A 56,014-nucleotide genomic window follows, 5' to 3' on the forward strand; every position below is an offset into this window, starting at 1 on the left:
TGCGGCCGGCCAGCACCTGGCGACGGAAGTTGGCGGGGTCGAGCGACTTGCGCAGGACGGCCTCGTGCACCTCGCGCAGCTCGGCGAGCGTGAACTCGTCGGCGAGGAACGCGTGGGCGATCGGCGAGTACGTGATCTTGGCGCGGAGCCGGTCGAGGGCGTACCGGACGATGTCGTCGTGGTCGAACGCGAGGTCGGGCACGTCGTCGGCCACGAACCACTCGACGTTCTCGCCGTCGATCGCGCGGGCGTCCTCGTCGGGCCGGACGAGCGCCCAATAGACGATCGAGACCACCCGGTCGGGCGAGCGGTCGACGGCGCCGAACGAGTACAGCTGCTCCAGGTAGGAGTCGCCGAGGCCGGTGGTGCGCTCCAGCGTGTGCCGGGCCGACGCCGCGAGGTCCTCGTGCGCCTCCAACGGTCCGCCGGGCAGCGCCCACTTGCCCTCGTAGGGCTCGCGGATGCGCCGTACCAGCGGCAGCCACAGCGTCTGCCGGCCGGTGGACGGGTCGGGGCGGAGCGCGAAGATCACCGTCGAGACCGCGAGCGAGACTCGCTGGTCGACCTGGGTGGTGGTCACGGGGCCTCCTCGTCCACTTAGAGTGAAGATGACTCTAAGTCCTGAGCCCGACTGTACCGGCCCCTTAGAGTCAGGTCAACCCTAAGTCCGCGTCGGGCAGGATGGTCGCATGACGACGGTGCGCCCGCTCGGGCCGGACGATCTCGAGGTCGTGCAACGCCTGTCCGGCGAGGCCTTCGGCCGCGGTCCGCGCGACGACCCGTGGCCCGACTCGCTCGACCTCCCCGCCCGGCGGTTCTGGGGCGTCGAGGACGGCGGCGAGCTCGTGGCCGTCGCGGTCCACCGCGCGTACGAGTCCTGGTTCGGGGGCGCCGCGGTGCCGACCGCCGGCATCGCGTCGGTGACCGTGGCCGCCGAGCACCGCGGCCGGGGCCTGCTCGCCCCGCTCTTCGCCGAGATGACCCGGGAGGCGCGCGAGGGCGGCGCGGTGATCTCGACGCTGTACCCGACGGCCCCCGGCATCTACCGGCGACTCGGGTACGAGGTGATCACGTCGCTCGACTTCGTCACGGTGCCCACCGCAGCCCTCACCCAGCCGGGCGCGACCACGCCCGTCCGGCGCGCCGGGCGCGCGGACTTCCCGGCGATCCAGGCCGTCTACGAGCGCTGGGCCTCGGCCCAGAACGGCCCACTGACCCGCTGGGGCCCGGCGTTCACCGAGGACATGATGGACACCGTCACCGGGGTCACCGTGGTCGACGCGCCCGGCGGGGAGGGCATTCGGGGGTACGCGGCGTGGGATCGCGGCGCGGGCTACGGCGAGAAGGCCGAGCTGATGATCTGGGACCTGATCGCCGACGACGCCGACGCCCTGGCCGCGTTGCTCAGCACGCTGGGGTCGTTCGCGCCGGTGGCCCCGACGACGGTGCTGCGCACCTCAGGGCTCGACCCGGTCGACCACCTGCTCCGGTCCTCGCGCACCGGACTGCGCAGCTCGAACCCGTACATGCTGCGCGTCCTCGACGTCGGCGCGTTCGAGCACCTGCGCTACCCCGACGACCTCGACTGCACGCTGTCGTTCGGCATCGAGACGTCGCAGCACGTGCTGACCGTCCAGGACGGCCGCGGCACGGTGAGCGACGTCGGCGCCGGCGACCGCGTGCTGAGCCCGGCCGGTCTGGCGCTCACGTTCTCCGGCGCGCAGTCGGCATCGACGCTGCGCCGCCTCGGGTACCTGCGCGGCGGCGACCCGGCCGACGACGCGCGCTGGGACCACCTGCTGCGCGGCCGCTCCGTCCACGTCCGCGACTACTTCTAGCGGAAGTCGCGAGAGCGGTGGCTGCCGGGGACGCGCCCGGCGGCCGCCGGGTAGAGCGTCTCGATCCGGTCGAGCCGCTCGGCGACGAGGTTGACCACGTTGTCCTGACGTTCCAGCTGCCCGCGGATCACCAAGCCGGCCGCGTTGCGTGCCACGCGGCGGTTGCGCTGCCACACCGCGTCGAAGACGACGACGTTGAGCATGCCGGTCTCGTCCTCCAGGTTCAGGAACGTCACTCCCCCGGCGGTGTACGGGCGCTGGCGGTGCGTGACGAGGCCCGCCACCCGGACCCGGCGGTCCGCCTCGTGCGTGGCGGTGTCGGCCACGGACAGCACGCCCTGCTCCCGCAGGAGCTCGCGCAGGTGCTCCATCGGGTGCTCGTCGGGCGAGATCCGCGTGGCCCACAGGTCGGCCAGCGTCGTCTCGATGTCGGACATCCCCGGGAGCGTGGGCGGCGGCGCCTGCACGGCCGTGCCGGACAGCCGGTCGGGGGCGTCGGTGTAACCGGCGTTCCACAGCGCCTGCCGACGGCTGATGCCGAACGCGTCGAACGCCCCCGCCGTGGCCAGGGCCTCCATCTGCCCCACCGACAGCCCGGTGCGCCGGACGACGTCGGCCATGTCGGCGAACGGCGCCTCGGCGCGGGCCGCGACCACCCGCTCGGCGTCCGCCGCGCCGATGCCCTGCACCTCGGTGAGCCCCAGCCGGACCCCGAACGCGGCGTCGCGCCGGTGCGTGAGCGTGGGGTCGGGCGTGGTCTCCAGGTCGAACGGCGGCACCGGCGGCTGCTCCGGCTCGAGGCACGAGTCCAGTCCCCCGGGCTCCTCGTCGTCGAGGGGCTCGAGATCGGCGTGGACGCCGGAGCGGGTGATGTCGGGGCGCAACGTGCGGACGCCGTGCAGGCGGGCGTCGGCGGTGAGTGACTGCGGCGAGTAGAAGCCCATGGGCTGCGAGCGCAGCAGGGCGGCCAGGAACGCGCCGGGATAGTGCAGCTTCAGCCAGGAGCTGGCGTAGACGATGAGCCCGAAGCTGATGGCGTGGCTCTCGGCGAAGCCGAAGTTGGCGAACGCCTGGATGCGGTCGTAGATGTCGTCGGCGAGGTCGCCGGTGATGCCGTGGTCGGCCATGCCGGCGTAGAGCGTCTCGCGGAGCCGCTCGATCCGCTCGACGCCGCGCTTGGAGCCCATCGCGCGGCGCAGGAGGTCGGCCTCGTCGCCCGTGCACCCGCCGACCGCCATCGCGATCTGCATCAGCTGCTCCTGGAACAGCGGGACGCCGAGCGTCTTCTCCAGCACCGGCTTCAGGGCCGGGTGCTGGTACGTGACCGGGTCCTGGCCCATGGCCCGGCGGATGTACGGGTGCACGGCGCCGCCCTGGATCGGACCGGGCCGGATGAGCGCGATCTCGATGACCAGGTCGTAGAACCGCCGGGGCTGGAGCCGCGGCAGCGTCCCGATCTGCGCGCGGCTCTCCACCTGGAAGACGCCGATGGAGTCGGCCCGGCAGAGCATGTCGTAGACGCCGGCCTCCTCCTTGGGGATGGTGGCCAGCGTCCACGGCTCGTCGAGGTGCTCGGCGACGAGGTCGAAGGTGTGCTGGATGGCGCCGAGCATGCCCAGTCCGAGCAGGTCGAACTTGACCAGGCCCATCCAGGCGCAGTCGTCCTTGTCCCACTGCACGACGGTGCGGCCCTCCATGCGGCCGCGCTCGATGGGCACGACCTCGCCGACCGGCCGCTCGGTGAGCACCATCCCGCCGGAGTGGATGCCGAGGTGACGGGGTGCCTTGAGCAGGCCGTTGGCGAGGTCGACGACCGCGGCCGGCACCGGGCGTTCCGCATCAGGACTGATCGTGTGCCAGCTCTCGATGCTCTTGCTCCAGGCGTCCTGCTGCCCGACGGAGTAGCCGAGCGCCTTCGCCATGTCACGGACCGCCGACTTGGGCTGGTAGCTGATGACGTTCGCGACCTGGGCGGCGTTGTGGCGTCCGTACGTCCGGTAGACCCACTGGATGACCTCCTCGCGGCGGTCGGAGTCGAAGTCGACGTCGATGTCGGGCTCCTCGTCGCGGGTGGCGGACAGGAACCGCTCGAACGGGAGGTCGTACTTGATGGAGTCGACGGCAGTGATCCTCAGCGCGTAGCAGACCGCGGAGTTGGCGGCAGATCCCCGGCCCTGGCACAGGATCCCCTGGCTGCGGGCGAACGCGACGATGTCGTGGACGATGAGGAAGTAGCCCGGGAAGTCCTTCTCCTCGATCACGGCGAGCTCCTTCTGCAGCCGGCGCTCGGCCTCCTCGCGGTTGCTCGCGTAGAGCTCGTCGGCGCCGCGGCGCACCAGCTCGCGCAGCCAGGACATGGGTGTGTGGCCGGGGGGCACCTGCTGCTTGGGCAGGCGTGGCGACGCCTTCCGGAGGTTGAAGGCGATCTCGGAGGCGATCTCCACGGACCGCTCCACCGCGCCCGGGTACCGCGCGAACCGCTCGCTCATCTCGGCGCCGGAGCGCAGGAACGCGCTGCCGGAGGCGGGAAGCCAGCCGTCCAGCTCGGCGAGGCTGCGCCGTGCCCGGACGGCCGCGACCGCCTGCGCGAGCTTCCGGTCGGCCGGCCGCGCGAAGTGGACGTTGTTGGTGGCCACCGTGGGCAGGCCGTGCTCGGCGGCGAGCTCGGCCAGGACGTCGTTGACGACGCCGTCGCCGGGATGGCCGTGGTCGGTCAGTTCGACCACGACGGCGTCGCGGCCGAACAGCTCGACGAGGCGATCGAGCGCGCGGGCGGCGTCGGAGCGCCCGCCCGCCGCCAGCGCCTGCCGCACGAGCCCCTTGCGGCAGCCGGTCAGCACCGTCCAATGGTCACGTCCCTGCTCGGCCACCTCCTCGAGCACGTACTCCGGCTTGCCCTTCTCGTCGCCGCGCAGCTGTGCCTCGGTGATGGCCGCGGCCAGCCGGTGGTAGCCCTCGACCCCACGCGCCAGCACCAGCAGGTGGCTGCCCTCCGGGTCGGCGACGCCCTGCTGCGGCGCGGTGAGCCCCAGCGACAGCTCCGCACCGTGCACCGTGCTCAGCGACGGGTACTCCTGTGCCGCCTCGGCGAACCGCACCGAGCCGTAGAAGCCGTCGTGGTCGGTGACCGCGAGGGCCGTCAGACCGAGCCGCACGGCCTCCTCGACGAGCGACTCCGGGCTGCTGGCGCCGTCGAGGAAGCTGTACGAGGTGTGGCAGTGCAGCTCCGCGTACGGGACGACCGGGCCGCTGGGCGGCTCCGGACGCTCCGGCGGCTCGTACCGCCCGCGCTTGCGGCTGAACGCCGGCCCGTCGCCCCCATCAGGCCACGCCGTGCGGCTGCGGCCCGACAGCCGGCGCTCCAGCTCCCGCCACGGCACGTCCGGGTTGTTCCAGCCCATCAGCGCCCCCCGTCCACGCTGGGAGTGACGTTTTCGCCCGGAAAATCCGGAAAACCGGGCGAAAACGTCACTCCCAGCGGGTGGGTGGTGCGGTCAGTCATAGCGGGCCTCGGTGAGCCAGCGGCCGTTCTCGACGGCCATCAGCCAGGCGCTGCCGTCCGCGCCGACGACCTGGAACCGGGCGATGCGCCGCGGCTCGGACTCGTCCCACCACAGCTCGTCGACGGGCCAGGGGCCGGCCCACGAGGCGACTCGCTGCCAGTCGGCATCGGCGGCCGCGCGGAACCGCTCGGGCGGGCAGCTGATGGCCCCTCGTCCGCTGACCGCGACGGGCTGGCCCTCGGCCCCGACGACGAGCGCCGCGAGCGGCTCGGCGAAGACCGTGGCCGGGGCCGGCGGCGGGATGCGGCCCGGCCAGGGCGCGTGCGCGGACCGCACCGCGACCGCGCGCTCGCCCCACGGCGTGGCCAGCGCCCGGTCGGCCGGGCCGCGGCCGCCCTGCACCTCCACGGCCAGCACCGACTCGTGACCGACCATGCTCTGCACCCGCGCGACGCCCCGGGCCACGCGGTCGTCGGGACCGCTGCCGAACAGCGTGTCCGCGTGGTCGGCCAACGGCTCGGCCACCGCCGGGACCAGTCGCACGGTGGTGACCGGGGCGAGGACACCCCCTGCAGCCAGCTGCCACCGCACACGGTCGACGACGTCGACCGCGCCGAACCACCGCGGATGCCGCCACTCCCGCGACGACGCCAGCACGCCGTCCGCGTCGACCTCGATGCGCACCGTGGTGCACACCAGCCCGTACGCGGCGAGGTCGGCCACGAACCGCTCGGCGGTGGTGCGGATGCTGAAGGCGACGGACTCCGCGTTCGCGAGCGGCGGCTCGAACGAGGCCTCGGCCTCGAGCTCCGGCGGGACGGTACGACGCGAGATCGGGTGCGGGTCGAGCCCGCGGGCCAGCCGGTGCAGCAGCTCGCCGTGGCCGCCGAACCGGGTGTGGACGTCGGCGGGCGAGAGCCGGGCGAACGCGCCCACGGTGGTCAGGCCCATGCGCCGGAGCAGCCCGGCCAGCGACGGGTCGTCGAGCGTCTCGACCGGAAGGTCGGCGAGGAACGCGGCCGACTCCCCCGGCCCCACCACCAGGCAGTCCTGCGCCAGCGCGCGACGCGACGCCTGCTCGGCGGCGAACAGGCCGTCGGCCACGCCGAGGCGGACGTCCCACACACCCAGACCCACCAGCCGCTCGGCGATGACCGCGCCCGCCTCGGCCTCGCCGCCGTAGAAGCGGGCCGGCACACGGAGGGCACACAGGCCGGGCCGCAGCGGCGCGACGCCGGGGCTGAGCTCCTCGATCGCCGCCAGCACCACCTCGAAGGCCCGCGCGTCGGCCTCGGGACGGTGCTCGTCGAGCACCAGCTCGGGGCAGCGGGACTGGGCGTCGCGACGGCGCATCCCGCGCCGCACGCCCTCCCTCCGGGCCCCGGGCGAGCAGGCGAGCACCTGACCCTTGGCGAGCACCGCTGCCGGCGTGCCGGCCGGCAGCCCCTCCAGCATCGGCATCACCGGCCAGTCGGGGCACCAGACGACCATCGTCCGGGCCATCACCCCACGCTGCGCAATACGACAGGGGGCAAGACGGCGGGCGGCTGCTCGACCTGCCGGACGGCGCCGTCGGCGTCCCACGCGAGCCGCGCGGACACCGTGCGGCCGACGCCGCGTGCGACCTCCACCGTGGCCTCCCGGGCGCGCAGGTGACCGTGCCCGGCCCCCAGCCCGGTCCACTCGACGTCGTGCATCGACAGCCGGGCGTCGCAGCGCGGCCAGTCGCCCCACACCACCAGCACCGACCCGCGCTGCCGCAGCCGAGCCGCCAGCCTGCTCACATCAGCCGCCCACGGCCCGGCACCCCCGCCGCCCGTGGCGGCAGGTGGCCTGACCAGGACGACGCCGAGGACGTCGACCAGGGCGGCCGTGGCCTCCAGCCAGGCCTCGCCCGGGGCGGGCACCCAGATGGTGCGCGACAGCTCGACGCCGGTGGCCGCCGCGGCCTCCGGTCCGAGCTCGGGAGCGCCCACCACGCCGCACCACGCGCCGTCGGACGACGGTCCGGCCAGCAGCAGCGTGGCCAGGCTCGCCGACCCTGCGACGTAGCTGCCACCGGTCTGCAGCTGGAGCAGCCCGGAGAGGGCAGGATGCGTGCGGACCGGCTGCGCCGACGGTCTACCCTGCATCTGGGTGACCCGGGCGCGCAGCGCCTCGATGGTGGGCGCATCCTTCTCGGCAAGTCCGGCGGTCACTCTTCATTTTCGAATGCCTGTTCGAACAAGTCAAGATCGTCTCAGCACATGAGCAAGGGCCCCGCACCTCTCGGTGCGGGGCCCTCGCTCCCCCGGGATTCGTGGGCCGGATCAGGCGGTGCGGCGTCGCGCGCGGACCGCCAGAGCGGCACCGGACGCGGTCACCAGCGCACCGCCGGCGATCAGCCAGCCGAGCTCGAGGTCGTCGCCCTGCTCGGTGGCCGAGGCCTCGCCGGCGTCGATCCGCTTCGGCAGCGAGACGGTGCCGACGTCGTCGCGGTCCTCGCCGGTCGGCTCGTCGCCGTCCTCCGGGTCGTCCTTGCCGTCGCAGTCGACGCCGTGGGTCGGGCACGGCTGCGGGTTCGTGATGACACCGCCGGGGCCGTCGGGATCGACCGGGTCGGTCTTGGGGCCGTCCTTGTCGTCCGGACCGTCCTGCGGGCCGGGCTGGGGCACGGGGGCCTTGTCCTTCGGGCCGTCCTGCGGACCGGGCTGCGGCACGGGGGCCTTGTCCTTCGGGCCGTCCTGCGGGCCGGGGGCCGGCTGGCCGATGACGACCGGGCCGGGAACCTCCGCCATGGCGGCGGCGGGGACCAGCGCGAGGCCGATCGTGGCGAGCGGGGCGGCGATGGCCAGCTTGGTGATGGTGCTGTTCATGATGTTCTCCTGGTGTGTGGTGGTGGTGCTGTCGGTGTGTGGTCTCGGAGGTAGGAGGATCCGGGCGACGCGACCTTGCGGATTTCTGCGAACTTTTTTCCGGACCCGCATCGCCGCAGGTCAGCGCGCCAGGCGGAGGTAGACGATCGTGTTGTCCGGGTACACCCGGGTGACCGGGTCCGGCGTGCCGGCGCACGTGATGAGGCGCAGCACGGGCTGCCGGTCGTCGCTCCAGATCCGGCGGTAGGGCAGCTTCCCCTTCGGCGCCTGCTCCACGGTCTCGACGACGAACGTGGAGGCACCATCCGTCCGCCGGACGGTCACCCGGTGCCCGGCACGGAGCTCGTGCACGTGGGCGAAGACGTCGTCACCGGCGGGACCGTGCACGTGCGCGACGACGACGGCCGGGCCGGACGCCCCGGGTCGCGGACCGCGGTCGTACCAGCCGACCTCGGTGAACCGCGGCGTCTCCATGTCGCCGTTCGGGAGGAGGCCGACGGCGTGCAGCGGCTCGTCGAGGTCGAGGGCCGGGATGACGATGCGTGTCGGCTTGCCGACCTTCCGGGCGGTCGCGACCACCGTGGTGCTCGGCGGCGGTGAGATCGCCTTGACGGTCCGTGGCGCCGGAGCCTCGTCGTGGTGGGTGAGGGCGAGGCCGATCAGGACGGCGCCGCAGACGGCGGCGACGACGAGAGCGATCGTGACGAGGCGCTTCATGGGTCCTCCTGCTGGTGTCGGTGACACCGGTAGGAGGACCCTGAGGCCCGGTTCTTACAGGTTTGTCCGCGTCACAGCGGGCACGGGTTGACGGTCACCGTGACGGACGGCCCGCGGGCGGTGTTGCCGCGTCGATCCGTGGCCTGGACGTGGACGCTCACCGTGGCCTGCTGGTCGAACGTGCCCATCACACCGGCCCACGAGGATCCTTGCCGCGACATCGCGTCCCGCCCGGACCGGCCGCCCGTCCACACGAGCGTGACCGAGCGCAGGCCGCTCTCGTCGGACACCTTGGCCGTGACGGGGACCGTGCACGACGGCGCACTGGGGATGACCGGGCGGCCGACCTGCGGGGCACGCTCCTCGACCAGGGAGACGGTCGCACTCGTGCTGCCGGCGTCCCAGGTGAGCTGGATGGTGCCGGTGGACCGGCCCTCGTCGACAGCACCGCGGTTCGCGGTGACGGTCAGGAAGGCCGACTCCCCCGCGTCGATGGTGGCGCTGGGCGGCGAGGTGGCGAGCCACCCGACGCTGGACGTGGCGCGGTACGTGACCGGCTCTCCGCCGGTGTTCGTGAGGCGGAAAGTCGCCCTCGAGCCCCGACGACCGAGGTCGGCCGACCGCGTGGACAGGACGAGGAAGCCCGGTCCGGCGCTGGTGGACGGCGACGGGCTCGGCTCGGCCGTGTCGGACGGGGTCGGGGTGGGCTCGGGCGTGGCGGTCGGCGTCCCGGTGACGGGCTGCGCCGTCGGCTCCTCGTCGCCGCCCGGCCACAGCAGCAGTGCGACGACGACCGCGATCACCGCGGCGGCCGTGCCCACGGCCGCGAGCACGCGGCCCTTGCCGAGCGCGCCCAGCGGCGAGGCGCCGGTGGACCCGGCGGGCACCGTGTAGGCGACGAGCTGGGTGTCGTTGACGACCCGGTCGCGGAGCCCGATCGGGGCGGCGAAGATCGGCACGGACGCCAGCAGCATCCAGGGGCTGACGATCTTGCGACGACGCTCGCCGCACACGTCGCAGCCGTCGACGTGACGGGCGACGCGCTTGCGGATCAACGGCGAGAAGCCGCCGTCCCAGTCGGCGAGGAGGGCGTCGAGCTCGTCGCAGTCGTCGCGGCCGAGCCGGGCGATCAGCAGGGCACCGAGCGAGCGGTCGACCTGGCCGCGGAGGCGGTTCAACATGACGTATGCGTTGGAGGCGCTGACGCCCATCGCCTCGCCGAGCTCAGCGCCCTCGAGGCCCTGACGCAGGTGGAGGTCGAGCAGGGCGCGGTCGCGCTCGGCGAGCCCCGCGGAGGCGTCCCAGACCAGCTGCCGCAGCGCCTGCTGCTCCGCGACCTGGTCCGGGGTGGAGGAGTCGTCAGCCATCTCGATCAGCTGCTCCTCGCCGCCGAAGGCGACACGCTTGCGCGCCTTCAGCCGGCGCAGGCACTCGCTGCGCACGATCGCGTACAGCCACGGACGCAGCCGATCCGGCTCCCGCAGCTGCGGGAGCCGCTCGGCGAACAGGACGAACGAGTCCGCCACCGCGTCCGACGCGTCCTCCCGGTGCCGCAACATCGAGTAGGCGAAGTCGAAGAGCCGTGGCCCGTACCGGTCGTAGACGACCGCGAACGCCTCGCGATCGGCCGCCAGCACTCGCTCGACGAGCTCGGCGTCGGTCGGATCGGCCCCCGTCGCGGTCACGAAGGCATCCTAGGGCGACAACGAGCGCGTTCGCGTGCATCGGTCATGCCTCCTCCTGCTGGTGGGTTCACCAGTAGGAGCATCCGACGCCCCAGATCTTGCAGTTTTTTCAGACGGCCATCTCGATGCCGGCGCCCGGGATCGCGTCCAGCAGCTTGCGCGTGTACGCCTCCTGCGGGTCGTCGAACACCTTGCTGACCGACGCGGCCTCGACGACCTTGCCGTTCTGCATCACGAGCACGTCGTCGGCGATCTGCCGGACCACCGCGAGGTCGTGCGTGATGAACAGGTACGACAGACCGAGCTCGGCCTGCAGGTCGTTGAGCAGCTCGAGGATCTGCGCCTGCACGAGCACGTCGAGCGCGGAGACGGCCTCGTCACAGATGACGACCTCCGGTTCCAGCGCCAAGGCACGCGCAATCGCGACGCGCTGGCGCTGTCCGCCGGAGAGCTCGGCCGGGAACCGCTTCATGACCGACGTGGGCAGTGACACCTTCTCGAGCAGCTCGCGGATGCGGGCCTCGCGCTGCTTTCCGTCACCGATGTCGTGCGTGCGCAGCGGCTCGGCGATCGACTCGTAGATCGTGTACAGCGGGTCGAGCGACGCGTACGGGTTCTGGAACACCGGCTGCATCTGGCGACGCAGCTGGAGCTGCTCCTTGCCCTTGAGGCTGCGGATGTCGACGCCGTCGAACTTGACCGTGCCGCTGGTGGGCGGCAGGAGGTCGAGGACCATGCGGGCGAGGGTGGACTTGCCCGAGCCGGACTCCCCCACGACCGCCGTGGTGGTGCCGCGCCGGAGCCGGAAGGAGACGTCGTCGACGGCCACGAAGTCGACCGACTGCCACGGCTTGGCGCCGCGCAGCTTGAAGATCTTCGTGAGGTTCTCCGCGACGATGACGTCGTTCGGCACCTCGCCGAAGTGCTCGTCGGCGTCCTGCAGCTCCGAGACGATCTCGCCGGCGGTCTGCATGGCCTGCTCGCGCACCTCGGCGCGAGCCTTGGCCGAGGACAGCCGCTGCGACGCCAGCGAGGGCGCCTTGGACACGAGTCGCTTGGTGTACGGGTGCGCCGGGTCACGCAGGATCTCCCGCGCCGGACCGGACTCGACGATCTGGCCGTGGTACATCACGACCAGGTGGTCGGCGCGCTCGGCGGCGAGGCCGAGGTCGTGCGTGATGAGCAGCACCGCGAACCCGAGCTGGTCGGTGAGCTTGTCCAGGTGGTCGAGGATCTGCTTCTGCACCGTGACGTCGAGCGCCGAGGTGGGCTCGTCGGCGATGAGCAGCTTCGGCCGCGCGGCCAGGCCCATGGCGATGAGCGCGCGCTGGCGCATGCCGCCGGAGAACTCGTGCGGGTACTGGCGGGCGCGACGCTCGGCGTCGGGCAGACCGGCCTCCTCGAGCAGCTCGACGACGCGCTGGTCGGCGGCCTTGCCCTTGGCGACGCCGTTGGCGACCAGGGCCTCCTTGATCTGCGAGCCGACCCGCCACAGCGGGTTCAGGTTCGACATCGGGTCCTGCGGGACCAGGCCGATGGACGAGCCGCGCAGTGCCAGGATGGACTTGCGGTCGCCCGACTTGATCGGCTTGCCCTCGAACAGGATCTCTCCGCCAGTGACCTTGCCGGTGCCCGGCAGGAGGTCGATGATCGCGTGCGCCGTGGTGGACTTGCCGGAGCCGGACTCGCCCACGATGGCGACGGTCTGGCCCGGGTACACCGTGAGGCTCGCGCCGGCGACCGCCGGGATCATCTTCTTCTTCTCGTTGCGGAACCCGACGTGCAGGTCCCGGAGCTCCAGGAGCGGCGTCTCGCTCATGCCTTCCGTCCCTTCGGGTCGAGGGCCTCGCGCACGGCCTCGCCGAGCAGGATGAAGCCGAGGACGGTGATCGCCAGCGCCGTGGCCGGCACCCACATGACGACGAGGTGCTGGCCGGAACGGACCTGGTTCTGGGCGTCGGAGAGGTCGTTGCCCCAGGACACGACGTTGCTCGGCAGGCCCAGTCCCAGGAAGGACAGCGCCGCCTCCGCGACGATGAACACGCCCAGCGAGATCGTCGCGGTGACGATGACCGGCGCCAGGGCGTTCGGCACGATGTGCCGGGTCAGGTTCTTGAACCGGGTGGCACCGATCGCCGTGGCGGCGTCGACGAACTCCAGGTTCTTGACCTCGAGCACCGCGCCGCGCATCTGCCGGGTGATCTGCGGCCAGGCGAACAGCGCCAGGGCGAGGACGATCACGATGACCGACAACCAGAACCCGCGATCGGGCTTCACGTTGTTGATGACCGAGATGACGACGATCGAGGCCAGCAGCAGCGGGATCGAGAAGAAGATGTCGCTCAGACGGCTGAGGATCGTGTCGACCCAGCCGCCGTAGAAGCCGGCCACGGCACCGGTGATGATGCCGATCACCGCGACCAGGACCGTGGTCAGCACGCCGACGGCCACCGAGGCGCGCGCCCCGTAGAGGGTGCGGGCCCACACGTCGCCACCCTGCTGGGTGAAGCCGAACGGGTGTCCGTCGCGCGCCGGGGCGAAGCTGTCGCTGAGCTGCTTGAACTGCGGGTCGGCGTTCGTGAAGAGGCCGGGGAAGGCGATCACGACGGCCAGCACGAAGATGATGACGGCCGAGATCCAGAACAGCGGCTGGCGGCGCAGACGCTTCCATGCCTCCCGCCACTGGTTCTCCGGCACTTCGCCGACGTCGACGGCGTCGATCGCCTGCAGCGGGGTCTCCTCGATCGCGGCGACGAAGCGCTCCTGACCCGGACGCGGCCGGGTGGGGCTCGTGGTGGTCTCAGGCATAACGGATCCTCGGGTCAAGGACGGCGTACAGGAGGTCGACGAGCAGGCTCATCAGCACGTAGACGAGGACCATGACGGTGACCACGGAGACGACCGTGGTGCTCTGGCCCTGCTGGATGGAGCGGAACGCCAGGTTGCCGACGCCGGGGACGTTGAAGATGCCCTCGGTGATGACGGCGCCGGCCATCAGGCCGCCGACGTTGACGCCGAGGTGCGTCGTGACCGGGATGAGCGAGTTGCGCAGCACGTGGTTGCGGACGACGAGACCGGGACTGAGCCCCTTGGCTCTCGCCGTGCGCACGTGGTCGGCGGAGAGGTTCTCCGCGACGGACGTGCGCGTGAGTCTGAGGGTGTAGGCGAGGTCGACGATGCCCAGCACGACGGCGGGCAGGATCAGCTTGCTGACCGTCCAGTCGCCGCCGACCGTCACGGCTGCCCAGCCGAGCTTCACCCCGAAGAACAGCTGGAAGACGAAGCCGATGACGAAGATCGGGATGGCGAGCATGATCAGCGTGGCGACCAGCATCGTGGAGTCGAACCAGCCGTTGCGGCGCAGGCCGGCGATGGTGCCGAGGACCACGCCGAAGATCGCCTCGAAGACGAGCGCCATGAGCGCCAGCGTGACGGTGACCGGGAAGGCGTTCTGCAGCTGGGTGGAGATGGCCTGGCCACGGAAGTCGTCGCCGAGGTCGAAGGTGAAGATGCCCTTCAGGAAGTACAGCCACTGGACGAAGAAGTTCTCGTCGAGGTGGTACTGGTGCTCGATCGCCGCCTTGACGGCGGGAGAGGCCGGCTTGTCTCCGAAGAGGCCGAGGATGGGATCGCCGGGACGGAGGAACACCAGCGCCCAGATGATGAAGGTGGCTCCGAGGATGACCGGAATGGTCTGGAGCAGTCGTTTACCGATGTACCACCACACTGTGGCCTCCTGGCTCGAACGTACGTCGTCGCGGGATCACCGCGACATATCGTCTCACTCGCAGAACGCTGGGGGCAGCGGATGTGCTGCCCCCAGCGTCCTTTCTTGCGACGGTGCAGCTACGACCTACTTGGTGAGGGCGTAGTACTGCGGCTTCTGCTGCCAGGTGAACACGAAGCCCTTCACGTCCTGACCGGTGACGGCCGTGGCGTTCTGGTACCACAGCGGCAGCGCGGGCAGATCCTTGAGGAGCAGCGTCTGCGCCTCGGTGATCAGCTTGTAACGAGCGTCGCCCTGGGCCGCGGAGGCCTCGCTGACGAGTTTGTCGAACTGCTTGTTGCTGTAGTCGCCGTCGTTGGAGCCGGCGCCGGTGGCGTAGATCGGTCCGAGGTAGTTGAGCATCGACGGGTAGTCGGCCTGCCAACCGGTACGGAACGCGGTCTTGATGGTGCGATCGGTGACGTCCTTGCGGAGCTCGTCGAACGTGGCGTAGACCTTCGCCGAGGCATCGATGCCCAGCGTGTTCTTGATCTGGTTGGCCACGGCCTCCGAGAACTCCTTGTTACCGGCACCGTCGTTGTTGTACGCCAGCTGGAACTTGCCGTCCCACTTGGCGATCTTGTCGGCCTGGGCCCAGAGGTCCTTGGCCTTGGCGGCGTCGAAGTTCAGCACTTCGTTGCCGGGCACGCTGTCGGTCCAGCCGTCGAGCACCGGGGAGGTGAAGTCCTTCGCCGGCGTCCGAGCGCCGTTGAAGATCTTCTCGGTGATCTCCTTGCGGTTGATCGCCTGCGAGATCGCGGCGCGACGGAGGTTGCCCTCTTCGCCCTTGAAGTGCGGGAGACGCTCCGGGATGGTGATCGAGGAGAAGCTCGAGCCGGGCTCGTTGTACGCCTTGACGTCGCCGTCGGTCTCGAAGGTGGTCAGCGCGCTCGGCGGGACCTGGTCGAGGACGTCGAGCTCACCGGACTGCACGGCGCTGTAGGCCGAGTCGGTCGAGTTGAAGAACTTGAACGTCAGGCCGCCGTTCTTCGGCTTGTGCGCACCCTTGTAGTCCGGGTTCGGGACCATGGCGATCTGCTTGGCCTTCTCCCAGCCCTTCTTGGTGAGCATGTACGGGCCGTTGCCGATCGGGTGGTCGCCGTACTCCTTGGTGATCTTGCCGCTGGAGTCGAACGCCGAGTCCGGCACCGGGAAGTAGGCGGAGTAGCCGAGACGCAGCGGGAAGTCGGACTCAGCGGACTTCAGCTTGATGGTGAAGGTCTTGTCGTCGACGACCTTCAGACCGCTCATCTCCTTGGCGCCGTCGGTGGTGTTGCCGACATCGTCCGTGCCCTCGATCGGGTAGAAGAAGTAGTTGTTGAGCTGCTTGTTGGCCGGGTTCGCGCCGTAGTTCCAGGCGCGGACGAACGACTGAGCCGTGACCGGCGAGCCGTCGGTGAACTTCCAGCCGTCCTTCAGCTTGACGGTCCAGTTGATCGAGTCCTTGGAGTCGATGGAATCTGCGACCTCGTTCACGACCGAGCCGTCGGCGTTGTATGCGACGAGTCCGGCGTACAGGTTCTGGATCGGGTCACCGCCGCCGACCTCGTTGGTCGCGGTGGGGATCATCGGGTTCTGGGGGTTGGTGCCGTACACGGTGATGACGGCGTCAGAACCGCCGGCCGATCCCCCGTCACTGTCGCTGCCACAGGCGGCCAGGGTCAGGCCTCCCACGACAACCATTGCCACACCCGCAAGGCGCTGTCGCCGAGTGAGTCGCATGGATTCCTCCTGAGATCAAAAAGGTGCACGCAGACACGTGCGCCACCATTGCTACCACTTGGCGCGGGCCAGCGGACACACCATCCGGGGTACTTCATCAAATCGTCACCTGGCTCCGATGGGCCACCTCGCGCTGGTTCCAACGGGCCATGACGCAGCGAGGCGCCCCGAGCGTCGGCTCGGGGCGCCTCGATGGTGCGGGACGGGCTCAGCCCTTGCGCTTGACGATCTCCTCGGTGGCCTGCGGCAGCACCGTCTTGAGGTCGCCGACGACGCCGAAGTCGACGAGCTCGAAGATCGGCGCCTCCTCGTCCTTGTTGACGGCGACGATCGTCTTGGACGTCTGCATGCCGGCGCGGTGCTGGATGGCGCCGGAGATGCCGTTGGCGACGTACAGCTGCGGCGACACCGTCTTGCCGGTCTGACCGATCTGGAAGTTGTGCGGGTACCAGCCGGAGTCGACCGCGGCACGCGAGGCGCCCACGGCGGCACCGAGGCTGTCGGCGAACGCCTCGACCTCGGAGAAGTCGCCGCCGGTGCCACGGCCGCCGGAGACGACGATCGCGGCCTCGGTGAGCTCGGGACGGCCCGAGGCCTCCTTGGGCTTGCTCGACGTGATCTTGGCGCCCTTGGCGGCGTCGGAGACGTCCACCGAGACGGCCTCGACCGTGCCGGCCGCGTCGGCCTTCTCCGGGGTGGCGGAGTTCGGCTTGACGGCGATCACCGGGATGCCCTTGGTGACGGCGGCCTGCACGGTGAAGTTGCCGGCGAAGACGGACTGGGTCGTGGTGACGGAGTCACCGTCGACCGCGACGTCAACCGCGTCGGTGATGTAGCCGGACTCGGCCTTCAGCGCCACGCGGGCGCCGATCTCCTTGCCCTCCGAGGTGGCCGGCACCAGGACGGCGGCCGGGCTCTTCTCGGCGACGAGCTGCGCCAGCGCCTCGGCCTTGGGGCCGACGAGGTACTCCTCGTAGACGGCGTCGTCGAGCTGGTAGACCTTCGCAGCGCCGTACTCGGCGAGGCTGCTCGGGACGTCGGAGCCGAAGAAGACGGCCGAGGGCTCGCCGATGCGGGCCGCGATGGTCAGGAGCTCCAGGGAGGGCTTGGTGACCTTGCCCTCCGGGGCGTCGATGAGGACGAGAACTTCGCTCATGGTCTGGACTCCTTCTCAGACGAACTTCTTGGAGGCGAGGAACTCGACGAGCTTGACGCCGCCGTCTCCCTCGTCGGTGACGATCTCGCCGGCGGTGCGCGGCGGGCGGGGCTCGAACGACTCGACCTTGGTCCAGGCGTTCTCGAGGCCGACCTCGCCGGCGTCGACGCCCAGGTCGCTCAGCGACCAGGTGTCGACCGGCTTCTTCTTGGCGGCCATGATGCCCTTGAACGACGGGTAGCGAGCCTCGCCGGTCTGGTCGGTGACGCTGACGACGACCTTGCCGCTCGCGCTGATCTCCTGCGTGGCGGCGTCGCCGTCGCGGCGGATGGTCACGGAGTCGCCGTCGACGGTGACCTCGGAGCCGAAGGTGACAGCGGGGAGGCCGAGGCGCTCGGCGACGAGCGTCGGGACGATGCCCATGCTGCCGTCCGTGGAGCCCATGCCGAAGAACACGAAGTCGTACTCGAGCTTCTCGATGGCCTTGGCGAGCACGAGGGACGTGGCGAACGCGTCGGAGCCGTGGATGGCGTCGTCGACGACGTGGACGCCCTTGTCGGCACCCATCTGCAGCGCCTTGCGCACGGCGTCGGCCGCGTCCTCGGGTCCGACGGTGAGGACCGTGACCTCACCCTCTCCGGCCTCGACGACCTGGAGCGCCTGCTCGACCGCGTACTCGTCGAGCTCGGACAGCAGTCCGTCGACGTTGTCTCGGTCAACGGTGTTGTCCGAGCTGAAGGTGCGGTCGGCCGTGGCATCGGGCACGTACTTCACCGCGACGACGATGTTGGTCACGAGGGACCCTCCTGTGATCTGAGCCGTGGCGTGGGTCGCCACGGCAATCGGGAGACTGGTGTCGGAATCACTCTGCCACTGCCCGGAAGGCGGCCGGCAGGCGAGTCGTCCACGGTGGATGTTACCGACCAGTCACCAACGGGGCGACTTCGCTCCGCATGGGTTTGGTCACACCCCCGAGGGGCTCACTCCTGGGCGCTGGAGCGCTGCAGAGCCTGGCCCACCAGGCTGATGACCAGGTAGATCAGGGCCCCGACGCCCCAGGCGAGGAACGCCTCCTTGGTGGCCGCGTTGGCCCCGGAGAAGTCGAACACGTCCTTCAGCGGACCGACCAGAGCGTCGCACATGGACGACACCGGGTCGTAGATCGCGTTGCCCGCCTCCGCGCCGAGCGCGACGAGCAGGGCGCCGACGGCCAGCACGACCGAGCAGATGAGCCCGACGATGCCGACGAGCCCGGCGATCGCGGAGACCACCGTCCGGCCGTTGACCTTCCGCTTCTCCTTCGGCAGCGACGGCGGCTCCGGGACGTCGTCGACGGCGGTTGACGTCGACCGAGTGGTCTCGGCGGGCGACGTCCAGGTGTAGCGCGCCGGCATGTCCTCGACTGCGGGGACCAGCGCGGTGTCGTCGTCCCGGTCCGGGTCGGCGACGGGCTCGGGCTCGACCTGCTCGGTCGCTGCTGCCGCAGCCTCGGCGGCCGCGGCGTCGCGGGCGGCCTGTTCCTCCGCCTCGCGAGCTGCCTTGTCCTCGGCCTCCCGAGCTGCCTGCTCCTCGGCCTCGCGAGCAGCCTTCTCCTCGGCTTCACGGGCTGCCTTCTCCTCGTCGGCCTTGGCCTGCTCGGCCTCCCGGGCAGCCTGCTCCTCGGCCTCGCGAGCCGCCCTCTCCTCGTCGACCTTCGCCTGCTCGGCGTCGCGCGCTGCCTTCTCCTCAGCAGCCCTGGCCTTCTCGGCCTCCCGAGCGGCCTTCTCCTCGGCCTGGCGGGCTGCCTTCTCCTCGGCGGCCTTCGCCTTCTCCGCGTCGCGGGCCGCCTTCTCCTCGGCCCGCTGGGCAGCCGCCGCCTCGGACGCGGCGGCCCGCTCGGCAGCGGTCCGGGCCTTGCGGCCCTTGGCCTCTGCACGCGCCTGCCGCTTGGCCTCCGCCTTGGCGGCCTTGGCCTCGTCACGCTCGGCACGACGCCTGGCCTTCTCGTCCTGACGGTTGGCCTTGGCGCGCTCCTTGGCGGCGTCGCGCTCGGCGCGGGCCGCTGCGCGCTCCTCCGCCGAGGGTGCTGCCACGGCGGCAGCGGCGGTGGCGACGTCGGCGACGTCGTCCGTGACCCCGTCGTCCTGGTGGTCCTCGTCGTGTGACGCGCGGCGCTCGGCCTTCTCCACGGCGCGCCGGCGGCGCGCCTCCTCCTTGGCCTCGGCGCGCGCGGCACCCGCAGCCGCACGGGCCTCCTCGCGCTCGCGTCGCCCGGCCTGGCGGGCGGCGGCGCGCTGGCGGCGCAGGTCGGCCGCCGACGGCGACTCGTCCGTGGCCTCGTCCGGGACGTCGTCGACCACGTCCGCAGGGATGACGGCAGTGGAGCCGGTGTCCTCGAGCACGTCGACGTCCTCGACCTCCTCGACACCGGCCTCGTCGACGACCTCGTCGTCCGTGCTGACGTCGTCGTCGACGCGGGAGCTCGCGCTCAGCAGCGCCGTGGCCGCGGCCATGACCGACTCGATCGGCGGAGCGTCCGTGACCTCGGGCTCGTCGACCTCGTCGATCTCGTCGCGGTCACGACGGTGCGACCTCGTGGTCTCCGTGAGGTCTTCCACCGGCGCGGCGGCCTCACCCTGCCGGCGACGTTCGCGGGCCTCTTCCTTGGCGATCAGCTTCTGCTCGCGCGCCGCGGCCTTGGCGACCCGGGCCTCCTCGCGAGCGGCCGCCTTCGCCGCGCGCGCCTCGGCGCGCTCGGCGCGCGCCGCAGCCTTCGCCTGGGCCTGTTCGGCCTTCTGCTGGGCCTTGGCCTCGCGGCGGGCGGCCTTCTCAGCCTCCTTCGCGGCACGAGCCTCGTCGCGCGCTGCCGCCTGGGCAGCGGCCTGCGCCACCTTCTCGGCGTCGCGAGCCTCGCGCTGGGCGGCCTTCTCCGCCTCGTGGGCCTCACGCTCGGCAGCCCGCTCGGCCTCCCACGCCTCACGTTCGGCTGCCTGCTCGGCGTCACGCGCCGCCCGCTCGACCTTGGCGTCGGAGTCGTTCGCGGACGGCTCCGGCTCCTCGTCGGTCGACGAGTCCTCGGACCGGTCGGACGACGGTTCCGGCTCGTTCTCGGTCGCTGCTGCGATCGCCCCCGCGGTCAGATAGCTACTTGCGTCTGACCATGCGCCTTTTGGTCGGGGGGGCGAGTGCCCCGGACTCGTCACTCACCTCCTGGGGCGTTTCGCCCGGCGCGCCCTCGCTGGGCTGCTCGTCGCGGTCCTGCGTGTCCTCGGGTTCGTCGTCCGCGGGCCTCTCGTCGACGTACTCGTCGACCTCGGGCTCGGCGTGGGTGCTGAGCGGGGTGTCCTTGCCGGTCTGGTTCGCGACGACGATGTGCGCCTGCGCGACCCGCTCGGCCTCCGCCTCGGCGGCGGCCACCCACTGCATGGCCGTGGCCTCCGCCTCGCGCAGCTTCTCCTCGACGGCGTCGCGCGCCTGCGCGACGGCCTCGGTGAGGCGCTCCTGCGCCTGGCGCTTGGACTCCGCGGTGACCCGCTCGGCCTCGGCCTGGGCGTCGGCGATCCGGCGCTGGGCGTCCGCCTCGGCCTTCTCGACCAGGGCCTTCGCGTCGGCCTCGGCCTTCGCGATGGCCGCGGCGGCGTCCTTCTCGGCCTGCTCGTGACGCTGCTCGGCGGCGATACGGGCGGCCTCGGCCTCCTCGGCCTGCTTCTTGGCCGCCTCCTCGCGCGCTGCGGCAGCCGCACGGGCGGCTTCAGCCGCCTCCGCGGCGACCCGCTCGGCCTCGGCCTGCGCCATGCGCACGCGCTCCTCGGAGACGCGCTCGGCCTCGGCGAGCTTCTCCGCCGCCTGGGCCCGCTCGATCTCGGCCTCACGGGCGATCTTCTCGGCCTCGGCGGTGGCCCGCTCGACGTGCGCCTTGGCGTCGTCGCGCTCGCGGGCGAGCTCTGCAGCCGCCGCCTCGTGGCGTTCGGCAGCCTCGGCGGCGAGGCGCTCGGCCTCGGCGCGGGCCGCGGCCAGCTTCTCCTCGGCGTCGCGCTCGGCGTCGCTCAGACGCACCGCGATCTCGAGGCGCTCGCGACGGGTCTCCTGCGACATCTTCTCGGCCTCGGCGAGCGCGGCCTCGATGTGACCCTTGGAGGTCTCCTCGGCCTCGCGGACGATGCGCTCGGCCTCGGCCTTCACCTCGGCGAGGCGGGCGTCGCCCTCCTCACGCTCCTTGGCGAGCTGGGCCAGGGCGGCCTCGCGCTCTGCCTTGGCCTGCGCGGCGATCTTGTCGGCCTCGGCGCGAGCCTCGGCGATGCTCCGGCGGGCGTCCTCCTCGGCGGCCTCGGCACGCCGGGCGGCGGCTGCCTCAGCAGCGGCCTCGGCCTCGGCGAGACGCTGCTCGGCCCGCGCCTTGGCCTGGGCCTCGGCGTCGGCGAGCCGGCGCTCGGCCTCGGTCTGCGCCTCGTCGATGCGCTGCTGTGCCTGACGCTCGGCCTCCGCCTTGGCGGCGGCGACGCGCTCGTCAGCCTCGCGCTGGAGCTGGGCGATCTTGGCGGCCGCGGCGGCGCGCTCGCGCTCGATCTCCTGCGTGACGCGCTCGGCCTCCTGACGTGCGGCGTTGACGCGCTCCTCGGCGGCCTGCTCGGCGGCCTTCAGCTTGGCGGCCGCAGCGGCACGCTGGGTGGCCTCGTCGGCCTCGATGCGGGCGGCGGCCTCCGCCCGCTCGCGGGCTGCCTCCTCCATGAGGCGCGTGGCCTCGGCACGAGCGGCGGCGACGCGCTGCTGGGCGGCGGCGCTGGCTGCGGCGAGCTTCTCCTGAAAGCTCGACGCGTTGGCGTTGGCGTCGTCGGGAGCGGACGGGGCCGCCTCCGACGCGGTGCTCACGGGCTCCGGCTCGGGCTCAGGCTCACGGGTCGGCTCGGGTCGCGACACCGCCACGGGCTCCGGCTCCGGCTCGGGCTCAGGGCTGGGCTCGGGCTCCGAGACCGCCACCGGCTCGGGCTGCGGCTCGGGCTCGGGGGCGCGGGGGGCCTCCTCGGGCCGGGTCTCGGCGACGGGTTGCTCCTGGGGCTCCTCGGCCGCGACGTCGCCGGCGGTCATGCTGGAGCCGCGGAGCGCGGACCGCTGCTCCGGCGTGGGCTCGTCCTTGGCGACGGGGCTCTTGAGGTCGGAGAGGCTGAAGGAGCGGGTCTCCTCGGCCGGCGCCTCGGCGGCCGGCTGCTCCGCGGGAGTCTCGGCGGTCTGCTCGCTCGGCTGCTCAGCAGGCTCGTCCTCGTCGTGCCGGTCGCGGGCGTGCCGCTTGGACGCGGCGAAGGCCTTGGCGGCAGCGCGCTCGCTGCGGCGCTTGTCGGCGGCCGCCTGACGGGCGGCGCGGGCCTCGGCGCGTCGGGACCGGGCGGACGCCCGGTCGGCATGACCGTGGTCGGAGTCGTCGTGCTGCGCGGCCTCCGCGTCGTCGAGGGCCGCGTCGCGCTGCGGGCGCGGCTCCGACGGCGTCTCGGCGGCGGAGTCAGCAGTGCCCGTGCTGTCGGCGTCGGAGTGGGACGCCGCCTCGGCGGCCTCCTCCGCGGCGAGCATCTCCGCTGCTTCCTGCAACGGGTCATGCGGTCGCCGGCCGGATGGCTGGTTCGAACCTGAGTCGGTCATGACTCCCTTTCTCACGACACCGCTGGCGTCACGTCGACCCTCAGTATGCCCCATGCGTACCGTCTGTCACACGAGTTCTGTGGGCCGTTCGCCGCCCTCTCGGACGACGTTTTCGTCGAGCTTTCTTCGTTCCCGGCCACCGTAGACGCGAACGCCCGTGGTGCGCACCTGCCCCTGGCATCCGTCCAACGATCCACGGGTCCCGAAGTCACCCGGGACGACGGCCCAGGCGCTCGTCAGCGCCCTTGGAACGTCGCCTTGCCGGGGCCGTTCTCCACGAACGACGTCATCCCCGCGCTGCGGTCCTCGGTGGCGAACAACGCCGAGAACTCGGCGCGCTCGATGTCCAGGCCGGTCTGCAGGTCGACCTCCAGGCCGCGATCGACGGCGTTCTTCGCCGCCCGCAGAGCCAGCGCCGGGCCACCGACGAACTGGCGGGCCCACTCCACCGCGCGGTCGTAGACCTCGGCGGCCGGGTGCACCTCGTCGACGAGGCCGATCGCCAGCGCCTCGGCGGCATCGACGAACCTGCCGGTGTAGATGAGCTCCTTCGCGCGGGCCGGGCCCACGAGGCGCGCGAGGCGCTGCGTGCCGCCGGCGCCCGGGATGATGCCGAGCAGGATCTCCGGCTGGCCGAGCTTGGCGTCGTCGGCGCAGAAGCGGAGGTCGGTGGACAGGGCCACCTCGCAGCCGCCGCCGAGCGCGAAACCGGTGATGGCCGAGACCGTCGGCTTGCCAATAGCGGCAACGGCCTTCGTGAAGTCTTGGAGCAGGTGCGAGTGGAGCGCCATCTCCTGGTACGACATCTCCGCCATCTGCTTGACGTCCGCGCCGGCCGCGAAGACCCGCTCGCCGCCGTAGACCACGACGGCTGCGACGTCCTCGCGTCGATCGGCCTCCCGGGCCGCCTCGATGATCTCGCCCTGCATCTGGGCGTCGAGGGCGTTCATCTTCGGGCGATCGAGGCGGAGCGTCGCGACGCCCCCGTCGACCTCGAGTCGGGCCAGCTCTCCCACGGGTGTTCCTCCGGTCGTCGCGGCGGTCAGCGGTGCGCGTCGAGCATAGGCCAGCGCCTCCGGCTCACCGTGCGGCCGTGGCCGGCCGGGCCTACGGTCGAAGGACCTCCAAGGAAAGGCGACTCCCATGCAGATCGGATCATCGCTCGTCCTCATCGCCCTCGGTGCCATCCTCGCGTTCGCCGTCACCGATCGGATCAACGACGTCGACCTGACCACGGTCGGCTACATCCTGCTCGCCGTCGGCGCGGTCGGCCTGGTCGTGTCGCTGGTCATCTCCGGACAGCATCGCGACCGGCGTCCACCGGTCTGACGGCCTTGGGCCGCACCAGGAAGAGCGGTGCGGCCAGCGCCAGCACCACGCCACCGACCATCAGTGCCGCGCTCGGCGAGACGCCGGTCGCGATCAGCCCCAGCACCACCGACCCGAACGACGCCGCCGGGTGCATCGCCATGGACGCGAGCGACAGCACCGTGGCGCGGTGCTCGTTGGTGACCTGCTCGTGCAGGAGCGTCTCGTAGATCGCTCCCGCGGCGGAGTGCACGACGTAGTTGGCGACGTAGCCGGCCACGAGGCCCACCGCTCCCCACGCGAGGCCCATGGCGACGACGGTCCCGCCCTGCACGACGCGCAACGTGACGGACGCCGCGACCGGTGACCACCGGCGCAGCAGCCAGGGCACCGCGGCGGCTCCCAGGGCCGAGGCGCACCACCCGACCGCGACCACCGGACCCATCAGCGACGCCGCCGCGGCACGGCCGTCGACCAGCTCGGCGAGGCGCACCGGCGTCATGTTCTCGAAGGCGACCATCCCGAAGCCCCAGAACAGCTCCACAGCCACGAGCGCCCTGAGGACGCGGGACGACACCAGCAGGCCGATCCCCTCGCGGATGGCGCGGGGAGTTCCACGGAGCGAGCCCTGCAGGGTCGGCCGGACGGCCGGCTGGTGCTCGTGCATCAGCAGGACGACCGCGACGATCTGCACCACCGCGAGGGCCACGGCCACCACGTAGGGGAACGTGAGCGCGGCGTGGCGTCCGAACGGGCCCCAGGCGACCAGGGCACCGGAGACCGCCGCGCCGCCGCCGAGGGCGAGGCCGACGATGCTCGCGGACCCCGACAGGCCGGCCGCCACCAGCGCGCGACGCTCCTCGGGTGCCGCAGTGTCGTGGACGGCATCGACGTACCAGGCGTTCAGCGGTCCGCTGTCGAGCGCGCGGAACACCCCGGACAGCGACGCGGCCAGCGCGAACGCCAGTGGCACCTGGGCCAGCGCCGCCGTCGAGTAGGCGGCGACGGCGAAGACGGCCGACGCCAGCAGGACCGGTTTGCGCCCGATCGAGTCCGCCAGGCCTCCGGTCGGCAGCTCGAGCAGGAGCACCACCACGCCCTGCATCGCCGCCGCGGCCCCCATCTCGGCGATGGTCAGGCCGCGCTGGAGCGGCAGCAGCGCGACGACGGGGACGACGAGGCCGGTCGGCAGCCAGCGGAGGGCGGTGAGCAGCCAGAAGCGGGTGCGCAGGCTCATGACGCCGGGAGCCGGAGCACGTGCACCCCCACCTTCCGCGCCCCCTGCTTGCCGGCGTAGCTCTGCACCACGGCCTCGATCTCGGTGGCCAGCTGCACGAGATCGTCCGGGTCGAGGTAGACGACGTAGTCGTCGTGCCCGATCCCGGGCTGGGGCTCCGTCCAGGCCTCGAGTCGCTCGAGCATGACCTCGACCTGACGCCGCCTGAGCACGTCGAGGTGCTCGCGTCCTCCAGGAAGCCTCCACAGCGCGTCGGGGAGTGTCGTCATGTCGTGACTCGCGCGCCATCGTCGTTCGCGCCCGGACGGCTGCTCCGCGTCGTCCTCGACGAACCCGAACCGCTCGAGCTGCCGGAGGTGGTACGACGTCGATCCGCTGGACTCGCCGACCCAACGAGCGAGCTGGGACGCGGTGGCCGGCCCGTCGCTCCGCAGCAGGCCCAGCAGCTTCAGGCGCAGCGGGTGGGAGACGGCCTTGAGGCTGTCGAGGTCGGTGACCACGCGTGAGGAGTACGGCATGCGGCCACCGTACGACTGCAAAGACTCTTTTGCAAAATGTTCTTTGCGGTTCAGCTCACCTTGCCGGCCACCACGCAGTACGTGAAGAAGGCGACGCCGAGCACCATCCCGACGTGTCCGAGGATCGACAAGGACGGGCCCTGCGACCAGCTGTCGTCCTTGGCGTCGGCGGCATGCTTCCCCGCCCCGGGCAGCCAGCGCGCCAGGACGAGGACACCGATGAGCGCCTCCACCCACCACAGGCCGAGGGCGATGTAGCCGACCACGTCGCGCGGCGACGACAGGTACCAGCACCAGATGCCGAGGGCGGCGATGCCGGCGACCGTGTGCGAGTCGAGGATCCCCTGGGGGATCTGGGCGTGACCGGCCTGGGCGGCGTTCGCCGACAGCCGCATCCTCGTCAGGAGGACGACCACGGCGGCGAGCGCGGTGAGCATCCAGAGGACGTTGTCGATCGTCACGCTCGAATCGTGGCACATCCCGGTGGCCGTCGCACCGACCGCGAAGCCGTGACCTGGGCGGCCGTCGGGTCGTTGCATCATGCATGCGCATCCGGAGCCGGGCCGCCGCCGTACTGACCGCAGCACTGATCGCGACGGGGGCACCGAGCGCCGCCTCGGCGTCGACGACGAACCCTGTCGGCGACCTCGGCTCGGACCTCACGAACATGCTGGGCGCCTACGGCCGCATCACCGCGCCCGGCGGCCAGCTGCGCAACCCCGCCTACCTCCCCGCCCTGATCCGTGAGTCCAGCCTCGTCAGCACCACCCAGCTGCTGACCCAGGTGGCGAACCCGACCCGCCTCGCGATCACCGCGGGCAACCTCGTCCCCGGCTGGAACGTCGGCAACCCGCTGCGCGCCGGCTGGGACGGCACGCGCGGCCGCATCACCGAGGTCGCGTTCACGAACCGCTACGGCGCGCTGCTGCGCGGCCACGTCTTCTCCCCGCTGCCCGGACGCCCCGACCCGTACACCGGCGAGCCGATCCCGGGGCCGTTCCCGGGCGTCGTGCTGACGCCGGGGTCCGTGCAGGGCTCCGAGCGCATGTACTGGTGGCTCGCGGAGGACCTGGCCGAGCGCGGGTACGTCGTCCTGGTCTACGACGTGCAAGGCCAGGGCACCTCCGAGACGCTGCCGCACCAGAACGGCCGGGTCTTCCCGTTCTGCAACCCGCTGGCGAAGCCCGAGGCCACCGAGCTGACCCCGTGCCCGGGCGTGCCGTTCCAGCAGCCCGCGAACTTCGTGAAGGGCACCGAGGACGCCACCGACTTCTTCTTCTCCACCCCGAGCGACCCGTACCCGAACCCCGGCGCGGCGGGCGCCGACGTCGACGCGTTCAACCCGCTGTGGCAGCAGTTCGACCGCTCCCCCGACCCGAGCCCTGCGACCCCGGGACGGACGAGCCGGTTCGCGATCATCGGTCACTCCCTCGGCGCTGCCGCGGTCTCGAAGGTCCAAGGCACGGACGACCGGGTGTCCGCAGTCGTCGCCCTCGACAAGCTCCAGAGCGGTGGCGACGGGAACGCCGCGCTCGACGTCGGCGAGGTGACGCCGGTCGTCCCGGCCCTGGGCGTCCAGTCGGAGTACGGGTTCACGGTGACCCCGGCCGCGCTGTCCGCCGGCTCGTCGCTGATCCCGGCCCCCGGGCTCCCGAAGCCGATGCGTGAGCGCGACAGCGGGTTCGAGGGCTGGCGGGCCGCCGGCGTCGACTCGATGGTCGTGGTGCCGCGGTCGTCGACGCACCTGGAGTACACCGACATCCCGCTCGTGCTGCCGGCCAGCCGCTACGGCCAGGACCTGGCCAGCGTCTACACGCAGGCATGGCTGGACCGCTATCTCAAGCACCGCTCGGCGGCGCCGCTGCTCGCGTCCGCGTTCCAGTACCTCGAGCCCGTGGGTCGGGGCCGGTGGTCGCCGGTGACGCTGCAACGGGCGGACCTGCTCAGCCGCCGCTACTGCAGCGCCTACGACGTCACCTCCGGCTCCGGCCGGGCGTCCGACGGCGACATCGGCGCCGTCGGCGGCTGCACGCCCTAGGCTGCCGACTCCCGGACCTCCGCGCGCTCCGGGAGGAACAGTGCCGAGTCGCCGAACTCGTGCCAGCGGTAGCCGCCGGACACGGCCTCGTCGTACGCCGTCTGCGTGAGGACCGGCCCGGCGATCGCCTCGACGAGGAGCAGGTGCGACGCCTGCGGGTCGTGCCACCCGGTGACGAGACCGTCGACGACCCGCGGCGGGTGCTCGCGGGTGACGATCCGCTCCGTCCAGCCGCTGACGGCCAGGACGCTCCCGCTGCGGTCGACGGCCGACTCCAGCGCACGCGTCACGGTGGTGCCGACCGCCACGACCCGACCGCCGCCGGCGCGGGTGGCGTTCACCAGGCGAGCGGTCGACTCCCCCACCTCGAACCACTCCGGCTGCGGCGCCTCGCCGGCCTCCTGCGAGGAGATCCCGGTGTGCAGCAGCACCGGCGCGATGCCGATCCCGCGGGAGACCAGGCGGGTGACGACCTCGGGCGTGAACGGCCGCGCCGCGCTCGGCATCTCCGCGCTTCCGGGCGTCGTGCCGAAGATCGTCTGATAGTCCGAGAGGTCGTACTGGCGGTCCAGGTAGCCGTAGGAGATCGGCCGGCCGATCCGGTCGAGCACGTCCCGCAACGGCTCGTCACCGTCATGGACGGCGCGCCACAGCCGGTTGCCGGTGCCCGTCGGCGACGATCCCTCGCGCGGGTACGGCTCGACGAGGGTCAGGGTCGCGGCGGCGTCCCGGAGCCGGAGGGTCCGGCCGGGCGAGGCGTCGAGGACGGCGCGGGTGGCGTCGGGGGACGTCCGCAGCTCGACGACCCAGGTGCCGTCGCGCAGGTCCATGGCCACGTGCACGACCACGTCCTCCCCGTCGGAGGACCGCGCGTCCACCTGCCCCGCCACGGTCTGCGACGCGTTGACGACGACGAGGTCGCCGGGTTCCAGGTGGTCGGCCAGATCGGCGAAGTGCGCATGCTCGATGCCGCTTGCACCAGCCACCAACAGCCGGACGTCGTCGCGGGCGATGCCACGGGCCTCGGCCGGCGACGGCGCGGTGCGCTCCCCTGGCGGCGTGAACTGGGTCAGCGGTGCGATGCCGATCATGCCGCCGCTCCCGCGGACGCGAGCTCGGTGGCGCGGTAGCGGCCGCTCGGCGGACGGACCTCGAGCAGGCGGAGGAACGCCGGCACGACCGTCTCCGGCAGCGGCCGGTCGCTGATGTCCTCCCCCGGGAAGGCATCCTGGTGCATCTGGGTCTGCAGGTCGCCGGGGTCGACGGCCCACCAGCGGATGTCGGGGTCCTCGGCGGCGAGGGTGAGCGTGAGGTGCTCCAGCGCCGCCTTCGACGCGGCGTACCCGCCCCACGTCTCGTAGTGCTCGGTCGCGGCGTCGGAGGTGATGTTGACGACGGCTGCCGTGGGCGTCAGCTGGGCGCGCAGGCGCTGGATCAGCTCGACGGGTGCCACGACGTTCGTCTCCCAGAGGCGGTGCAGGACGTCGGCCGACAGGTCCAGCACCGGCGGGAGCGGGCTCGCGCCGAGGGTGCTCGCGTTGTTGACGAGCAGGTCGAGGCTCCCGACGACATGGGCGAGGTGGTCGCGGTGGCCGGCGTCCATGACGTCGCCGACGACCGGCGTGACGCGCGGCCCGAGCTCGAGCGCCGTCGCCTCCAGCGGTTCGCGGTGCCGGGCCGTGATGACGACGTCCCAGCCGCGTCGGGACAGTCCTGAGGCGAGGGCTCGGCCGAGGCCGGCCGAGCCGCCGGTGATGAGTGCGCGGGGCATGGTGCTCCTTCGTGGATGAGGTTCTGCACCCAGCGAACAACCTCAACCTTTGTTGAGGTCAAGGGCCGACGCGAAAGTCGTTCATCGGCTGGCAGGATGGCGAGCGTGAGCGACCTCGCCGACGACGACCTCGTGCTGGAGCCGACGACCGGCTCCGACGAGTTCCTCGGCTGGGCGGTCACGGTCGCCGGCGAGCGCGTGGGCACGATCGCGCTCCGCACGGAGGACAAGCAGACCGCGTCCGTCCGGTGGAACACCGGCAGCGGCGGCAGCGCGTTGGGCAACGCCAGCCGCGCCCTGCGCCTGGTGCTCGACCACGCGTTCGCCGAGCTTGGGTACAGCCGGGTGGAGGCGCGCGTCCCGGTCGACCGCGTCGACGACGTCCGTGCCGCGTCGATCGGCGGGATGCGCCGCGAAGGCATCGTCCGGAGTGCCGGCGACGACCCGGATCGCGCACTCCTCGCGCGCCTGGCCGACGATCCGCCGGCCACCAGTCGTCAGGGCTTCATCGCCCTGCTCAACGCCGGGCTGCCCACCAAGCGCGTCATCTCCCAGGGGCTGCTCCGCGACGAGCAGGGCCGGGTCCTGCTGTGCCGGCTCACCTACAAGAGCGAGTGGGACCTCCCCGGGGGCGTGGTCGAGGTCGGCGAGGCGCCGGCGCGCGGACTGGAGCGCGAGATCCGCGAGGAGCTCGGTGTCGACGTCCACGCCCGCTCGCTCCTCACGGTGAACTGGCTGCCCGCGTGGCGCGGCTGGGACGACGCCTGCGTCTTCCTCTTCGACCTCGGCACGGTGGACGCGTCGTTCACCGACACGTTCCGGCTGCAGCCCACCGAGATCATGGGCACCGAGTGGTGCGACGTCGAGACCGTCCGCGCCAAGGCGACCGCCGCCGCCGTCGAGATGCTGGACGCCGTGGAGTCCGGCGACCTCCCGGTCTACCGCGAGGCTCCCCCGGGACCCGAATAGATCACGCTGACAGCCTCACCAGGCTTCGCAGCAGGCGGCTCCGCCGCAGAACGCTCAAGCCCGCCTGAACGCTCGCTCGCTGGCGTTCGCTCGGTTCAGACGCCGTCAGCGCCGACGACGCCGCCGTACTGGCCGAGGGCGCGCGGCTTCTTGTCGCCGCCGGGCACGTAGAGCAGCACCTGGTGGTAGTAGCGCAGCTTGCCGGACGTGGAGATGCCGGATGCGAGGAACGCCTGCTGCGGCGAGCCCGCCGGCCACGTCACCGTGACGCCGTCGTCGACGTCGTAGGTGTCCTGGCGCAGCAGCGTCACGAAGACCAGGGCGCCGCCGTCGTCGGTGCGCAGCACGTGCCTGACGTCCTCGGCGGCCCAGGTCTGGGTGAACGTGACGCCCTTGAGCGACCCGTTCGTCTCCGCGGCCTTGCGCATCTGGCGGATGAAGTCGTCCTGCTCGATGCCGCCCGACGCCGCGGACGTCGGGTCGGCGAGCACCTCGGCGTATGCGTTCGCCGCGTCCTGCGGCGACATCGACATGCCGGCACCGTCGTCGGGCTTCACGACGAGCGCGGCGCCGTGCGCTCCGTGCCGGATCTCCGGCAGCGTCGCCTCGGGGAGGGTCTGCGGTGCGTCGACCAGGAGCCACGGGTCGACAGCCGACTCCCGCTCGAAGATCTGCACGCGGTTGACCTTGGCGCTCGGGTCGTACGCCGTGGCGAGGAACCACAGCGGGTACTTGCTGAACGCGGGCGTCTCGACGTGCGTGACGACGAGGCCGCGGGACAGGCCGCGCTGGGTGGTGGAGAGCCGCTGTGACACCTCGAAGGAGCCGCTGTCGATGGCGAGCACCGCGCCGGTCTCCACCGTGGAGAGCGGCTTCGGGTCGAGCAGGTCGATCGCCGCGTCGCGCACCTCGCGGTACCGGTCGAAGATCGCGTCGACCTCGCCGGCGTCCGCGGCCTTCTTCCGGAGCGTGAGGTCGTCGCGCTCGCCCGGCACGGCGCAGGCGGAGAGCAGCAGCGCGACGACGGCCAGCGACACGACGAGCAGCCGGCGCCTCATGACTGGTCCTCCTCGTCGTCGTCGGCGGGCTCGAAGTGCTCCAGCTCCTCCGGGGAGATCTCGTGCTCGACGCCGTCCTCGTCGACGTACACGTAGGTGACGGCCTCCTCGGGCACGGCGCCGGCGACGATGTCCGCCGCCGTCAGCACGCCGGTGGTGGCGATGGGGCGTTCGGGGGCGGGCTCGGGCTCGGGTTCTGGCTCGGGGTCGGCCTCGGCCTCGTCGTGCTGCTCCGCCGCCTCGAGGGCGGCGGCCTCCTCCTCGGAGATCTCGTGCTCGACGCCGTCCTCGTCGACGTAGACGTAGACGATCTCCTCGACCTCGACGACCTCGCCGTCATCGACGGATTCGTCGCCGGTGTCCTCGGCGTCGTCCTCGTCCGCGTCGTAGGTGCGCATCAGGCGACCGCCCCAGATGCCGCCGGCGCCGACCAGGACCAGCGCGATGCCCTTGGCGAACCCGCCCTCGATGCCGTACGCGAACGACACCTTGAGGCCGGTGAGGTTGGTGGCGCCGACGGCGACGATCGCGGCCGAGACGGTCTGGTCGGGCAGCCGGGTGCTCACCGACGCGCCGCCGAGGCCGGCGGAGTCGGCGATCCACCAGTCGAGGGCCGTGGGGGCGCCGGGCAGGCCCTCCTTGCCGGAGACCTCACGGGTCTTGACCTTCCAGGGCGTCGAGAACGACGTGACCTCGAGACGCTCGACGTCGCCGACGTAGTTCTGCACGTCCACGGAGTTGCCGATCCCGACGAAGACCGGCTTGTTGACCGGCAGCTCGGCGAGCACCTCGACCTGCAGGCCCTTCCAGGAGATGACCTTCGGGGCCGTCACCACGACCGTGCCGTCGGTGTCGACCTCGTGGGGGCCGGTCCTGAAGCGGCTGTCGGGCCCGAGGACCACGGCGAGGGCCAGTCCGAGGACACAGCAGAGCGCGCCCAGGACCGTCACGGCCCACCCGAGCTTCGTCCGCATCCTCACACTCCCTGCGCGCCTGAACGACGCCCTGACCCTATCGGCAGGGGGTCAGAACAGCGCGGACGCCAAGGCGCGCCGCGCGGACGCGACACGGGGGTCGGCGATGCCCACGACGGTGAACAGCTCGAGCAGCCGCTCGCGCACCGTCTCGCGCTCGTCTCCGTCGAGCCGGCGCACCAGCTCGATCAGCCGGTCGAACGCGTCCTGCACGTGGCCGCCGCTCACGTCGAGGTCCGCCACCAGCAGCTGGGCCGCGACGTCGTCGGGGTTCTCGGCCGCGGCCGCACGGGCGGCCGAGAGGTCGGCGTCGCGGGTGCGACCGAACAGCTTCACGCCGGCGAGCCGCTCCGCCACCTCGGTGTCGCCGGGCGTCTGGTTCAGCAGCGCCTCGTACTCGGCGACGGCCTTGTCGATGTCGCCGGCCGCGAACGCCTCGTCCGCCGCGGCGAACCGCGGGTCGTCGAGCTGCTCCTCGACGTCCGAGGGGCCGGGCTGCGGGGCACCGCTCGGCTCGGCGCGGCCGGTGAGCCCGTTCTGCTCGGCGACGGCGAGCAGCTGGTCGAAGTAGCGACGGACGTCGGCCTCGTCGGCCGTGCCCTGGAACAGCGGCACCGGCTGGCCCTTCACCAGGCCCACCAGCAGCGGGACGCCCTGGGCGCCCAGTGCCTGGGCGATCGCCGGGTTGGCGTCGACGTCGACCTGCGCAAGCGTCAGCCGCCCGTCGTAGCTGTCGGTGACCGTGGCCAGCACCTCGTTGAACGCCGTGCTCTGAGGTGAACGCGGCGACCACAGGCTCAGCACCACGACGTGCTGCATCGACGCCTCGAGAGCGGCCGACTGGAACGTCTGCTCGGTGACGTCGACGACGTACGTGCCGCCGGCCGCGGGCGTGGCGCTCGACGGAGCGTTGCCGAGCGACGAGAGGTCGACGGCTCCGGGACGCGAAAAGCTCATGCCCGCCAGTGTATGGAGGCCGCGTCAACCGCCCATCATCTGGCGGTCGATGGGTGAGCGGGTGCGCAGACCGGACCGCTGCACCACGCGCTGGATGGTGAGGTCGCGCTCGTCCGGGTCGCCGATGTACCGGATGTCGCGCAGGCCCTGCGACTGGGCCGCGGACTCGAACACGAAGTGTCCGTAGCCGAGGATCCGGCCCAGCAGGGGCTTGGCCACCGTGATGTCGAGGATGCGCGTGATGGGCATGGTGGCGACCCGCACCGAGAACACCCCGGACGCGCGGAACACCCGCATGTTGGTGACCACGAAGACGTCGCGCCGCTCGCGCAGCGTGAGGTAGATGGCGTGCAGGCCCGCCGCGACGCCGGCGAGCAGGAAGAACCAGCCGAGCTGGATGGGACCGACCACCGCGATCGTCCACAGCACCGCGGTGACGAGGAGCTCCAGCGCCGGGCGCAGGTACACGATCTTGTGGTGCCGGACGAGGTCGATGACCTCCTCGCCCTCCTCGACGAGCAGGTGGCGGTCGATCTCCTGGTCGGGAAGGCGGTCGAGCAGGGCGTCGAGCACGGCTCCTGCTAGGCGACCAGCTCGTCGACGAACACGCCGACCTGACCGAACGCGTCCATGACGGCCCCGGCGGCACCACTGACCGCGTCGGCAGCCGCATCGGGCGCCGTCAGCAGGTAGTAGACGGCGAATCCGATGACAAGAAGCCCCAAGACCTTCTTCAACACGCTTCTTTTGTAGCGGAGTTGCCTGCGGAGGGGGTCGAGGCGCGCCGAGGGTCCGAGGGCGCCCTAGAGGCTGTCGATCAGCGTGTCGGCGGCGGTGAAGGGGTCGGAGCGGCCGGACAGCACGTCGTCGGCCAACGTCTCGAGCCGGGCGTCGCCGCGGACGTCGCCCATCCGCCGCTGCAGCGCGTCGAGCGCCAGGGCCTCGATCTCGCGGCTCGCGCGGGCCAGTCGGCGCCGCCGCAGTTCTCCGGACGTCTCCAGGTGCTCCCGGTGCTGCTGGACGGCGGCGACCACGTCCTCGACGCCCTCGCCGCTCGACGCCACGGTCATCACGATCGGTGGCGTCCAGGCGGCCTCGCTCCGCTCCCCCATGGAGATCATCGTCCGGAGCTCGCGGCGCGTGGACTGGGCGCCGTCGCGGTCGGCCTTGTTGACGACGAACACGTCGCCGATCTCGAGGATCCCGGCCTTGGCCGCCTGGATCCCGTCGCCCATGCCGGGCGCCACGAGCACGAGCGTCGTGTCGGCGAGCCCGGCCACCTCGACCTCGGACTGGCCCACCCCTACCGTCTCCACGAGGATCACGTCGCAGCCGGCGGCGTCGAGCACCCGCAGCGCCTGGGGCGCCGCGCCGGCCAGCCCGCCGAGGTGGCCGCGGCTGGCCATCGAGCGGATGTAGACACCGCTGTCGGTGGTGTGGTCCTGCATCCGGATGCGGTCGCCCAGCAGCGCGCCGCCGGAGAACGGTGACGACGGGTCGACCGCGAGCACGCCGACGCGCTGGTCCTGGGCGCGAAGCGCCGTGACCAGGGCCGACGTCGACGTCGACTTGCCGACGCCGGGCGACCCGGTGATGCCCACGACGTGGGCGTGACCGGTGTGCGGCGCCAGCGCTGCGCTGACCTCGCGCAGCGCGGTGTCGTTCTTCCGGGAATCGTCCTCGACGAGAGAGATCAGACGTGCGACCGCTCGTGCCTCACCCTTGCGGGCACCGGCCACCAAGGAGTCGACGTCTATGGCCACCGACTAGCTCTTCGGCACGCGCACGATCAGGGCGTCGCCCTGGCCGCCGCCACCGCACAGCGCGGCAGCGCCCACGCCGCCACCACGGCGCTTGAGCTCCAGCGCCAGGTGCAGCGCGAGGCGCGCACCGCTCATGCCGATCGGGTGACCGAGGGCGATGGCGCCGCCGTTGACGTTGACGATGTCGGCGTCGATGCCGAGGTCCTGCGTGGACGCGAGGCCGACGGCGGCGAACGCCTCGTTGATCTCGACGAGGTCGAGGTCGGACGGCGCGATGCCCTCCTTCTCGCACGCCTTGGCGATCGCGTTGGCCGGCTGCGACTGCAGCGAGCTGTCCGGGCCGGCGACCTGGCCGCTGGCGCCGATCTCGGCGAGCCACTCCAGGCCGAGCGACTCGGCCTTCTCCTTGCTCATCACGACGACCGCGCAGGCGCCGTCGGAGATCTGGCTGGCGGAGCCGGCCGTGATGGTGCCGTCCTTGGAGAACGCCGGGCGCAGCTTGCCGAGCGACTCGACCGTGGTGTCGCCGCGGACGCCCTCGTCGGCGGAGACCACGACGGCGTCGCCGCGACGCTGCGGGATCTCGACCGGGACGATCTCGTCGTCGAAGACGCCGTTCTTCTGCGCCTCGGCGGCGAGCTGGTGCGAGCGGGCGCTAAACGCGTCCTGCTCCTCGCGGCTGAACTTCTGCTTCTCGGCGTTGATCGACTCGGTGAGGCCGCCCATGGCCTGGTCGGTCAGCGCGTCCCAGAGACCGTCGGCCTGCATGTGGTCGACGAGCGTGGTGTCGCCGTACTTGGTGCCCTCGCGCGACCCGAGCAGCATGTGCGGGGCCTGCGTCATGGACTCCTGGCCGCCGGCGACGACGATCTCGTGCTCACCGGCGCGGATCAGCTGGTCGGCCAGCGCGATGGCGTTGATGCCGGACAGGCAGACCTTGTTGACGGTCAGCGCCGGGACGTTCAGCGGGATGCCGGCCTTGTTGGCGGCCTGGCGGGCGGGGATCTGGCCGGCGCCGGCCTGCAGCACCTGGCCCATGATCACGTAGTCGACCTGGTCGGCGCTGACGCCGGCCTTCTCGAGCGCGCCCTTGATGGCGTGCCCGCCGAGGTCGGAACCGGAGAGCGACTTCAGGCCGCCGAGCAGGCGGCCGATCGGGGTGCGTGCGCCGGCGACGATCACGGGCTGGGTCATGAGGGGACTCCTTCGAAGACAGTGCGGCAATGCTACTCACCAGCCGCCCGCGGCCCGGCACCCCCGCCCGGGGCTACTCATCGGTCACTGGGCGCGAGGCGGGGATACTCTGCCTCCCATGATGACCCCTGTGCCCGACCACCTGCTCGTCGCCATCGACCACGTCGGCATCGCCGTGCCCGACCTGGACGACGCGCTCGAGCTCTACGCCAGCACGTTCGGCCTGCACTCGGTGCACGAGGAGGTCAACGAGGAGCAGGGCGTCCGCGAGGCGATGCTGGCCGTCGGCGACTCCGACGCCCGCATCCAGCTGCTCGCGCCGCTGAACGAGGACTCCACGATCGCCAAGTTCATCGACCGCAACGGCCCGGGCATCCAGCAGCTCGCCTACCGCGTCACGGACATCGACGCGGTCTCGGAGACGCTGCGCGAGCGCGGCGTCCGCCTGCTCTACGACGCGCCCAAGCGCGGCACGTCCGACAGCCGGGTCAACTTCGTGCACCCGAAGGACGCCGGCGGCGTCCTCGTCGAGCTCGTCCAGCCTGCCGACTGAGGCCGGGATCACAAGCCGTCCGAGTGGGCACTCATAGTGACCCGCCGGTAGCATCGCCGCGATCCCACACCCCGGAGGACCCCCGTGCAGCACATCCTTGACGCGATCATGGCCGGCGACACCAGCGGCGACGACTTCGCAGCCATCGAGATCCCCGAGACGTATCGAGGCGTCACCGTCCACAAGGACGAGGTCGACATGTTCGAGGGGGTGCCCTCCAAGGAGAAGGACCCGCGCAAGAGCCTGCACCTCGACGACGTTCCCGTCCCCGAGCTGGCGCCGGGCGAGGCCCTCGTCGCCGTGATGGCGAGCGCCATCAACTACAACACCGTCTGGACGTCGATCTTCGAGCCGGTCTCGACCTTCGGCTTCCTCGAGCGCTACGGACGCCTGTCCGAGTACTCCAAGCGCCACGACCTCCCCTACCACGTCGTCGGCTCCGACCTCGCCGGCGTCGTGCTGCGCACCGGTCCGGGCGTCAACGCCTGGAAGCCGGGCATGGAGGTCGTCGCGCACTGCCTGTCGGTCGAGCTGGAGAGCCCCGACGGCCACGACGACACGATGATGGACCCGCAGCAGCGCATCTGGGGCTTCGAGACGAACTTCGGCGGCCTGGCGGAGCTGGCCATCGTCAAGGCCAACCAGCTCATGCCCAAGCCCGACCACCTCTCCTGGGAGGAGGCAGCGAGCCCGGGCCTGGTGAACTCCACCGCCTACCGCCAGCTCGTGTCCAAGAACGGCGCCAACATGAAGCAGGGCGACGTCGTGCTGATCTGGGGCGCGTCCGGCGGCCTCGGCTCCTACGCCACGCAGATGGCGCTCAACGGCGGCGCCATCCCGGTGTGCGTCGTCTCCTCCCCCGACAAGGCGGACATCGTCCGCTCGCTCGGCGCCGAGCACGTCATCGACCGCTCGGCCGAGGGCTACCAGTTCTGGAAGGACGAGAACACCCAGGACCCCAAGGAGTGGCAGCGGTTCGGCAAGAAGATCCGCGAGCTCACCGGCGGCGAGGACCCGGACATCGTCTTCGAGCACCCGGGCCGCGAGACGTTCGGTGCGTCGGTCTACGTCGCGCGCAAGGGCGGCATCATCATCACCTGCGCCTCGACGTCCGGCTACATGCACCAGTACGACAACCGGTACCTCTGGATGAACCTCAAGCAGATCAAGAGCTCGCACTTCGCGAACTACCGCGAGGCGTGGGAGGCGAACCGCCTGATCGACAAGGGCCTCATCCACCCGACGGTCTCCAAGGTGTACCCGCTGGCCGAGACCGGTCAAGCCGCGCTCGACGTCCACAAGAACGCGCACCAGGGCAAGGTCGGCGTGCTGGCGCTCGCTCCGGAGGAGGGTCTCGGCGTCCGCGACGAGGAGAAGCGCGCCAAGCACCTCGACGCGATCAACCGGTTCCGCGGCATCTGAGACAGGTTCGGGGGTCTCGACCCACCGAGTAAGGTGTTCCTCAGTCCACGAGGGAAAGAGTTGGGGAGCGCATGTCCGAGCAGTCCGGATTGTCCATCTTCGATGCCGCCAAGAACTCCGCCGAGGCCACGTTTCCGCTGGCCAGGCGCGGTGGCTACGACTCCGACGCGGTCGACGCGTGGGTCCGCAACCAGGCGTCCGAGCTGACCGCCGCCGCCGAGACCGTCTCGTCGCTGCAGAAGGAGAACGCGCAGCTCCGCGAGTCGCTCAACCAGCTCCGCGAGCGCGTCGACTCCGTGGACAAGCCGTCGTACGCCGGGCTCGGCGGGCACGCCGCCCAGCTCCTCCAGCTCGCCGAGCAGGAGGCCGAGGACGTCCGCAACCGCGCCGAGCGCGAGGCCGTCGAGGCGATCATGAAGGCCGAGGAGGAGGCCAACCTCCTCAAGACCTCCGCCGCCAAGGAGGCCGAGGAGCTCCGCAGCCAGGCGGTCGCCGATCTGGAGGAGAAGCGCCGGTCGCTGCTCGAGGAGGCCGAGGCCACGCACGCCGACGCCGTCGCCAAGGCCGAGGACCTGCGCACCCAGGCCGAGCGCGAGGCCGCCCAGCTGAAGCTGGCCGCCGAGCAGGACATCAAGAACCTGCGCCTCGGCGCCACCCGCGAGGTCGAGCAGGCCCGCGCGGCCGCCGACCGCGAGGTCACCGAGGCCCGCCGCGTGCTGGCCGTCGAGAAGGAGCGCCTGGCCCGCGAGGCCAAGGAGAACCACGACGCCGCCACCGAGGCCACGAGCAAGCTGGTCGCCGACGCCGAGACGCGCGCCGCCGCGGCCGACGACCGGGCCCGCGAGGCGATGGCCCAGGCCGCCAAGGCCCGCGACGCCGCGAGCGCCGAGGCCGCCCGCATCATCGACAGCGCCAAGACCGAGGCCAAGTCGATCGTGTCCAACGCGCACGCCGAGGCCGAGCACCTCCGCGCCACCGCCACCACCGAGATCGAGCGCCAGACCCGCAGTCTGCGGGCCGAGGTCGACGACCTGCAGCGCAAGCGCGAGAGCGCCATCGCCCAGATGGCTCAGCTCCGCGACTTCGCCGCCTCGTTCGCCGGCGTTCCCGTCGAGGAGAAGGGCACGGGCGATGCGCCGGAGGCCAAGCAGGCCGACGCGCCGAAGGACGAGCCTGCCGACGCGAAGGCCGACGAGGCTCCGGCCGAGGCCGCCGACGACGACGCGACCCAGGTCCAGGAAGCCGTCAGCGACTGACCTGGCCTACCTCTGCTTGGTCCAGCAGGCGGTGTGCCAGTGCCGTCGCTCGTCGATGGCCGCGGCGCTGAGCAGCGACTTCTCCACCGGCCACACCACGACATGCGGCGTCGCCGGTGGGATCGGGCGGAGACAGCCCGGACAGGTGTAGGGCTTGGTGGACGTGGCGCCGGTGATGGGCCGGACGTTCCAGTCGCCGTCGCGCTTGGTGTCGACGCGCTCGGTGCTGATCCCGCGGTGCGCGGGGCGAGCGACACGACGACGGGGCATGTGCCGATCCTACGGAGCCGCCGAAGGCGTCAGCGCGGGTTGGCGCAGTAGCGGAGCGCCTGGCCCGCAGCGCTCGCGGTGGCCGTGAGCGAGGTGCCGAAGTCGACCGTCTCGACCCGGCCGTCGGCCCACGAGAACACGATGGTGTCCGTCATGGTCGGCGCCTGGCGGCAGGTCAGGCCCTCGTGCTCCAGCTGACCCACCAGCTGGCGCGCCGCCGGGGTCAGGGAGCACGCGGTGCCGCCACAGGACTCCCCCGTGACGTGGTCACGGGTGGAGGCGCCGAGGGTGCCGAACAGGACCTGCAGGCCGAGGACGACGGGCAGCAGGCCGACGGCGAGCGTCGCCACGACAGTCTTCACCACACGGCTGTACGCCAGCACGGTGTCGGACGGCATCATGCAGGACTCCTGTGTACGTCTCCCACCGAGACCAACGACAGGGAGGCCCCGGGGTTATCCCCAGAAATCAGGCGGAAAGCGTCAGTACGTGTAGAAGCCCTCGCCGGTCTTGCGGCCGAGCTTGCCCTCCTGGACGAGCCTGACCAGCGTCGGAGCGGGCTCCCAGCCCGCGTGACCGAACGCACCGACCAGGGTCTCCTCGATCGCCAGCGAGACGTCGTTGCCGACCACGTCGAGCAGCTCGAACGGGCCCATGGGGAGGCTGGTCTCCTTCATGGCCGTGTCGATCTCCTCGAGCGAGCCACCGTCGGCCTCGTGCAGCTTGACGGCGTCGTTGAGGTAGGGGAACAGCAGCGCGTTCACGATGAAGCCGGCGCGGTCGGTGCAGCTCACCGGGTGCTTGCCGACCTTCGTGCTGAGCGCCTTCGCGGTCTCGGCGACCTCCGGGTCGGTGGACTCGGCGGAGACGACCTCCACGAGCTTCATCACCGGCGCGGGGTTGAAGAAGTGGATGCCGACGACGTCGCCCGGACGGCTGGTGCTGGCCGCGATCTCGCTGATCGAGAGCGACGACGTGGTGGTGGCCAGGATCGCGCCCTGCTTGACGATGCGGTCGAGGTCGCGGAACAGCTCGATCTTCAGGTCCATGTCCTCGGCGAGCGCCTCGACGACGACGTCGACGTCCGCGAGGGCCTCGCGGCTCGTGGCGCCGGTGAGGCGGGCGAGCACGGCGCCGCGGCCGGCCTCGTCGAGCTTGCCGCGCGAGACGGCCTTGTCGAGGCTCTTGGTAATCTGGGCGAGCACGCCGTCGACCTTCTCCTGGCTGCGGCCCACGTACACGACGTCGTGGCCGGCCTTCGCGAAGACCTCGGCGATGCCGGAGGCCATCGTGCCGGTGCCGACGACGCCGATGGTGTCGACCGCGCGGCGGAGCTGCGGCTCCTCGGACGACGCGGACGCGCCGGCGGACGCGAGGTCGCTCAGCGCGGGCGCGGGGGCGTGCAGCGGGTCGCCGGTCTCGGCGTGCAGCTTCTCCAGGCCCGCGATGACGGTGTCCGGGCCGACGGCGTCGATGAGCGCCAGCGGGCCGATCGGGTAGCCGCAGCCGAACCGCATCGCGGCGTCGATGTCGTCGCGGGTGGCGTACCCGCTGGCGAGCATGGTGGCGGCGTGGTTCAGGTACGGAAGGAGCAAGGTCCGAGCGATCTCCGCACCTCGATCGGTGGCGGCAAGACGGTCGACGATCTCCTGCATGGCTACTCCTGAGTAGGTAAACGGTCGTGACACACTATCGTCACTGCGCCACTGCGACATCGGGAGAATCGTGAAACTGCGTATGAGGATCGCCACAGCGGTGCTGGTGGGGTCGTCGCTCGCGCTGAGCGGCTGCGGAAGCAGCTCCGACGAGCCCTCGGAGGGGCCCACGTCGGCGAGCCCCAGCGCCTCGGAGTCCGCGTCCACCACCCCCGAGGTGCCCGCCACGGCGGAGGACCTGGTCGGCGACTGGACCGCCGCGTCCGCCGAGTGGACCGTGCACTTCAAGGCCGACGGCACGTTCGTCGAGGACTACCAGGGCGTCACCGACTTCCGCGTGGGCACGTACGAGATCGCCGACGGCACGGTCTCCCTGATCGGCGACGACGGCAACACCGACAAGGGCGCAGTCGAGGGCAGCACCCTCGTCTTCAAGCTCGGCACCCTCGAGAGGAAGTAGTGCGTCTCGTCGTCGCGAAGTGCCAGGTGGACTACGCCGGGCGCCTCACCGCCCACCTGCCCCTGGCCACCCGCGTGATCATGGTGAAGGCCGACGGCTCGGTGCTCGTGCACGCCGACGGTGGCTCGTACAAGCCGCTCAACTGGATGAGCCCGCCGTGCACGCTGCGCGAGTCCGTCGGTGACGACGGGGTGGTCGAGTGGACCGTCGCCGCGACGAAGTCCGACGACACCCTGCGCATCCGCCTCGAGGAGGTCATCCACGACTCCGACCACGAGCTGGGCATCGACCCCGGCCTGCAGAAGGACGGCGTCGAGAAGCACCTGCAGGAGCTGCTGGCCGAGCACACCACGACGCTCGGCCCCGGCATGAGCCTGGTGCGTCGCGAGTACATGACCGCGATCGGCCCGGTCGACCTGCTCTGCAAGGACGCCGGTGGCTCCGTCGCGGTGGAGATCAAGCGGCGCGGCGAGATCGACGGCGTCGAGCAGCTCACCCGCTACCTGGAGCTGATGAACCGCGACCCGAAGCTACGTCCTGTTCGCGGTGTCTTCGCCGCTCAGGAGATCAAGCCGCAGGCCCGCGTGCTCGCTCAGGACCGCGGCATCGAGTGCGTCGTCGTGAACTACGACGAGCTCCGCGGCATCGAGGACCCGAGCCTCCGCCTGTTCTGAGACGCACCGAGTGCGCGCGGCGCGCGAGCGTGCGGCCAGGTCGAGCGACTGCGCCGGAGGCGCCCGTTTGACGAGACCCGGTGAGGAATCAGGCTCGGCCGGGCGTGGTCTCGATACACCCCCAGCTCGCTGGCGCTCGCGGGGGCACTCGACCACCGGGACTCAAGCAAGCTTGAGCAATGACAAGACTGGCTCGATCTGCTTCCAGCGGACGATCTCGCAGCCGTTGGCGCGGTTGAACGAGGCGTCGACCTCGTCCTCGGCGAACGTTCCGGTGACGGTGGCCGTCTCCGGACCGCCGAAGATCATCGTGCAGGCCTGGTCGACCGGGACGGGCTCGAACACCTTGGGCGCCACCACCTCGAGCGCGGCGCAGGCGTCGCGGTCGCGCGGCGTCTTGCCCGGGCACCCCAGCGTGGCGGAGTGGGTGGTGTCGGAGTCCTGGTCCTGGCGGACGTTGAACGTCAGCGAGACCACGGGGCCCGTCTCGGGGTCGTCGGAGCCGCAGGCGGTCAGCGTGCCCAGCAGCGCGAGCACGACGACGAGCACGGCACGAGGCATGGGTCCGAGCCTAGTGGGAGGTCAGGACAGCCCGTTGGCCGCGCGGATCTCGTCGACGATGCGGGCCATGATGTCGGTCATGCCGAAGTCCTTCGGCGTGAAGACCGCCGCGATGCCCTGCGCCTCGAGCGCCTTCGCGTCGGCATCGGGGATGATGCCGCCGACGATGATCGGCACGTCGCCCAGGCCCGCCTCGGCGAGGCCCTTCTGCACCTCGGGCACGAGCTCCATGTGCGAGCCGGACAGGATCGACAGGCCGACGCAGTGCACGTCCTCGGCCACCGCGGCCGCGACGATCTGCTCCGGCGTGAGCCGGATGCCCTGGTAGATGACCTCGAACCCGGCGTCACGGGCGCGCACGGCGATCTGCTCGGCGCCGTTGGAGTGGCCGTCGAGACCGGGCTTGCCCACGAGCAGGCGAAGTCGCGTGCCCATCTCCTCGCCGGTGGCCGCGACGCGCTCGCGCACGGCCGTCAGCTCGGCACCGGCCTCGGCGACGCCGACCCCGCCGGTGACGCCCGTGGGGGCGCGGTACTCGCCGAAGACCTCGCGCAGCGCACCGGCCCACTCCCCCACGGTGGCGCCGGCGCGCACGGCGTCGAGCGTCGCGGCCATGAGGTTCGTGTCGGTCTTCGCCTCGGCGCGGAGGCGGTCCAGCGCCTCGTCGACGGCGGCCTGGTCGCGCTCGGCGCGCCACGTCTTGATGTCGGCGATCGCGTTGGCCTCGGCCTGCGGGTCGGCCACCATGATGGCGGCGTCGAGGTCCTCGGTGAGCGGCGACGGCTCGGTCTCGGTGTACGAGTTCACGCCGATGACCTTGAGCTCGCCGGACTCGATGGCGGCGCGGCGGGCGGAGTGGGACGAGACCAGCTCGCCCTTCATGTAGCCGGACTCGACGGCCGCGACGGCGCCGCCCATGGCCTGGACGCGGTCGATCTCGGCCTTCGCGCCCTCGACGAGCTCGGCCACCTTGGCCTCGATGACGTGCGAGCCCTCGAAGATGTCGTCGTACTCGAGCAGGTCGGACTCGTAGGCGAGCACCTGCTGCAGGCGCAGCGACCACTGCTGGTCCCACGGCCGCGGCAGGCCGAGCGCCTCGTTCCACGCCGGCAGCTGGATGGCGCGGGCGCGGGCGTTCTTGCTGAGCGTGACGCCGAGCATCTCCAGCACGATGCGCTGGACGTTGTTCTCCGGCTGGGCCTCGGTGAGGCCGAGCGAGTTCACCTGGACGCCGTAGCGCAGGCGGCGCATCTTCGGGTCCTGGACGCCGTAGCGGTCACGGGTGATCTCGTCCCAGAGCTGGCCGAAGGCCCGCATCTTGCAGGTCTCCTCGATGAACCGGACGCCGGCGTTGACGAAGAACGAGATGCGGCCGACGACCTTCTCGAACTCCTCCTGCGGGACCTGGCCGGAGTCGCGCACGGCGTCGAGCACGGCGATGGCCGTGCAGAGCGCGTAGGCGAGCTCCTGCGTGGGCGTCGCGCCGGCCTCCTGCAGGTGGTAGCTGCAGATGTTGAGCGGGTTCCACTTCGGGATCTCGCGCACCGTGTACGCGATCATGTCGGTGGTCAGGCGGAGGGAGGCCTCGGGCGGGAACACGTAGGTGCCGCGCGACAGGTACTCCTTGATGATGTCGTTCTGGGTGGTGCCGGTGAGGGTCTCCGGGCCGAAGCCCTCCTCCTCCGCGACGACCTGGTACATCGCCAGCAGCCACATGGCGGTGGCGTTGATCGTCATCGACGTGTTCATCTCGCCGAGCGGGATGTCCTGGAAGAGCTGACGCATGGCCCCGAGGTGCGGGATGGGCACGCCGACCTTGCCGACCTCGCCGCGCGAGAGCACGTGGTCGGGGTCGTAGCCGGTCTGCGTGGGCAGGTCGAACGCCACGGACAGGCCGGTCTGCCCCTTCGCGAGGTTCCGGCGGTACAGCGCGTTGGACTCCGCGGCGGAGCTGTGCCCGGCATAGGTCCGCATGACCCAGGGTTTGTCTGGCATACCTGCAGGTTACCGCCCAGTCACCGGCGGCGCGTCCCGCTGTGACCGACCTGACGTGCGACCCGGCGCACGGTTCTCACAGCGTCCACCGGCCCGCTGCGAGCGAGATGTTACGTGCGTTCACGCCCGACGACACGTGGGGGAAACCCGCGCTGCCTAGCGTCTGGGTGGTCCGCCACCGACCGGTGGCCGTCTGAGGGGAACGACCGTGACCTACGTCAAGCCACCCGAGCTCGTCACCGCGATGATCGACGCGGGCGAGTCGAAGATCTTCATGTCCGCCCGCGACACCGTGATCCGCGCCTACATGGCCGGCGCGATCCTGACCCTCGGCGCCGCGTTCGCCATCAAGGTCACGGTCGACACCGGGCAGCCGCTGATCGGGGCGCTGCTGTTCCCCGCCGGGTTCTGCATCCTGTACCTGCTCGGCTACGACCTGCTCACCGGCGTCTTCGTGCTGGCGCCACTGGCGTGGCTCGACAAACGGCCGGGCGTCACGTTCGGCGGCGTCCTGCGGAACTGGGGGCTCGTCTTCGTCGGCAACTTCGCCGGCGCGTTCACCACCGCCGTGCTGATCACGATCTACATCACCTACGGCTTCGACACGTCGATCGACGACGCCACCAACCAGTTCGCCGCCTACGGGCAGAAGCTCGCCGCAATCGGCCACGACCGCACCGTCGGGTACGCCGACCACGGCATGGCGGGGATGCTCACGTTGTTCGTGCGCGGGATGCTCTGCAACTGGATGGTCTCCACCGGCGTCGTCGGTGCCATGCTCGCCAAGGACGTGACCGGCAAGGTCATCGCGATGTGGATGCCGATCATGCTGTTCTTCGCGATGGCGTTCGAGCACTCCATCGTCAACATGTTCCTGTTTCCGGTGGGCCTGCTGCTCGGCGCGGACTTCACCTGGGGCGACTACCTGCTCTGGAACGAGATCCCGACGGTGCTCGGCAACCTGGTCGGCGGGCTCGCCTTCACCGGACTGGTCCTCTACGCGACGCACGGCCGTACCGCGCCGCGCCGGGCCCTGCCCAGCGAGCCGGTGCCCGTGACCGCCGCGACCGGCAGCTGAGGGGCGGCGGATGAGCAAGCGCACCCTGGCCGTCGTCGGCGCCGGCATGGTCGCCCACCGTCTCGTCGAGGCGCTGGTCGAGCGCGGGGCGACGACGGAGTGGGACATCGAGGTCTTCGGCGAGGAGAGCCGCCCGCCGTACGACCGAGTGGCCCTGACCTCGTTCTTCACGCTCCGCGACCCCGACGAGCTCCTGCTCGGCGACCGCGGTCTGTGGCGGACGACCGGGGTGCGCCTGCACCGCTCCTCCCCCGTCGACGCGATCGACCCGGCGGCCGGCACGCTGACGACCCACGGCCGGAGGGTCCGGTACGACGCCGCCGTCCTCGCCACCGGGTCGTCCGCGACGGTCCCGCCGGTCCGCGGAGCCGACGCCGAGGGCTGCTTCGTCTACCGCACCGTCGACGACGTCGCGGAGCTGCGGGCCTGGGTCAACGAGCGGTCCGGACGCGCGGGGGGACGTCCGGCCCGCGGCGTGGTCGTCGGTGGCGGGCTGCTCGGCCTGGAGGCGGCGGGCGCGCTCACCCAGCTCGGTGCGGAGACGACCGTCGTCGAGCTCTCCGACCGGCTGATGCCCCTGCAGGTGGACGCCGGGGGCGGCGAGGCGCTGCGCCGGCTGGTCGAGGAGCTGGAGGTCCGCGTGCTCACGGGCACTGCGAGCACGGAGGTGGTCACGGGCCGGAACGGGCGGGTCAAGGCCCTGCGCACCGACGGGCCCACCCTGGACACGGACGTCGTGGTGTTCGCGACCGGCGTGCGGCCGCGGGACGAGCTCGCCCGCGCCGCCGGCCTCGAGGTGCACGAGCGGGGCGGCGTCCTCGCGGACGAGGCGTGCCGCACGAGCGCGGAGGGCGTCTACGTCATCGGCGAGGCGGCGCACGTCGCCGGGCGGACCTGGGGGCTCGTGGGCCCCGGGTACGCGATGGCCGAGGTCGTCGCGGACCGCCTGCTCGGGGGCGACGCCCGGTTCGAGGGCGCCGACCCGTCGACGAAGCTCAAGCTGCTCGGGGTCGACGTGGCCAGCTTCGGCGACGCGTTCGGCCGGACCGACGGCAGCCTCGAGGTGGTCTACTCCGACCCGGTCGCCGGCCTCTACAAGAAGCTCGTGATGAGCGACGACGCCTCCGAGCTCTTGGGCGGCGTGCTGATCGGCGACGCGAGCGCGTACACGTCACTCCGGCCGATGGTGGGCCGGCCGCTCGGCGTCGACCCCACGGCGTGGCTGCTCCCAGACGGCGTCGAGCCGCCCGGCTCGGGCGACCTGCCCGACGACGCCGTCGTGTGCTCGTGCAACAACGTGGCCGCGGGGCAGATCCGGTCCGCCGTGTGCGACGCAGGCTGCACCGACCTCGCCGGCGTGAAGGCGTGCTCCAGGGCCGGCACGTCGTGCGGCTCCTGCGTCCCGCTGGTCAAGCGGCTCATGGACGCCGAGCTCGAGGCGGCCGGCGTCACGATCGACCGCGGGCTGTGCGAGCACTTCTCCGTCACCCGCGCCGAGCTGTACGAGATCGTCCGGATCACCGGGCTCACCCGGTTCAGCGAGATCATCGGCCGGCACGGCACCGGTCACGGCTGCGACATCTGCCGCCCCGTCGTGGCGTCGATCCTGGCCAGTCTGGGCCGCGGACACGTGCTCGACGACGAGAACGCCGCCCTGCAGGACACGAACGACCACGTCATGGCCAACCTGCAGAAGGACGGCACGTACTCGGTCGTCCCGCGCATCCCCGGCGGCGAGATCACGCCCGACGGGTTGATCGCCATCGGCGAGGTCGCTCGCGCGTTCGGGCTGTACACGAAGATCACCGGCGGCCAGCGGATCGACCTGTTCGGGGCCCGGATCGAGCAGCTGCCGCAGATCTGGGAGCGGCTCGTCGACGCGGGCTTCGAGTCCGGCCACGCCTACGGCAAGGCGCTCCGCACCGTGAAGTCGTGCGTCGGGTCCACCTGGTGCCGGTACGGGGTGCAGGACTCCGTCGGCCTGGCCATCGCCCTGGAGCTGCGGTACCGAGGCCTGCGCTCGCCGCACAAGATCAAGCTCGGCGTCTCCGGGTGCGCCCGCGAGTGCGCGGAGGCGCGGAGCAAGGACATCGGCGTCATCGCCAGCGAGAAGGGCTGGAACCTGTACGTGGGCGGGAACGGCGGGTTCACGCCGCGGCACGCCCAACTCTTCGCCGAGGACCTGACCACCGAGGAGCTCGTCCGGACGATCGACCGGATCCTGCAGTACTACGTCCGCACGGCCGACCGGCTCCAGCGCACCGCTCCGTGGCTCGAGGAGGTCGGCATCGAGCACGTGCGAGAGGTCGTGCTCGAGGACTCCCTCGGCATCGGCGCCGAGCTCGACGCGATGATGGCCCGCCACGTCGAGGGCTACGAGGACGAGTGGGCGGCGACGCTGCGTGACCCGGCCAAGCTGGCGGTGTTCGCGTCGTACGTCAACGCGCCGGGCACCGCGGACCCCGACCTCGCCTACCTCGAGGAACGGGGGCAACGACGGCCCGCGGGGCCGGTCCTGGTGGCCGGGCCCTCCATCCCCGTGGGGAAGCCGTGAGCACGACGTGGCAGCCGGTCTGCCCGCTCGACGCCCTGGTGCCGGACCGCGGTGCCGCGGCGCTCGTGACCGGGCCGGGCGGCGAACCGGCGCAGGTGGCGTTGTTCCGGCTGTCCTCCGGCGACCTCCACGCGGTGGGGCACCGCGACCCGTTCTCCGGGGCGAACGTGATCGCCCGCGGCCTCGTGGGCAGCGCCGGTGAGGTGCCCGTCGTCATCTCGCCGCTGCACAAGCAGGCGTTCGACCTCCGGTCCGGGGCCGCGCTCGACGATCCCGAGGTCAGCCTCGGCACGTGGGACGTGCGCGTCGTCGACGGTCAGGTGGAGGTGCGCGCGCGATGACGACCACCGCCCAGGTCCTCACCGGCACCCACGTCCTGGTCACCGCCCAGCGACGCTCCGGCGATCTCGCCCTCGCCCTCGCCCGCCGCGGCGCCGAGGTCGACGTCGCCGCCACGCTCGGCGTCCAGGCACACATCGACGAGGACGCCCTCCTCGCCCGCACGCGCGAGCTGGTCGAGGACCCGGCGGACATCGTCATCATCACCACCGGCATCGGGTTCCGCGGGTGGTGGGAGACCGCCGAGGCCGCCGGCATGGCCGACGACCTGCTGGCCGCGCTGGCGCGCTCGCGCCTGGTGGCGCGCGGCCCGAAGGCGAACGGTGCCCTGCGCGCCGTCGGACTGCGTCCCGACTGGGTCGCGGAGTCGGAGACGTCGTCGGAGATCTCGGCGTTCCTGCGGGCCGACGGGGTCGCCGGCGCCCGGATCGCCGTCCAGCACCACGGATCGGGCGACGACGGGCTCGAGGCCGACCTGCGTGGCGCCGGTGCAGCAGACGTGGCCGACCTCGTCGTCTACCGCTGGGGACCCCCGCCCGACCCGGCCGCCGTGGTCCGCTCGGTCGCCGACACCGCCGCCGGCCTGTACGACGCCGTCGTGTTCACGTCGGCGCCCGGGGCGGAGGCGTGGCTCGCGGCCGTCCGCGAGCAGGACGCCCAGGACCGCGTCGTCGACCAGGTGCGTGAGGGCCGGCTCACGATGGCCGCGGTCGGTCCGGTGACCGCGGAGCCGCTCCACGTCGCCGGTCTGCGTCCGCTCGTGCCCGACCGTGGCCGGCTGGGCGCCCTCGTGCGCTCGCTCGTCGTCCACCTCGGTGCGGAGCACGGCGGGATCCCGACCGTCGCGGGCCGACTACGCCTCCGAGCTCGGACGGCGACCCTCGACCACCGCCTCCTCCCCGTCTCCCCCGGCGGGCTGTCGATCCTCCGGCGCCTCGCCAGCGACCCGGGCGCCGTCGTGTCACGCGAGGACCTGCTCGCCGCGCTGCCCGGAGGATCCACCGACCCGCACACCGCGGAGGTGTCGGTCGCGCGGCTACGCGAGGCCATCGGACCGCACGCCCCGATCAGCACGGTCGTCAAGCGCGGCTACCGGCTCGTCCTCGCCGACGCGGGGGTGCGGCCGTGAACCCGGCGCTCGTCCTCACGTCTCACGGCACCCACGACCCGGCCGGTCGCGAGGTCGTGCGGCGTCTCGCCGCCGCCGTGCGGCACGTCGTCGCCCCGTTCGACGTGCTCGAGGCGGTGGTCGACGTCGAGGCGCACCGGCTGCCCACGGTCCTCGCGGGTCAGCGGCGTCCACTCGTCGTCCTGCCGCTGCTGCTGTCGTCCGGTCATCACGTGCAGCACGACATCGCGACCGCGGTGGCGGACCACCCGCACGCCGTCGCCACCGCACCGCTCGGTCCGTCGTGGACGCTCGCCGAGGTCGGCGCCCAGCGGCTCGCCGAGGCCGGAGCCCGACCCGACGACGTCGTCGTTCTCGGGGCGTCGGGCTCCAGCCGCCCCGAGGCGCTCCAGGACGTCGAGCACGCGGCGACGTTGCTGCGGGCGGTCTGGGGCGGAGACGTCCGCGTGGGGCATCTCGGCCGCCACGGGACGCCGGTCACGGACGTCGTCGCGCACGCCCGCGCCGGCGGTCGTCGGGTCGTCATCGCGTCCTACGTGCTGGCGCCCGGGCACTTCCAGGGCGAGCTGGAGACCGCAGGCGCCGACCTCGTGACGGCACCCCTGCTCTCCCCGTCGCCGCAGCACGCGATCGTCGACCTGCTGATCCGCCGGTTCGAGCGCGCGGCCCGGACCGTGAGCGTCTGGGCTACGGATACGCTCGGCCCATGGTCAACCTGACACGGATCTACACGCGCACCGGCGACGACGGCACCACCCGTCTCGGGGACATGAGCCTCACGTCGAAGCAGGACCTGCGGCTCGGCGCGTACGCCGACGTGGACGAGGCGAACAGCCACATCGGCGTCGCTCTCGCGCTCGGCACCCTGCCCGACGACATCGTCGCGGTGCTCACCCACGTGCAGAACGACCTGTTCGACGTGGGGGCAGACCTCTCGTGCCCGATCGTCGAGAACCCCAAGTACCCGCCGCTGCGGGTCGAGCCGGACTACATCGAGCGGCTCGAGGGCTGGTGCGACACCTACAACGAGTCGCTGGAGGCGCTGCGGTCGTTCATCCTGCCCGCCGGCACCCAGGCGGCGGCCGAGCTGCACGTCGCCCGCACCATCACACGGCGCGCGGAGCGCTCGGCGTGGGCGGCGATCGCCGAGCACGGCGACACCATGAACGTGCTCACGGCCAGGTACCTGAACCGGCTCAGCGACCTGCTGTTCATCCTGGCGCGCCACGCCAACCGCGAGCGCGGCGACGTGCTCTGGGTCCCCGGCGGGGACCGCTAGACCTCGGTTCGACCTACTCCCAGTCGATCGCGTAGGTGATGACACCACCGGGCTTGCCGTGGTGGTGCGGCGCGGCGGACGCCGGAGCGGCCAGGGGCAGCGCGACGACGACGGACGCGACAGCGGCAACGACAATGCGCTTGATCATGACGACCTTCTCCCTCATGGGCCCACGATGGCCCCGCTAGCGACGATTCTGGTCGGCCTTCCCGACCGCGTCAACCGGAACGGCGGAGTCAGAGGACGTTGTTGACGCTCTGCCCGGGCGGCGACGACTCCATCCAGGCGAGCAGCCCGGTGAGGGCGCTCGGGCTCATCGCCATCTGGCGCACGCCGCTGGAGTGCTGGACGCCCACCACGACGTGGCCGGCGTGCAGGGCGAACGTCTCGGCCCCGACCGGCTCCCGCCGCTCGTGGACGACCAGCTCGCCGCGTTCAAACCGGTACCGGGGCCACCAGGCGAACGAGAACGTCCGGTACCACTCGAGCGCGTTGTCGCGGTAGACGGCGACGCCGAGGGTCCACCCCTTCGGGGCGGCCTCGGCGTGCCGGTTGATGCTGAGGTCGAACGTGCTGCCGCCGCGCGCGACCAGGCGGCGCCGGGCGACCAGGCCGACCACCACGAGCGCGGCCAGCACCACGACGAGCGCGAGGGAGTCGACGAGCCACAACCAGATGGGCACCGCTGACCTCCCTCAGCGCTCGACGGTCAGGACTTCTCGGCGGCGCGCACCTTGGCCTCGGCTCGGCGGAGCTCGATCGAGTCGCCCTCCGGCGACAGGCGCTCCACCTCGGCGCGGGCAGCCTCGGCGTCGATCTCGTCGGCCATGAAGGCGTCCTCGGACAGGATCGAGACGCGGTCGTCGGCCACGGAGAGGAAGCCCTCCTCGGTGGCGGCGACGATCCGCTCCTCCTCGGTGACGATCTCGACGACACCCGGGACGAGGCTCGACATCACCGGCGCGTGGCCGATGAGGATGCCGATCTCGCCCTCGGACGTCTTGGCGAGCACCTCGCGCGCCTCGCCGGACCACACGACGCGGTCGGCGGCGACCAGGGAGACCTCGAGCGTGCCGTCCGCCATCAGAGGCCCTTCTGGATCTCGTCCCACTTCTTGTCGACGTCGTCCAGACCGCCGCACATGAAGAAGGCCTGCTCGGCCACGTGGTCGTACTCGCCGTCGCAGATCTTGGTGAAGGCGTCGATCGTCTCGTCGAGCGGGACGGTCGAGCCCTCGATGCCGGTGAACTGCTTGGCCACGTAGGTGTTCTGCGACAGGAAGCGCTGCAGACGACGTGCGCGGGACACGATCGTCTTGTCCTCTTCGCTGAGCTCGTCGACACCGAGGATCGCGATGATGTCCTGGAGCTCCTTGTTGCGCTGCAGGATGCCCTTCACGCGGTTGGCCGTCGTGTAGTGGGCCTCGCTGATGTAACGCGGGTCGAGGATGCGCGACGTCGACGTCAGCGGGTCCACCGCCGGGTAGATGCCGAGCGACGCGATCTCGCGGCTGAGCTCCGTGGTGGCGTCCAGGTGCGCGAACGTCGTGGCCGGGGCCGGGTCGGTGTAGTCGTCCGCCGGCACGTAGATCGCCTGCATCGAGGTGATCGAGTGGCCGCGGGTCGACGTGATCCGCTCCTGCAGCACGCCCATCTCGTCGGCCAGGGTCGGCTGGTAGCCCACCGCGGACGGCATGCGGCCGAGCAGCGTGGAGACCTCCGAGCCGGCCTGCGTGAACCGGAAGATGTTGTCGATGAACAGCAGCACGTCCTGCTTCTGCACGTCGCGGAAGTACTCGGCCATCGTCAGGGCCGACAGAGCCACGCGCAGGCGGGCTCCCGGCGGCTCGTCCATCTGGCCGAACACGAGGGCGGTCTGTCCGAGGACGCCCGCCTCCTCCATCTCGGCGATGAGGTCATTGCCCTCACGGGTGCGCTCGCCGACACCGGCGAACACCGACACACCACCGTGGTCGCGGGCCACGCGGGCGATCATCTCCTGGATGAGCACCGTCTTGCCGACGCCGGCGCCGCCGAACAGGCCGATCTTGCCGCCGAGCACGTACGGGGTGAGGAGGTCAATGACCTTGATGCCGGTCTCGAACATCTCGGTCTTGGACTCGAGCTGGTCGAACGCGGGCGCCTTGCGGTGGATGCCCCAGCGCTCCTCGACCTCGAAGGTCTCGCCCTCCTCGAGGTTGAGCACGGCGCCGGTGGTGTTGAACACCTTGCCGAGCGTCTGGTCGCCGACCGGGACGGTGATGGGCTCACCGAGGTCGGTGACCACGCTGCCGCGGACCACGCCGTCGGTGGGGCGCAGGCTGATGGCGCGCACCATGCCGTCGCCGATGTGCTGGGCGACCTCCAGGGTGAGCGTCTCCTTGGTGCCGGCGACCTCGGTCTCGACGGTGAGCGCGTTGTAGATCTCGGGCATCTGGTCGCTCGGGAACTCGACGTCGAGCACCGGGCCGATCACGCGGGCGACACGGCCGGTGGTGGTGGTCTTCTCTTCGGTGGTGGCAGTCATGTCTCTCACTCACTCCCAGCGGTGGCGTCGGCGAGCGCGTTCGCGCCGCCCACGATCTCGCTGATCTCCTGGGTAATCCCGGCCTGGCGGGCCTGGTTGGCAATGCGGGTGTACTTCTCGATGAGGTCCTGCGCGTTGTCGGTGGCGGACTTCATCGCCTTCTGACGGGCGGCGAGCTCGGAGGCGGCCGCCTGCAGGAGGCAGTAGTAGATGCGGGCGTTGACGTACTTGGGAAGCAGCGCGTCGAGCACCTCGCTCTCGGACGGCTCGAACTCGTAGAGCGGCAGCACCTCGTCGGACGGCGGCGCCTCCGTGCCCTCGACGACCTCCAGCGGCAGCAGCCGGATGACGTCCGGCTCCTGCGTGAGCATCGACCTGAAGCGGGTGAACACGATGTGCAGCTCGTCGACGGCGCGCTCGGGGGCGGCCTGGCCACCCTCGGCGGGGTCCTCGAGGCCGGCGTTGAACGCGGCTACGAGCTCGTCGCCGATCTCACGGGCGTTGGCGTACTCCGGCTTGTCGGAGAAGCCCGTCCAGCTCTTCACGAACTCACGGCCCCGGAAGTTGAAGTAGCTCTCGGACTTGCGGCCGGTGAGGTAGTACTCGACCTCCTTGCCCTCCGAGTGCAGCTTCTCGGTGAGCCGCTCGGCCTCCTTGAGCACGCTCGAGGAGTACGCGCCCGCGAGGCCGCGGTCGCTGCAGATCACCAGGACGGCCGCCTTCTTGGGGTCGTCCTTCTCGGTGGTCAGCGGGTGGTCGACGTTCGAGAACGTCGCCACCGCCGACACCGCCCGGGTGAGCTCGCGCGCGTACGGCTCGGCGGCCGCCGCGTGCTGCTGCGCCTTGATGATGCGGGACGCAGCGATGAGCTCCATGGCGCGCGTGATCTTCTTCATCGACTGCGTCGACTTGATCTTGGCGCGGTACTCGCGGAGTGAAACTGCCATGGCGTTCCGTCAGCCTCGCTTCTGCTTGACGATCTGCTCCTGCTCCACGTCCTCGTCCTCCAGCGCCTCGAACTCCTCGTGACCGACGGAGATGCGCTCGCCGTCGCTCGTCTCGAAGCGCTTGACGAACTCGTCGTACGCCTCGACGAGGGCCGCCTCGTTGTCGTCCTCGAACTTCCCGGACTCACGGATGGCGTCGAAGATGCCCTCGTGCTGGAACTTGACGTGCTCGAGGAACTCCTGCTCGAAGCGGCTGACGTCCTGCACCGGGACCGGGTCGAGCTTGCCGGTGGTGGCCGCCCAGATGGAGACGACCTGCTGCTCGACCGGGAACGGCTTGTACTGACCCTGCTTGAACAGCTCCATCAGGCGCTGACCGCGGGCGAGCTGGGCCTTCGACGCGGCGTCGAGGTCGGACGCGAACATCGCGAACGCCTCCATGGCGCGGTACTGGGCCAGCTCGACCTTCAGCGAGCCGGTGACGGACTTCATCGACTTCGTCATGGCCGCACCGCCCACGCGGGAGACCGAGATGCCGACGTCGACCGCCGGGCGCTGGTTCGCGTTGAACAGGTCGGACTGCAGGAAGATCTGGCCGTCGGTGATGGAGATGACGTTGGTCGGGATGTAGGCCGACACGTCGTTCGCCTTGGTCTCGACGATCGGCAGGCCGGTCA

54 protein-coding genes (2 of these 54 running past the window's edge) are annotated in these 56,014 nt (G+C 71.6%); 15 read left to right on the top strand and 39 right to left on the bottom strand.

Annotated elements, in window-relative coordinates; all coding sequences use genetic code 11:
* Window positions 1–580: the 5' portion of an NUDIX hydrolase gene (locus FHP06_RS07195; RefSeq protein ID WP_147685303.1), read on the bottom strand. Its footprint begins 95 nt before the window's first position; 580 of the gene's 675 nt are visible here — the first part of the coding sequence; it begins with the start codon at window positions 578–580; the stop codon falls past the left edge of the window.
* Between the two features lie 109 nt (window positions 581–689).
* On the opposite strand from FHP06_RS07195, the gene FHP06_RS07200 reads away from it, so the two are divergent.
* Window positions 690–1,838 (top strand): GNAT family N-acetyltransferase, encoded by a 1,149-nt coding sequence (locus tag FHP06_RS07200; RefSeq protein ID WP_147685305.1) that lies wholly within the window; start codon window positions 690–692, stop codon window positions 1,836–1,838.
* Here the strand turns inward: FHP06_RS07200 and FHP06_RS07205 are convergent.
* From FHP06_RS07205 to FHP06_RS07275, 15 genes are all read right to left on the bottom strand, one after another.
* A complete protein-coding gene (locus FHP06_RS07205) occupies window positions 1,835–5,239 on the bottom strand; it encodes an error-prone DNA polymerase (protein ID WP_147685306.1) in 3,405 nt (1,134 codons plus the stop codon). The genes FHP06_RS07200 and FHP06_RS07205 overlap by 4 nt on opposite strands.
* A 93-nt stretch (window positions 5,240–5,332) precedes the next feature.
* Window positions 5,333–6,844, bottom strand: a complete 1,512-nt coding sequence (locus FHP06_RS07210; RefSeq protein WP_147685308.1) for a DNA polymerase Y family protein — start codon at window positions 6,842–6,844, stop codon at window positions 5,333–5,335.
* Window positions 6,844–7,539, bottom strand: a complete 696-nt coding sequence (locus FHP06_RS07215) for a hypothetical protein (RefSeq protein WP_147685310.1) — start codon at window positions 7,537–7,539, stop codon at window positions 6,844–6,846. Before FHP06_RS07215 ends, FHP06_RS07210 begins: the two co-directional genes overlap by 1 nt.
* Before the next feature lie 111 nt (window positions 7,540–7,650).
* Entirely contained in the window at window positions 7,651–8,196 is a 546-nt protein-coding gene (locus FHP06_RS07220; protein WP_147685312.1) for a hypothetical protein, read from the bottom strand.
* Window positions 8,197–8,316: 120 nt separating this feature from the next.
* Complete coding sequence (locus FHP06_RS07225; protein ID WP_147685314.1) at window positions 8,317–8,913, bottom strand: class F sortase; 597 nt, start codon at window positions 8,911–8,913, stop codon at window positions 8,317–8,319.
* A 71-nt stretch (window positions 8,914–8,984) separates the two neighbouring features.
* A complete protein-coding gene (locus FHP06_RS07230) occupies window positions 8,985–10,598 on the bottom strand; it encodes a sigma-70 family RNA polymerase sigma factor (RefSeq protein WP_147685316.1) in 1,614 nt (537 codons plus the stop codon).
* 109 nt (window positions 10,599–10,707) lie between these two features.
* Window positions 10,708–12,417 (bottom strand): dipeptide ABC transporter ATP-binding protein, encoded by a 1,710-nt coding sequence (locus FHP06_RS07235; RefSeq protein ID WP_147685318.1) that lies wholly within the window; start codon window positions 12,415–12,417, stop codon window positions 10,708–10,710.
* Window positions 12,414–13,406: an ABC transporter permease gene (locus FHP06_RS07240; RefSeq protein WP_147685320.1), complete on the bottom strand. Its 993-nt coding sequence runs from the start codon at window positions 13,404–13,406 to the stop codon at window positions 12,414–12,416. Before FHP06_RS07240 ends, FHP06_RS07235 begins: the two co-directional genes overlap by 4 nt.
* Complete coding sequence (locus FHP06_RS07245; RefSeq protein ID WP_147685322.1) at window positions 13,399–14,325, bottom strand: ABC transporter permease; 927 nt, start codon at window positions 14,323–14,325, stop codon at window positions 13,399–13,401. Before FHP06_RS07245 ends, FHP06_RS07240 begins: the two co-directional genes overlap by 8 nt.
* 126 nt (window positions 14,326–14,451) lie before the next feature.
* Complete coding sequence (locus tag FHP06_RS07250) at window positions 14,452–16,047, bottom strand: peptide ABC transporter substrate-binding protein (protein WP_222706403.1); 1,596 nt, start codon at window positions 16,045–16,047, stop codon at window positions 14,452–14,454.
* Between the two features lie 247 nt (window positions 16,048–16,294).
* A complete protein-coding gene (locus FHP06_RS07255) occupies window positions 16,295–17,242 on the bottom strand; it encodes an electron transfer flavoprotein subunit alpha/FixB family protein (protein WP_147685325.1) in 948 nt (315 codons plus the stop codon).
* Between the two features lie 15 nt (window positions 17,243–17,257).
* Complete coding sequence (locus tag FHP06_RS07260; protein WP_230973437.1) at window positions 17,258–18,037, bottom strand: electron transfer flavoprotein subunit beta/FixA family protein; 780 nt, start codon at window positions 18,035–18,037, stop codon at window positions 17,258–17,260.
* A 185-nt stretch (window positions 18,038–18,222) separates the two neighbouring features.
* Window positions 18,223–20,424 (bottom strand): DUF4013 domain-containing protein, encoded by a 2,202-nt coding sequence (locus FHP06_RS07265; protein ID WP_147685326.1) that lies wholly within the window; start codon window positions 20,422–20,424, stop codon window positions 18,223–18,225.
* Entirely contained in the window at window positions 20,366–22,783 is a 2,418-nt protein-coding gene (locus tag FHP06_RS07270; RefSeq protein ID WP_147685328.1) for a coiled-coil domain-containing protein, read from the bottom strand. Before FHP06_RS07270 ends, FHP06_RS07265 begins: the two co-directional genes overlap by 59 nt.
* 305 nt (window positions 22,784–23,088) lie before the next feature.
* Window positions 23,089–23,868, bottom strand: a complete 780-nt coding sequence (locus FHP06_RS07275) for an enoyl-CoA hydratase/isomerase family protein (protein WP_230973438.1) — start codon at window positions 23,866–23,868, stop codon at window positions 23,089–23,091.
* Window positions 23,869–23,995: 127 nt separating this feature from the next.
* Here FHP06_RS07275 and FHP06_RS07280 point away from each other — a divergent pair, with 127 nt between their 5' ends.
* A complete protein-coding gene (locus FHP06_RS07280) occupies window positions 23,996–24,181 on the top strand; it encodes a DUF6458 family protein (RefSeq protein ID WP_147685332.1) in 186 nt (61 codons plus the stop codon).
* On the opposite strand, the gene FHP06_RS07285 is transcribed toward FHP06_RS07280, so the two are convergent.
* Genes FHP06_RS07285 through FHP06_RS07295 form a run of 3 tightly spaced genes read right to left on the bottom strand, consistent with a single transcriptional unit; the run spans window position 24,141 to window position 26,376 of the window.
* Window positions 24,141–25,397 (bottom strand): MFS transporter, encoded by a 1,257-nt coding sequence (locus FHP06_RS07285; RefSeq protein WP_147685333.1) that lies wholly within the window; start codon window positions 25,395–25,397, stop codon window positions 24,141–24,143. The two genes, FHP06_RS07280 and FHP06_RS07285, sit on opposite strands and share 41 nt — an antisense overlap.
* The gene (locus tag FHP06_RS07290) at window positions 25,394–25,915 is read right to left on the bottom strand and encodes a winged helix-turn-helix domain-containing protein (protein ID WP_147685335.1); all 522 of its coding nucleotides are present in this window, start codon (window positions 25,913–25,915) and stop codon (window positions 25,394–25,396) included. The genes FHP06_RS07285 and FHP06_RS07290 overlap by 4 nt, the downstream gene beginning before the upstream one ends.
* Before the next feature lie 50 nt (window positions 25,916–25,965).
* Window positions 25,966–26,376, bottom strand: a complete 411-nt coding sequence (locus FHP06_RS07295; RefSeq protein WP_147685337.1) for a hypothetical protein — start codon at window positions 26,374–26,376, stop codon at window positions 25,966–25,968.
* Between the two features lie 83 nt (window positions 26,377–26,459).
* Here FHP06_RS07295 and FHP06_RS07300 point away from each other — a divergent pair, with 83 nt between their 5' ends.
* Entirely contained in the window at window positions 26,460–27,953 is a 1,494-nt protein-coding gene (locus FHP06_RS07300; protein WP_147685339.1) for an alpha/beta fold hydrolase, read from the top strand.
* Here FHP06_RS07300 and FHP06_RS07305 read toward each other — a convergent pair.
* Both FHP06_RS07305 and FHP06_RS07310 read right to left on the bottom strand, forming a co-directional pair.
* The gene (locus tag FHP06_RS07305) at window positions 27,950–29,044 is read right to left on the bottom strand and encodes an S-adenosylmethionine:tRNA ribosyltransferase-isomerase (RefSeq protein ID WP_147685341.1); all 1,095 of its coding nucleotides are present in this window, start codon (window positions 29,042–29,044) and stop codon (window positions 27,950–27,952) included. The two genes, FHP06_RS07300 and FHP06_RS07305, sit on opposite strands and share 4 nt — an antisense overlap.
* Window positions 29,041–29,724, bottom strand: a complete 684-nt coding sequence (locus tag FHP06_RS07310) for an SDR family NAD(P)-dependent oxidoreductase (RefSeq protein ID WP_147685343.1) — start codon at window positions 29,722–29,724, stop codon at window positions 29,041–29,043. The genes FHP06_RS07305 and FHP06_RS07310 overlap by 4 nt, the downstream gene beginning before the upstream one ends.
* A 105-nt stretch (window positions 29,725–29,829) precedes the next feature.
* On the opposite strand from FHP06_RS07310, the gene FHP06_RS07315 reads away from it, so the two are divergent.
* A complete protein-coding gene (locus FHP06_RS07315) occupies window positions 29,830–30,693 on the top strand; it encodes an NUDIX hydrolase (RefSeq protein ID WP_222706404.1) in 864 nt (287 codons plus the stop codon).
* A gap of 95 nt (window positions 30,694–30,788) precedes the next feature.
* Here the strand turns inward: FHP06_RS07315 and FHP06_RS07320 are convergent, their stop codons facing one another.
* The 7 genes from FHP06_RS07320 to FHP06_RS07345 all read right to left on the bottom strand — a co-directional run bounded on the left by FHP06_RS07320 (window position 30,789) and on the right by FHP06_RS07345 (window position 36,639).
* Complete coding sequence (locus FHP06_RS07320; protein WP_147685345.1) at window positions 30,789–31,751, bottom strand: hypothetical protein; 963 nt, start codon at window positions 31,749–31,751, stop codon at window positions 30,789–30,791.
* A complete protein-coding gene (locus FHP06_RS15960) occupies window positions 31,748–32,725 on the bottom strand; it encodes a hypothetical protein (protein WP_187271831.1) in 978 nt (325 codons plus the stop codon). The genes FHP06_RS07320 and FHP06_RS15960 overlap by 4 nt, the downstream gene beginning before the upstream one ends.
* 51 nt (window positions 32,726–32,776) lie before the next feature.
* Window positions 32,777–33,682 carry a tetratricopeptide repeat protein gene (locus tag FHP06_RS07330; RefSeq protein ID WP_187271832.1) on the bottom strand — a complete coding sequence of 302 codons (906 nt, stop codon included), beginning with the start codon at window positions 33,680–33,682 and terminating at the stop codon, window positions 32,777–32,779.
* Between the two features lie 24 nt (window positions 33,683–33,706).
* A complete protein-coding gene (locus FHP06_RS07335; protein WP_147685349.1) occupies window positions 33,707–34,255 on the bottom strand; it encodes a PH domain-containing protein in 549 nt (182 codons plus the stop codon).
* An 8-nt stretch (window positions 34,256–34,263) separates the two neighbouring features.
* Window positions 34,264–34,422: a hypothetical protein gene (locus FHP06_RS15965; RefSeq protein WP_187271833.1), complete on the bottom strand. Its 159-nt coding sequence runs from the start codon at window positions 34,420–34,422 to the stop codon at window positions 34,264–34,266.
* Window positions 34,423–34,485: 63 nt separating this feature from the next.
* On the bottom strand, window positions 34,486–35,445 hold the full coding sequence (gene meaB, locus FHP06_RS07340) for a methylmalonyl Co-A mutase-associated GTPase MeaB (RefSeq protein WP_222706405.1): 960 nt from the start codon (window positions 35,443–35,445) through the stop codon (window positions 34,486–34,488).
* Window positions 35,446–35,448: 3 nt separating this feature from the next.
* Window positions 35,449–36,639 (bottom strand): acetyl-CoA C-acetyltransferase, encoded by a 1,191-nt coding sequence (locus tag FHP06_RS07345; protein ID WP_147685350.1) that lies wholly within the window; start codon window positions 36,637–36,639, stop codon window positions 35,449–35,451.
* Window positions 36,640–36,757: 118 nt separating this feature from the next.
* Here FHP06_RS07345 and mce point away from each other — a divergent pair, with 118 nt between their 5' ends.
* The 3 genes from mce to FHP06_RS07360 all read left to right on the top strand — a co-directional run bounded on the left by mce (window position 36,758) and on the right by FHP06_RS07360 (window position 39,870).
* Entirely contained in the window at window positions 36,758–37,192 is a 435-nt protein-coding gene (mce, locus tag FHP06_RS07350; protein ID WP_407921281.1) for a methylmalonyl-CoA epimerase, read from the top strand.
* A gap of 84 nt (window positions 37,193–37,276) precedes the next feature.
* Window positions 37,277–38,614 carry a crotonyl-CoA carboxylase/reductase gene (gene ccrA / locus FHP06_RS07355; RefSeq protein WP_147685352.1) on the top strand — a complete coding sequence of 446 codons (1,338 nt, stop codon included), beginning with the start codon at window positions 37,277–37,279 and terminating at the stop codon, window positions 38,612–38,614.
* Window positions 38,615–38,685: 71 nt separating this feature from the next.
* Window positions 38,686–39,870, top strand: a complete 1,185-nt coding sequence (locus tag FHP06_RS07360; RefSeq protein ID WP_147685354.1) for a hypothetical protein — start codon at window positions 38,686–38,688, stop codon at window positions 39,868–39,870.
* Between the two features lie 6 nt (window positions 39,871–39,876).
* Here the strand turns inward: FHP06_RS07360 and FHP06_RS07365 are convergent, their stop codons facing one another.
* The 3 genes from FHP06_RS07365 to FHP06_RS07375 all read right to left on the bottom strand — a co-directional run bounded on the left by FHP06_RS07365 (window position 39,877) and on the right by FHP06_RS07375 (window position 41,795).
* On the bottom strand, window positions 39,877–40,140 hold the full coding sequence (locus FHP06_RS07365; RefSeq protein ID WP_147685356.1) for a hypothetical protein: 264 nt from the start codon (window positions 40,138–40,140) through the stop codon (window positions 39,877–39,879).
* Window positions 40,141–40,169: 29 nt separating this feature from the next.
* Window positions 40,170–40,541: a hypothetical protein gene (locus FHP06_RS07370; RefSeq protein WP_147685357.1), complete on the bottom strand. Its 372-nt coding sequence runs from the start codon at window positions 40,539–40,541 to the stop codon at window positions 40,170–40,172.
* 81 nt (window positions 40,542–40,622) lie between these two features.
* Window positions 40,623–41,795, bottom strand: a complete 1,173-nt coding sequence (locus FHP06_RS07375; RefSeq protein WP_147685359.1) for a 3-hydroxyacyl-CoA dehydrogenase family protein — start codon at window positions 41,793–41,795, stop codon at window positions 40,623–40,625.
* 82 nt (window positions 41,796–41,877) lie between these two features.
* On the opposite strand from FHP06_RS07375, the gene FHP06_RS15970 reads away from it, so the two are divergent.
* On the top strand, window positions 41,878–42,255 hold the full coding sequence (locus tag FHP06_RS15970) for a hypothetical protein (protein WP_187271834.1): 378 nt from the start codon (window positions 41,878–41,880) through the stop codon (window positions 42,253–42,255).
* Window positions 42,255–42,929: an endonuclease NucS gene (nucS, locus tag FHP06_RS07385; protein WP_147685361.1), complete on the top strand. Its 675-nt coding sequence runs from the start codon at window positions 42,255–42,257 to the stop codon at window positions 42,927–42,929. Before FHP06_RS15970 ends, nucS begins: the two co-directional genes overlap by 1 nt.
* A 162-nt stretch (window positions 42,930–43,091) precedes the next feature.
* Here the strand turns inward: nucS and FHP06_RS07390 are convergent, their stop codons facing one another.
* On the bottom strand, window positions 43,092–43,490 hold the full coding sequence (locus FHP06_RS07390) for a hypothetical protein (RefSeq protein WP_147685363.1): 399 nt from the start codon (window positions 43,488–43,490) through the stop codon (window positions 43,092–43,094).
* A gap of 21 nt (window positions 43,491–43,511) precedes the next feature.
* Window positions 43,512–45,485, bottom strand: coding sequence for a protein meaA (locus tag FHP06_RS07395; RefSeq protein WP_230973439.1), 1,974 nt, complete (start codon window positions 45,483–45,485; stop codon window positions 43,512–43,514).
* Between the two features lie 208 nt (window positions 45,486–45,693).
* Here FHP06_RS07395 and FHP06_RS07400 point away from each other — a divergent pair, with 208 nt between their 5' ends.
* From FHP06_RS07400 to FHP06_RS07425, 6 genes are read left to right on the top strand one after another with little or no spacing between them, the layout of a single operon-like run.
* Complete coding sequence (locus FHP06_RS07400; RefSeq protein WP_147685365.1) at window positions 45,694–46,563, top strand: formate/nitrite transporter family protein; 870 nt, start codon at window positions 45,694–45,696, stop codon at window positions 46,561–46,563.
* A gap of 10 nt (window positions 46,564–46,573) precedes the next feature.
* On the top strand, window positions 46,574–49,117 hold the full coding sequence (gene nirB, locus FHP06_RS07405; RefSeq protein ID WP_147685367.1) for a nitrite reductase large subunit NirB: 2,544 nt from the start codon (window positions 46,574–46,576) through the stop codon (window positions 49,115–49,117).
* Window positions 49,114–49,458, top strand: coding sequence for a nitrite reductase small subunit NirD (gene nirD / locus FHP06_RS07410; RefSeq protein ID WP_147685369.1), 345 nt, complete (start codon window positions 49,114–49,116; stop codon window positions 49,456–49,458). The genes nirB and nirD overlap by 4 nt, the downstream gene beginning before the upstream one ends.
* Entirely contained in the window at window positions 49,455–50,585 is a 1,131-nt protein-coding gene (locus FHP06_RS07415) for a uroporphyrinogen-III synthase (protein WP_147685371.1), read from the top strand. Before nirD ends, FHP06_RS07415 begins: the two co-directional genes overlap by 4 nt.
* Window positions 50,582–51,304 carry a sirohydrochlorin chelatase gene (locus FHP06_RS07420; protein ID WP_147685373.1) on the top strand — a complete coding sequence of 241 codons (723 nt, stop codon included), beginning with the start codon at window positions 50,582–50,584 and terminating at the stop codon, window positions 51,302–51,304. Before FHP06_RS07415 ends, FHP06_RS07420 begins: the two co-directional genes overlap by 4 nt.
* Complete coding sequence (locus FHP06_RS07425; RefSeq protein ID WP_147685375.1) at window positions 51,292–51,864, top strand: cob(I)yrinic acid a,c-diamide adenosyltransferase; 573 nt, start codon at window positions 51,292–51,294, stop codon at window positions 51,862–51,864. Before FHP06_RS07420 ends, FHP06_RS07425 begins: the two co-directional genes overlap by 13 nt.
* 13 nt (window positions 51,865–51,877) lie before the next feature.
* Here the strand turns inward: FHP06_RS07425 and FHP06_RS15975 are convergent, their stop codons facing one another.
* From FHP06_RS15975 to atpA, 6 genes are all read right to left on the bottom strand, one after another.
* On the bottom strand, window positions 51,878–52,030 hold the full coding sequence (locus FHP06_RS15975; protein WP_187271835.1) for a hypothetical protein: 153 nt from the start codon (window positions 52,028–52,030) through the stop codon (window positions 51,878–51,880).
* 70 nt (window positions 52,031–52,100) lie between these two features.
* Window positions 52,101–52,547, bottom strand: a complete 447-nt coding sequence (locus tag FHP06_RS07430) for a DUF2550 domain-containing protein (RefSeq protein ID WP_147685377.1) — start codon at window positions 52,545–52,547, stop codon at window positions 52,101–52,103.
* Between the two features lie 26 nt (window positions 52,548–52,573).
* Window positions 52,574–52,948, bottom strand: coding sequence for a F0F1 ATP synthase subunit epsilon (locus tag FHP06_RS07435; protein ID WP_147685379.1), 375 nt, complete (start codon window positions 52,946–52,948; stop codon window positions 52,574–52,576).
* Window positions 52,948–54,390: a F0F1 ATP synthase subunit beta gene (atpD, locus tag FHP06_RS07440; protein WP_147685381.1), complete on the bottom strand. Its 1,443-nt coding sequence runs from the start codon at window positions 54,388–54,390 to the stop codon at window positions 52,948–52,950. The genes FHP06_RS07435 and atpD overlap by 1 nt, the downstream gene beginning before the upstream one ends.
* A gap of 5 nt (window positions 54,391–54,395) precedes the next feature.
* Window positions 54,396–55,337 carry a F0F1 ATP synthase subunit gamma gene (locus tag FHP06_RS07445; RefSeq protein ID WP_147685383.1) on the bottom strand — a complete coding sequence of 314 codons (942 nt, stop codon included), beginning with the start codon at window positions 55,335–55,337 and terminating at the stop codon, window positions 54,396–54,398.
* Between the two features lie 9 nt (window positions 55,338–55,346).
* A protein-coding gene (gene atpA / locus FHP06_RS07450; RefSeq protein ID WP_147685385.1) for a F0F1 ATP synthase subunit alpha crosses the window boundary here: on the bottom strand, window positions 55,347–56,014 show its end. 973 nt of this gene lie beyond the right edge of the window; only the last 668 of its 1,641 coding nucleotides appear in the window; its start codon lies off the right edge, out of view; its stop codon occupies window positions 55,347–55,349.

It is taken from the genome of Aeromicrobium terrae (genome assembly GCF_008039565.1).
GTDB classification, from domain to species: domain Bacteria; phylum Actinomycetota; class Actinomycetes; order Propionibacteriales; family Nocardioidaceae; genus Aeromicrobium; species Aeromicrobium terrae.

What these genes read in the sequence shown, in the direction of transcription:
- FHP06_RS07330 (WP_187271832.1), bottom strand. Translation starts at nt 33,682, where the DNA reads ATGAGCTTTTCGCGTCCCGGAGCCGTCGACCTCTCGTCGCTCGGCAAC.
- FHP06_RS07285 (WP_147685333.1), bottom strand. Translation starts at nt 25,397, where the DNA reads ATGAGCCTGCGCACCCGCTTCTGGCTGCTCACCGCCCTCCGCTGGCTG.
- FHP06_RS07320 (WP_147685345.1), bottom strand. Translation starts at nt 31,751, where the DNA reads ATGAGGCGCCGGCTGCTCGTCGTGTCGCTGGCCGTCGTCGCGCTGCTG.
- FHP06_RS07255 (WP_147685325.1), bottom strand. Translation starts at nt 17,242, where the DNA reads ATGAGCGAAGTTCTCGTCCTCATCGACGCCCCGGAGGGCAAGGTCACC.
- FHP06_RS07310 (WP_147685343.1), bottom strand. Translation starts at nt 29,724, where the DNA reads ATGCCCCGCGCACTCATCACCGGCGGCTCGGCCGGCCTCGGCCGAGCC.
- FHP06_RS07205 (WP_147685306.1), bottom strand. Translation starts at nt 5,239, where the DNA reads ATGGGCTGGAACAACCCGGACGTGCCGTGGCGGGAGCTGGAGCGCCGG.
- FHP06_RS07280 (WP_147685332.1), top strand. Translation starts at nt 23,996, where the DNA reads ATGCAGATCGGATCATCGCTCGTCCTCATCGCCCTCGGTGCCATCCTC.
- FHP06_RS07300 (WP_147685339.1), top strand. Translation starts at nt 26,460, where the DNA reads ATGCGCATCCGGAGCCGGGCCGCCGCCGTACTGACCGCAGCACTGATC.
- FHP06_RS07415 (WP_147685371.1), top strand. Translation starts at nt 49,455, where the DNA reads ATGACGACCACCGCCCAGGTCCTCACCGGCACCCACGTCCTGGTCACC.
- FHP06_RS07290 (WP_147685335.1), bottom strand. Translation starts at nt 25,915, where the DNA reads ATGCCGTACTCCTCACGCGTGGTCACCGACCTCGACAGCCTCAAGGCC.
- FHP06_RS07445 (WP_147685383.1), bottom strand. Translation starts at nt 55,337, where the DNA reads ATGGCAGTTTCACTCCGCGAGTACCGCGCCAAGATCAAGTCGACGCAG.
- mce (WP_407921281.1), top strand. Translation starts at nt 36,758, where the DNA reads ATGATGACCCCTGTGCCCGACCACCTGCTCGTCGCCATCGACCACGTC.
- FHP06_RS07305 (WP_147685341.1), bottom strand. Translation starts at nt 29,044, where the DNA reads ATGATCGGCATCGCACCGCTGACCCAGTTCACGCCGCCAGGGGAGCGC.
- FHP06_RS07365 (WP_147685356.1), bottom strand. Translation starts at nt 40,140, where the DNA reads ATGCCCCGTCGTCGTGTCGCTCGCCCCGCGCACCGCGGGATCAGCACC.
- FHP06_RS07435 (WP_147685379.1), bottom strand. Translation starts at nt 52,948, where the DNA reads ATGGCGGACGGCACGCTCGAGGTCTCCCTGGTCGCCGCCGACCGCGTC.
- FHP06_RS07235 (WP_147685318.1), bottom strand. Translation starts at nt 12,417, where the DNA reads ATGAGCGAGACGCCGCTCCTGGAGCTCCGGGACCTGCACGTCGGGTTC.
- FHP06_RS07210 (WP_147685308.1), bottom strand. Translation starts at nt 6,844, where the DNA reads ATGGCCCGGACGATGGTCGTCTGGTGCCCCGACTGGCCGGTGATGCCG.
- FHP06_RS07220 (WP_147685312.1), bottom strand. Translation starts at nt 8,196, where the DNA reads ATGAACAGCACCATCACCAAGCTGGCCATCGCCGCCCCGCTCGCCACG.
- atpD (WP_147685381.1), bottom strand. Translation starts at nt 54,390, where the DNA reads ATGACTGCCACCACCGAAGAGAAGACCACCACCACCGGCCGTGTCGCC.
- FHP06_RS07270 (WP_147685328.1), bottom strand. Translation starts at nt 22,783, where the DNA reads ATGCTCGCCGCGGAGGAGGCCGCCGAGGCGGCGTCCCACTCCGACGCC.
- nirB (WP_147685367.1), top strand. Translation starts at nt 46,574, where the DNA reads ATGAGCAAGCGCACCCTGGCCGTCGTCGGCGCCGGCATGGTCGCCCAC.
- FHP06_RS07345 (WP_147685350.1), bottom strand. Translation starts at nt 36,639, where the DNA reads ATGACCCAGCCCGTGATCGTCGCCGGCGCACGCACCCCGATCGGCCGC.
- FHP06_RS07200 (WP_147685305.1), top strand. Translation starts at nt 690, where the DNA reads ATGACGACGGTGCGCCCGCTCGGGCCGGACGATCTCGAGGTCGTGCAA.
- FHP06_RS15970 (WP_187271834.1), top strand. Translation starts at nt 41,878, where the DNA reads ATGAGGATCGCCACAGCGGTGCTGGTGGGGTCGTCGCTCGCGCTGAGC.
- FHP06_RS15975 (WP_187271835.1), bottom strand. Translation starts at nt 52,030, where the DNA reads ATGAGGGAGAAGGTCGTCATGATCAAGCGCATTGTCGTTGCCGCTGTC.
- FHP06_RS07395 (WP_230973439.1), bottom strand. Translation starts at nt 45,485, where the DNA reads ATGCCAGACAAACCCTGGGTCATGCGGACCTATGCCGGGCACAGCTCC.
- FHP06_RS07240 (WP_147685320.1), bottom strand. Translation starts at nt 13,406, where the DNA reads ATGCCTGAGACCACCACGAGCCCCACCCGGCCGCGTCCGGGTCAGGAG.
- FHP06_RS07425 (WP_147685375.1), top strand. Translation starts at nt 51,292, where the DNA reads ATGGTCAACCTGACACGGATCTACACGCGCACCGGCGACGACGGCACC.
- FHP06_RS07250 (WP_222706403.1), bottom strand. Translation starts at nt 16,047, where the DNA reads ATGGTTGTCGTGGGAGGCCTGACCCTGGCCGCCTGTGGCAGCGACAGT.
- FHP06_RS07375 (WP_147685359.1), bottom strand. Translation starts at nt 41,795, where the DNA reads ATGCAGGAGATCGTCGACCGTCTTGCCGCCACCGATCGAGGTGCGGAG.
- FHP06_RS07370 (WP_147685357.1), bottom strand. Translation starts at nt 40,541, where the DNA reads ATGATGCCGTCCGACACCGTGCTGGCGTACAGCCGTGTGGTGAAGACT.
- FHP06_RS07360 (WP_147685354.1), top strand. Translation starts at nt 38,686, where the DNA reads ATGTCCGAGCAGTCCGGATTGTCCATCTTCGATGCCGCCAAGAACTCC.
- FHP06_RS07225 (WP_147685314.1), bottom strand. Translation starts at nt 8,913, where the DNA reads ATGAAGCGCCTCGTCACGATCGCTCTCGTCGTCGCCGCCGTCTGCGGC.
- FHP06_RS07390 (WP_147685363.1), bottom strand. Translation starts at nt 43,490, where the DNA reads ATGCCTCGTGCCGTGCTCGTCGTCGTGCTCGCGCTGCTGGGCACGCTG.
- FHP06_RS15960 (WP_187271831.1), bottom strand. Translation starts at nt 32,725, where the DNA reads ATGCGGACGAAGCTCGGGTGGGCCGTGACGGTCCTGGGCGCGCTCTGC.